The sequence below is a fragment of the Psychromonas sp. SA13A genome (genome assembly GCF_011378715.1).
Taxonomy (GTDB): Bacteria; Pseudomonadota; Gammaproteobacteria; order Enterobacterales; family Psychromonadaceae; genus Psychromonas.
Map to the genome: position 1 here is coordinate 115,343 of NZ_WTKU01000002.1, position 57,671 is coordinate 173,013.

Genomic DNA, 57,671 nt, shown 5'->3' on the forward strand with positions numbered 1-57,671 from the left:
ACGGCGCTTCGGTACATTACATCAACAAAGTACCTTCACCAAAGATCATCTTGGCAGCAATGCAGCAAGTTAAACCAACCTGTATGTTGAGTGTGCCATTAGTCATTGAAAAAATTTATAAAAGCAAAGTTATCGCCGAAATCAATAAGAGTAAAGTAACAAAATTTATGTATGAAAATATTAGCTTTGTACGTAAACAATTAAATAAAATGGCCGGTAAAAAATTGATGCAAAGCTTTGGCGGAGAAATTAAATTCTTTGGTATTGGTGGTGCTAAGTTATCAAAGTTTGTTGAACAATTTCTCTTAGAAGCTAATTTCCCTTATGCGATAGGTTACGGTTTGACTGAAACTGCGCCTATTATCGCTGGGGCCATACCAGGTAAAACTCGCATCGGTACAACCGGCGTTTTTGCTCCAGAAATAGAATATCGCTTTGCAAAACAAAACGAGCAGGATCGAGATGGCGAATTACATGTGCGCGGACCTAATGTGATGCTCGGGTATTATAAAGAGAAGGAGCGTACTGAAGAGGTGTTAGATAGCGAAGGATGGTTTAATACGGGAGATCTAGGTTATGTTGATGATATGGGCATTTTAACTATTAGCGGGCGTAGTAAAAATGTGATTATCGGTGCGAGTGGTGAAAATATTTACCCTGAATCGGTTGAGTCTGTGATTGAACAGCATCCTTTAGTTATTGATTCGATGGTCTACGAAGTAGATAAAAAGTTAGTGGCGAAAATTTATATTGATTATGACCTGTTCGATGAACAGCATAATTTAAAAACACAAAGTGATTTTGATTTACATAAAGATATTGTGTCTTTATTGGAAAGCATTAGAAATGAGGCAAATGAAAGCTTAGCTTCGTTTTCTAAAATCAGTTCAGTAGTTGAACAGGCTGAGCCTTTTATTAAAACACCGACAAAAAAAATTAAACGCTATTTACATATGTAACTTATTAGTAAGCTTATGATACTAAAGCAGAACAACCAGCTATCGTTAAAGTATTGAAAGAAGGGGCTGTTACCATTTTTGAAGATATTCAATGGAGCTTTATTAACAATAAAAAGCAGTATATTCAATTTGAACGGTATTCTGCTTAGATTACTTTTTGACTAAATAACCGTATAAAGTGAGGTGTATAGCATCTTCCTGAAGTAATTATTATAACAATCCTTAAACTGATTTAAATCAAAGTCTATTTTTAGCTTCTTAACTACATTAACTATCAAGACATTTAATTATTAGTTAATTTAGGAGGTAATAATGGATTTTTTCTCTATGTTGTTGAATGACCCTATTGTTGGTGCTGGCGTTGCGGTTATCGCAGGGACGTGTTTAATTGTGGGCTATATTGCTTATTATTTTATTAAAAACATCATTAAAGCAGGTCCTCGTGAATAGACTATTAGATGCCTAATATACTGTGATCTTGTTTAAAAGCTAAAGGTCATAGGTAAATATGTTGTTAAAGGCCATAGGCTGACAACAATTAAATTATATCGACTTGTGACTAGTTCAAATACTAAAGCGTATATGTAAGTTCATTACATTGCTGGTTATTCGTTAACCTCGCATCGTTAACCCTGTAATATTTTTATAATGGGGCTACCTAGTCAGTCACAGCTAGTTAATAAATGTACCTTGAATTTTGATACCTGATCATAATATTTTCTTCTGTACTTTAATCTGCTTAGTATTTTTGAACAAACTGCTATAAAAAATATTTTGAAATAATCGTTTAACCTCAACATAAATGCATCCATTTCGATCTGATTTGCTATCATAGCGAAGTTTTAATAATCAGAGATAAATAACATGGCTAACACTGCATCCGCATTACATATTCTAGTAAAACACCAAGAGAAAGCTGAAGATATTCTTGCTCAATTAAAAAAAGGGGCAAAATTTCAGACTTTAGCAAAAAAATATTCAACCTGTCCTTCGGGTAAAAAAGGGGGAGATTTAGGTGAGTTTAAAAAAGGGCAAATGGTACCTGCTTTCGATAAAGTCTGTTTTAGTGCTGAATTGATCACTCCTCACTTAGTAAAAACAAAATTCGGCTGGCATATCATAAAGGTCTTATATCGAACCTGAATATTTGGATTTTGACTCGGTAAATAATAAGTGGGGTTATTAAACATTGCAGTACTCAATAACTCCATTAATTTTTATTAATATTAACGTTATTTTTAAATTTATTGATATTACTTTGGTATTAATAAAGCAGTTAAAATATATGTTTTATATGCCTTTTATTTGTCTTCGCTCGGATATGAAAATATAGTCGCAAGTATAATCTATCTCTTTATGAGTGTTTTTTAAGGCCCGTATTGATTGATGTTTGCCACTAGATAAGCAATAGCGTTTGAAAAATCACATTATTCATTATTTTTTTAAGATATTGATTTGTTTTGTGGTTTTTTTTTTGATTTTCTTTAAAGTGGATGTCAGAATCTAGCCATTAAAGATGGAACTTTATTATTAAATGGTTAAATAGATAACGTCATTTTAAGCGCATTAATTTCTTTTTTCCTAGTAGGTAAATACTTCATAAATATGAATAACCATGATATTTTAGGGACAAATGACTCTTGGTCACAAAAAGCAATTCGTAGGCAATTTAAGCTACTATCATTAAAAATTCACCCTGATAAATCGGGCACTAGTGAATTATTTAAAATAGTACATATAGCTTATAAAAATATCACCAGCGGGAAAGGTAATGAACATTTCGTTTATTTACCTTCTGAGGTGATTGTTGTTGATGAAGAAAAACTAGACGCAGAGTCTTTACGTATAAAAGTCCATCAGTTACTTGAAGACATCAAAATTAAAACAGATTGTTTAACAGAAGCCAATGCTGAAATCCGTAAACTAACTGCTGATTCTGATGTTGCTAAAGTCGCAAAGCAACTTAAGTTTGTATTAACAACGTTATTTATTGTGATGGTTTGTGGCTCGATTCTGCTAATGACATCATTAAATGAAGAAGAAGATTCAATCCTACCTACGCCTCGATTCTTTATTAGCTCAATGCCCGAAACATTACCGGTAAAACCTAAAATATTATTAAAGGCTAAAACTCGTAGCTGGAAGAATGTACCAGGATATTCTAAATCTAGTGACTTTGGTGAGTTTATTTTGATCACTGAGTTAGGCATTCCAACCCTGATGTTTCAAGTCGATAAGTCGCTTTATAATAACGAGCAAAGAGCGATGTTACGCAATGAAAAGCACGGTTCTTGTGAAGCTGCATTGAGCGTCAATAACTATCAACGTGTAGGGCTAATTAACCCCTTTGCAAGAGCAACGATAGATGAGAACTTTATTTTTTCTATTTGGTTATTTGATAGTGTTGATTTAGCCATGTTTAAAGACTTTGAAGTATTAACGCTAATATGTGATGACATAAAATACAGCGCTCATTTAAAACTCGCTAAATAATAGTTAATCGCTCGTAAGGTTATCATCTTTTGTTTTGCCTGATCTGTGAGTGGGCGACTGGCAGAATGTCTATTGGTTATTACGGGTATAGACTGTCTTTGCTATAGATTGAGGAAGCTGAAATGATTTATGTGGTTGCACAATTTATACTCTTGGCTTTTATTGCCTGGCCTATCGCAAGCTTAAAGCTATCGATGTTAGGATTACTGCTTATTTTGTGCGCTATGTTAATTGCACTTTCTGCTTTAATCACCAACCGTCCTGGAAACTTTAATGTTCGTCCAGATCCAAAATTAACTGGTACGTTAATCGTTCATGGGCCTTACCGATATATCCGTCATCCTATGTATACCTCACTATTTTTTGGTGGATTAGGAATACTGTGTTTTCAGTTTAGTGAATACAAACTGATCGCATGGTTACTATTGATTATTGTGCTGTGCCTTAAAGCCCGCTACGAAGAAAAAGCTTTATCTCTGCATCATCCTGAATATCCTGCTTATCAAAAAAAATCCAAGGCATTTATTCCTTGGATTTGGTGATTAGTAGGCAATGCTAATAGGCTATCTGTTTTTAAGTAACGAAAATCTAAGTTATTTTATAATTTCACCTTAACTTAATATAACTTCAGCAAAGCTTTAGTTTAACTGTTGGTGCAGACTGGCGTAATACTGATCATTTGCTAATAGTTCTTTATGTCTTCCAGAAATACGTAATAAGCCATCTTCCATTAAATATATTCGATCCATTTTTTCTATTGCTGTTAGTCGATGACTGATCATTAATAGTGTTTTATCTTTAGCAAATTCAAATAAAAGCGATAAAATTTCTCGCTCTGTACGCTTGTCTAAACCTTCTGTCGGTTCATCCAGTAACAGCAATGGTGCATTACGTAATAACACGCGTGCAACGCCAATTCTTCGTTGTTCGCCGCCAGATAGTTGTCTTCCACCTTCACCTATCCATGCATCAAGTGGAGACTCTCCCTGTGTTAATGCAGATAAGCCAACTTTTTCAAGCACTGCTAATAACTGTTTGTCGTTGTTTATTTGCGCTTCAGCCTGCTGTTTGTAGGTATCAAATTTAATGGTCTCTGCTTGTGCCAGCGTTAAATTTTCTCTGAGGGTACCGGTAAATAAATAAATACGCTGACTTACTATTGAAAGGCCGCTGCTTAAAGCCTGTTGGCTGTATTGTTTAACATCGACACCATCGATCAATAGATGCCCTGAATTCGCTTCCCATTCACGTGTGATCAAAGCTAATAGACTTGATTTACCACAACCCGTTTGGCCTAGTAATGCGATTTTTTCGCCGGCATTAATGGTTAGTGAGATACCTTTTAGTACAGCTTGATCTACCTTTTTATCTGCGCTTTTTTCAGTGCAGTGATCCATATTTTGATAAGAAAAAACAATATCTCTCAAATCCAAAGCACCTTTATTGATAATACTGGTATTTTGATTATTAAAAACGATATCAGGCGTTTGTTGCACTAAGTCATTAACCCGTTTGCCTGCATCAACACAGGAAGAAAGGTGTTGAAAAGCACCGGCAATAGGCATTAACATTTCAATACAAGCTAATACCATAAACGTTACCATCGCTAACATGGCGCCTGGAGGTTGATGCTCGCCCACACCGGAAGCGGCCACATAAAGTACCATTAACATCACAAAACCATGGCATAAGATTAATGCTGCTTGACTCAATGCAGTTATATTAGCCATCGCACGTTGACTATTCAATAATGCAGCTTCTGATTGTGCTAATTTATCGCGAAAACGCTGCTCTACTCCAAATAATGAAATTTCCGCAAGACCTTGTACAAATTCAAGTATTTGAATGCGTAATAGACGCTTACTTTGTAGTTGTTTGATACCTGGCGCTCGTCCGAGAAAATAAAAACACCAAGGTAATATTAACCAGATTAATAATAAGCTACCACAGATTAAAAGTGCTAGTTCTGCGTCTATCCAAGCAACAAAAAAGTATAAACAAAGCAGCATCAATAGGGCTGTAAATAGAGGCGTTATTAAACGTAGGTAAAGGTGGTCTAGTGTATCTATATCAGCGACTAAGCGATTTAACAACTCACCTTGTCGTAACCCCTGCATATTTCTGGCACTAAGTGGCATCACTTTTTTCCAAGCCCAAACCCTAAGTTGAGTCAATAACTTGAAAGTTGCTTCATGGGTGGCTAATCGCTCACCATAGCGGCTTGCTGTTCTCGCTATAGAAAGAAAGCGAACTCCGCCACTAGGAGTTAAATAGTTAAACGTTTGCGTAGCGAGTAATGTTAAACCTGCTACCGCCGAGGCGGACAAAAACCAACCTGATAGAGATAATAAACCGATACCTGCCATCAAAGAAGTAATACTCAATAGCAAGCCAATCGACATCATAAACCACTGATGTTTGAATAATTTTATAAAAGGAAGTAACGTTTTCATACGTCTTGCTCCTTCTCATTTTCCGTTATAAATTCAGATTGATCACTTTGCATTTGTTTAAACAATCCATTTTCATGAGTCAATAAATCAATATTACCTTGTTGCACAATTTTGCCTTTATCAAGTACCAATATAGTATCCATTTTAGTTAGTTGATCTATACGATGGGTCACCATCAAACAACTTACTCCTTGCATGGCTTTGGCTAGAGAAGCAAGTACAGCATTTTCGCTAGGCCTATCTAGACTAGCAGTTGGTTCATCAAGTAAGAATAGAGAAGCTTTTTGACCTAAAGCACGTGCTAAGGCAATTCGTTGCGCTTGACCCACGGAAACACCAGCCATTTGTTCACCAATAGGGTAATTTAAACCTAATGGTTGTTGTTCAACGAAATCGAGTATTTTAGCTTTTGATAGCAGTGTTTTTATCTTGTCATCACTCATATTAGGATCTGCTAAAGCAACATTATCACGTACACTACCGTGAAATAGTAGAGGCTCTTGACCAAGCCAAGCGAGATTTGAGCGCCAATTTTTGACAGATAAAAGAGTTAACTCAATGCCATTGACTGTGAGCGAACCTTGGTAAGGTAAAAAACCAAGTAAAGCATTCAGCAAACTACTTTTACCTGCGCCGCTAGGTCCAACCACTGCGATATGTTGACCTGCTTCGAGTTCAAATGAGATGGGGCCAACTAAGGTAGCGCCAGAGTGGCTTTTAACAATTAAATCAGAGGCAATTAATGTAATGCCTTGTTGGCTATTGACTGTCTTAGCCCCCACATTATTGTGTGGTTGTGTTACTATATTTTGCTTAACATCACCGTGTTCGTTGTCGGTTGTGAATGTATTGCTGTTATCCACCTCAACTTGATATTCAAGAAGTGCCTTTAATTCTTCTGCAGCGCCAATTGCTTGGGCCTTAGCATGGTAATGTGTGCCCATGTCACGAAGAGGTTGGTAGAATTCTGGCGCAAGCATTAATACAAACATACCTATAAATAAACTTACGCCTGCGTTATAGTCACCAAAATCGAGTTCACCTAAAAAGCTGAAGCCAAAATAGATTGCTAACACTGCAATTGAAACGGCTGCAAAAAACTCTAACACCGCTGAACTTAAAAAAGCCAAGCGTAATACTGCCATGGTTTTTTTACGAAAGGTTTCAGATGCCGCTTCTATCTCTTTACCCTCAGCATTACCCCTATTAAACAACTTTAACGTATTTAATCCTTTTAGACGGTCCATAAAATGACCACTTAATTGTGATAATGCTTTAAAGTTTTTACGGTTTGCATCGGCAGCCCCAGTCCCCACTAGAATCATAAAAATAGGAATTAAAGGTGCTGTACAAAATAAGATCAAACCTGCTGCCCAGTTTAAAGGAAATACAACCACTAAAATGGTCAAAGGGATAAACCCAGCGAGTAACATTTGTGGTAAGTAACGGGCGTAAAAGTCATGTAAATCTTCAACCTGTTCAAGCACTATACTTGCCCAACTGCCGGCAGGTTTACCTTTGACAAATGCAGGACCTAATTCACTTATTTTATCTAAAACAGCAGCACGGATCTGTAAACGCAATCGCTTACCCGCTTCAAAGCTGCAACGCTCACGGGCAAAAGCTAACAAGGCTCGTATTGGAATTAATACTAATAGACATAAAAACTCCGTACTGAATGCAGACTTGGGTAAGTCGTTAATAATGATCCCATGCAAAATGGTAGAGATCAGGTAAGCTTGTAAAATCAGTGAAAAGCCAGTTAATAGACCAAACAATACGGTCAAATTTAGGAAAAAACCGCAGGCATTCTTTTGTTTTTTTAACCATGCAGTAAGCTGTTTTTCTAAGGGTTTATTCATCTTGTTCCTGATGTTTATAAGTAATAGTAAGTGAGGAATCGTTATTATTTACTGATTAAAGTATTCGCATAGTTTATCAATCAGTGTGTTTTTATGGTAGCTGTCGTGACTCTATATTATTCAATAATTTAGCAAGTAGTTTATCTAACAATGCTATTTCTTCAGCTGTGAATCCGGTTAATAACTGTTGCTGTATATTTTGTAATTCCATTACTGATTGGTCAACTATATCAAGCCCTTGCTCGGTCAATCGAATCATACAAATACGCTTGTCATCGTCACAATTAATGCGCGTTATGATCCCTTTGGACTCTAATCTTTTCATTGCTTTAGTTAAACCACCCCAGCTAAATAACATGTAGTTACATAATTCAGAGGGTTTTAATTCATAAGGAGGGCTACTTTTACTGCGCCTGATTGCGGTAATTAAATGAAAATCACTCGTTAATAAACCGCGCTCACTCATTGACTTACAAATATGACTATCAATGTTTTTTGCGATCCTTTCTACCCGAGGAAAAAGTAAATAAAGGCCTTGAAAGGCATTTGACCAATTTTTTTCCATCAAGCGAATAAAATTATCGAACTGTAATTGTGTATGTGGCATAAAATTCCCTATATTTGTTTGTACAATACCTTTCTAGAGAGGTATATTCAATTAATACCTTTCCAGAAAGGTAATGGTTAAAGTGGATTGTCTTCATCAACAAGAAGTTGATTTTTTACGCTAAATTTAATCATTAACTATTAATCTATTAAATCTAATAAATGGAGATAATCATGACCAATAAGCATAAATTAACGATGACAAATGGTGCCCCCGTTGCAGATAATCAAAATGCACAAACGGCTGGTCCACGCGGGCCAATGTTATTACAAGACCTCTGGTTCTTAGAGAAATTAGCGCACTTTGATAGAGAAGTGATTCCTGAAAGACGTATGCATGCAAAGGGCTCTGGTGCCTATGGCACGTTTACTGTGACACACGATATAACGCAATATACAAAAGCAAATATTTTCTCTGAAGTCGGTCAACAAACTGATCTTTTTATTCGATTTTCAACCGTAGCGGGTGAACGTGGTGCAGCTGATGCCGAACGCGATATTCGCGGTTTTGCGATCAAGTTTTATACACAAGAAGGCAATTGGGATCTAGTCGGTAATAATACGCCGGTTTTCTTTTTACGTGATCCATTGAAATTTCCTGATTTAAACCATGCAGTAAAAAGGGATCCTCGTACCAATCTTCGTAATGCCAATACCAACTGGGATTTTTGGTCTTTATTGCCTGAAGCACTTCATCAAGTGACTGTTGTCATGAGTGACCGTGGTATCCCGAGTAGTTATCGTCATATGCATGGTTTTGGTAGCCATACATTTAGTTTTATTAATGCAGATAACGAACGTTTCTGGGTTAAGTTTCATTTACAGACACAACAGGGTATTAAAAATTTAACTGACCAAGAAGCGGAAGCATTAGTTGGAAAAAACCGTGAAAGTCATCAACAAGATTTATACGAAGCAATAGAACAAGGTGATTTTCCTAAATGGAACGTCAAAGTTCAAATAATGCCAGAGAAAGAAGCAGATACCTATCAAGTACATCCTTTTGATCTTACTAAAGTATGGCCACACCATGATTATCCGTTAATTGATGTAGGTGTGATGGAGCTTAATCGTAATCCTGATAATTATTTTGCTGAAGTCGAGCAAGCAGCATTTAACCCTGCCAACTTTGTACCTGGCATCAGTTATTCACCAGATAAAATGTTACAGGGACGTTTATTTTCATATGGTGATGCGCAACGTTATCGTCTAGGTGTTAATCACATGCATATTCCAGTCAATCAACCTCGTTGTCCAGTTAATTCATATCATCGTGATGGCGCAATGCGTGTTGATGGTAACTATGGCAGTACCAAAGCTTATGAGCCTAACAATTTAGGATTATGGCAGCAGCAGGAAGATCAAAAAGAACCTAAGTTAGCGATTAATGGTGATGCTTATAATTGGGATTTCCGAGAAGATGACAGCGATTATTATAGCCAACCCGGTAAGTTGTTCAATTTAATGACTGCGCAACAACAACAAGTATTATTTGAAAATACAGCAAGAAGTATTGGTCCTGCTTTAATTGAAGTTAAACACCGTCATATTGCAAATTGTTACAAAGCAGACCCTGCTTATGGTCAAGGTGTTGCTAACGCATTAGACATTGATTTGAAAAGTATTGACTTGTAAAAAATTTACTTTTAAGTGATTTACTTCTTAATAAGTTGTTTATATACAAAGATTTATAGTTGTAACAAACAATAAAAGTGAATTAACTGTTGCAGGCCTAATTTTGTGGTGACGGGTCTGCTCGGTTATTCAATTTTCTTATTAATTGAATAAAGGAAAAAATGAAAACCTGGAAAGCATACAAAGAAACCTATCGTACCGAGTCGACTATTTTTGATTTTGCTAGAATAGGTGATTTAAGAGGTTATGCAGATCTTTTAATGCGAGATAATTCTTTGGATCTTAATGCGACCAACGGTCGTGGTTATTCAGCTCTAATGTTATCTGTTTACAATGGTGAAAAAGATTTTTGTGAAGCTCTTTTGCGTTCCGGAGCAGATGTTAATTCTACTGATAGTATGGGGAATACAGTTTTGATGGGCGCCGCCTACAAAGGAGATATTGAAACATTATTGCTTCTTTTAGAGTTTGGAGCAGACATCAGCCTTAAAAATAAAACCAACATGAATGTAAGAGATTGGGCTGTTATGTTCGGCCGTCATCATATAATCACTTTTTTAGATCAACATTATCCTACCCAGCACGGGGCTTCAAAACTCATTAATAGTTGGCGATTTATTAAACTGGGTATGATCTTAATGCTTGATAAGCTGAAGCGTAAATTTGCACCTTAAGGTCTTTTGGGAATGAATTAAAAACGATGCCACCATCAATGTTAATGTTGATGAATTATAATCCTGCTCTGATAAACTGACTACAAACTATACTCGCTACTATTCAAGATGCAAAGTTCAGAAAGTTTAAGGTGAGTAACCTCTAGGTAGAAAGTATCGATCTAACTAGCTCAATCGATACTTTCTAGTAACTAAGATGGTTGCTTCACTATTCGAGCTAACGACTGAATAAAGCATCCCGATTGGTAATGGGTATATACAATGACTTCGACGTAACTTCTCAGTATTGATAAATTTACTTTTTTACTAAATGGGTGACAGATGAATTTAAATAATAAAAAAATAAAGGTGTGGGATTTTTCAACACGTTTTTTCCATTGGGCAATGGTTTTATTATTAGTGGGTCTTTGGTGGACTGCTGAAAATGGTGAGATGCAATGGCATCAAATTTGCGCCTATTTATTAATGACTTTAATTCTTTTTAGATTGATATGGGGATTTTGGGGAAGTGAAACCGCTTTATTCAAACAGTTTATCGTATCGCCAAAACAAGTTATTAGTTACACATTAAAAGAACCAAAACCAAAGATGCTTGGGCACAACCCTTTAGGTGGTTATATGGTGGTGGTGTTGCTCAGTTTGATTGCTCTACAGCTAGGCACTGGTTTATTTGCTACGGATGAAATTTTTACAGAAGGTCCCTTGGTATCTTTAGTCTCTTCTGATACTGCTAATTGGTTAACTTGGGTACATAAGAACAATTTTAATATCATCATTGCGATGGCAGCGGTGCATATTCTTGCTGTAGTAGTGCATTTTCTGAAAGGTGAAAATTTAATTAATGCAATGTTTACAGGGTACAAAGAGCTCAGTGGACATAAAAAAAATGCTAGCGATAAAGATTTAACAGATAGTACAGATGCTCCTAAACTGCGTTCTCAACTAGTTGCATTGGTCATTGTTGCGATTATTTTTACATTGGTGTGGTTTTATTTATTAGCGCCTGTGGTGAGTTTTTTATGACCTGAATCCAAGCCTTATTAAATACCCATTAAGTAAATACTTAATGGGTATTTTGATATTTTTTGTATGACTTAGATTCAAATAATAAGTGCATAGCTTGTAAATCTTACCTTAATCTTCTTTGTAAACTTTGTGGCAGCCTTTACAACTTTTACCTGTATCAACAAAAGCTGCTTTGATGGCATTTTTGTCATTAGATTTAGCGGCGATGGCTAAAGCTGCTGCATTATCTTTAAAAGTATTCATTTTACTATCAAAATCTGCCTTATCCTGCCAAATTTCAGCAAGTGCCGCCGTATCTCCTTTATCTGAACCATCAACAAAAGCTTCATGTGGCAATTTAGATAGTACAGCCACATTTTCAGCACGTATGTTGAATTGGTCTTGATCAAAAGGCTTCTCACCTTTTAACATCGCACCCATTTCACCAAAGTTAAATGAAATTAATCCATAGGCAGCTTGACGATATTTGATTGCGTCTTCTGTTTTTTCAAAATCATTTGCAAATACAGCGGGGATAATCATTGCAGTTGCCGTAATGGCGAGTAATATTTTCTTCATCATCATCTACCTTCACTTATGTTATAGGGGGGACTTTAAAATATTGATATGCAGAGCAGTCATCGCTTGTTTAAGGTATTGTTCTCAACATCATGAATACGCTACTTAATCATTCTATTGAGTATCCATTAAATATGTCAACTATTGAACATAATTTAAGTATTATTTTTTGATAATTTGTCGTATGACTTTAAGTTCACAGTAAGGCAATAGTAAAAGATATCTTATATTTCAGTGTTGTTTTTAAGTTACATTACTTTTTCTTGTAAAATTCATCTCTATTTAATGGCATTTTTTAGAATCATTACAGTTGGACTAACCCGTAAATTGTGACCTTGGCTGTACCTAAGTTATTAATACAGGTGGGATTGTGAGTAATATATTGATTTAAAATATTAGATTGATATCGTTATCAATAAATAGCTATATTTTATACACTTTACTGCCCGTTTGTTTACTCTAATCATTTGCTAAGTTAAAGGCCGATTATGAAACTTTATATTCCATTACTATTATGTTTTTTCTCTCTTCATGTTTCTGCCGCCCAAAAAGGGGTGACGGAAGAAGGTGATGTGGTTATTTTGAATGACGATGGAACTTGGTTTTATGAACAGGATAATGTAACTGAAGAACTCGAAATAGAGATCAATCCTGGGGTATTTAATACACCTAAGACTTCAAATTTTGTTTTAAAAAGTAAAAAAAATAATGCCACCTTTGCAATTAACAGTAAAAAATGGACTTTTGAAAAAAGTTCAAACGATGATGCTGCTATCGAATACAGCTTAACCCTTAAAGCAGGGGATTTGTATGCAAGAGTGATCACTGAACGGATTCAAATTAATACTAAAGAATTAACTGAAATAGCGTTAGATAACGCTAAAGATGTCGCTCCTAATACCAAAGTGATCAAAAAAGAATATCGTATTGTTAATGGCAAAAAAATGATTTATATGGAAATGGTTGGCACCATGAAAGGCATTGACTTTCAATACCTTGGCTATTATTACTCAGATACTTCCGGTTCTACCCAATATGTCACCTTTACCGGCGCGAGTTTAGTGGAAAAATACAGGAATGAGGTTGATGATCTGTTAAATGGTTTTGTTATGGAATAGCCGAATAATGTTTAAAAGTAGAAGAAATCGTAAGTTTATCCCTTGTGATTTCTTGTTCTATTTATCGATTACTATCGTTGAAATAATAACTTAGTTACTTTCAAATATTCATTAAAACGAAAGACCACTTTAAAAATGTTATTTACTCATCATTAATAAATTCTTTTATATAATAATGCTATGCATTTTAATAACTTGGGGACATTATTCCAAGTAATGGTCAAACATGAATTGTTGCCATGCTATTTCCCACTATTATTAGCAGCAACTTCATATCTTAAAATTTAACACTTAAGGAACCCGAGTAGATGGTGACATTAACTGCTTTGCAAATCCGCGTTATTGGAGTGATGCTTGAAAAGGAGAAAACCACACCGGAACAATATCCATTGTCGTTAAACTCATTAACTAATGGCTGTAACCAAAAGAGTAACCGAGATCCTGTTTTAACTCTTTCTGAAACAGAAGTACAAAATGTTGTTGATGAATTAATAGAACTAAATCAATTAATGGTAGATAGCGGAGCACATGGGCGTGTCAATAAATACAAGCATCGCTTCTGCAATACTACCTTTGGTAATTTACAATTAACAGACCAACAAAAGGCAATACTTTGCGTGTTATTTCTTCGTGGTCCTCAGACACCAGGAGAACTGCGCACCAGAACGCAACGTTTGGCTGAGTTTGATAACGTCAGTGAAGTTGAAGCAGCGCTTGAACAATTACTAGTATTAAATGAGCAACCTAAAGTACAAAAATTACCGAGAGAAGCAGGGAAAAGAGAATCGAGGTATATGCATCTCTTTTCTGATCATGAGCATCAACACGATGATCTTGATATACAGCAGGGCACACAATCATTACAGAATAATTTACCGGCAGAAAATGTTGCAGAACAAGATAAACTCGAATCTCGAGTGGTGTTGTTAGAGAAAGAAGTTGAGCAATTAAAAACGCAATTAGCTCAACTTTTTGAGAAAATATCTAACTAAAGTGATCTCGGCGATTAAAGTTAATATAACAATAGAGCCTGTCACTAATCAGTCAGTAGCCTAAGTTTAATTTAGACTAGGCTACTGACGGATTGAAGTGTTTGGGTTAGTTGAGATTACTCTTTTTCATCATTAATATGTTCTTTCATTGCTAATCTCATCTCTTGTTCTAATGATACAAACAACTCAATATAGTTGTTAAATAGATAACTTTCTTTGCCCGCATCATTCCAAGCTTTACGCAAATCTTCATGATGATCTAGTTCCGTTTGATAATAAAGCGATTTAGCCTTTTCCGCTTTCTTTTCATCAAAGCCCAACACTTGTAATGATCTCTTACTCATTTCTAATGCGGTAAAGTAGGACTCTATAAACACGTGATCTGCACCTGCTGCTTCTAAAAGATAACCATGACCACGGTCATAGGCTCGAGCAACAATAGATAAGTGTGGATGAAATTGTTTAACGTGTTTGACTAAATGTAGTATGTTTTCTGGTCCATCAATTGCAATCACTAATAACGATGCTTCTTCAAGGCCTGCCGTATTAAGTAAGCTAGAATCTGTCGCATCACCATAATAAGCATGTATATCAATTTTTCTTACACGGTCAATCATATCTGTTGATTGATCAATCACTGTTGTTTCAAAGCCATTAGCCATGAGTAAGCGATTAATAACTTGTCCAAAACGACCGATCCCTGCAATAACAACTTGTCCTTTTTTATCAATGTTATCAGCTGGTTTTTTCTGCTGTGTCGCAACATATTTTTTAGTGACCACTTTGTCATAGAAAATAAATAGCAGTGGAGTTAAAAACATTGATAGTGTGATAACGGGTGAAAGAATAGCAACCCATTCAGGGGGTAATGCTTGGCTTTGTGATGAGAAACTTAGTACTACAAATCCAAACTCTCCGGCTTGCGCTAGACTCAGGGTTAATAACCAACCATCGGAGTTTTTAATTTTAAAAATAATTGCCAAACTAAGTAACACAGCGGCTTTTATAGCAATCACTGCTATGGTCAAACTACTAATTAATAAAAAATGTTCGGTAATCACTGCGAAACTAATACCTGCGCCCACGGTGATAAAAAATAACCCCAGTAATAATCCCTTAAAAGGCTGAATATTACTTTCTAATTCATGACGAAATTCGCTGTTAGCTAGTACAACGCCTGCTAAAAAGGTACCCAGTGCCGGAGATAAACCAACCACACTCATTAATGCGGAAATCGATATAACCAATAATAAAGCGGTGGCTGTATACAGTTCTCGAAGTCCCGATTTGGCAACCAATGTAAATAAAGGTTTCGAAATATAATGTCCAGCACCCACAATTAGAGCAATGGCAATAATAATGACGCCAGCATACTGCCAACCCGATAAGTGTTCAACTAACGAGATAGCTCCATGGTCTGAGACTAATGAAATGGTTTCTGGCATGCCAAAATAAGCGGGAATAGCTAATAACGGAATAACCGCCAGCATCGGGATAACTGCAATATCTTGAGATAATAAAATAGAAAATGCTGCTTGTCCGCCGTCGGTTTTATTCAGTGATTTCTCTGCGAAACTTTGCATAACAATCGCAGTTGATGATAATGAAAAGATAAGGGCAACTACCAAAGAAGGTTGCCATGGAAAGTCAAATGCAATGCCGAGTGAGGTGATAATGAGGGTTGTAAGACCAATTTGTAATCCCCCTAAACCAATCAGCCGACTTTTCATATTCCATAACGCTTTTGGTGAAAGCTCCAACCCGACGATAAAGAGCATCATCACGACACCAAATTCAGCAAAATGCTGGATAGTATTTGTCTCTTCGCCTGCTAAACCTGTAATGGGGCCTATGATTACTCCTGCACTGAGATAACCAAGTACCGATCCCAATCCATATCTTTTTGCTAAGAGTACGCATATTACCGCGACGAGAAGATACAGAGCTGCTTGAATAAAATATATTGTCATAATGTCAATTCTTTAAGTTGAAAGAGAGTGAGCGATATAAATTGCTCTTATTTTCTTTTAGCAATATTAATAATATAAAACGCTGATGTTTGTGATGATTAAGCATTACTGTTAATTTAGATAACTGTCAATTTAGATCGCTATCAATTTAGCTAATATGGTTTTATATAATGATTTTTATCATAGTAATCTAATCAAAAAATAACTAATAATAATTATCTTAAATTTTTTAATATTTGGCAGTATCGAAAATAGCTTAAATTTAAGTTGATGATGCAATTAAATTATTGATGTAATTAAGTTTTTAGCTTGACTATATATAATATATGTCAACTTTATAAGATAATTCTCAAATATTATAGCCTTGTCTACTTTTTCCCTTTTAATCATATGTTTTCAACAAATAACATAATTAAAAATTGACTATTTAGCTATACTGTTTTTGAATATTCAATTAATAAATAATAATTGAATCAGTAATTTAAAGGACTTAAATTCATGGCTTCATCGGTAGCACTACTGCAACTGTTTCAACAGTTATTCAAGCGTCATTTTCGACAGGACAAAACGTTTGATAATTATCAGTATACATTTTTAAAGAATTTTCAAGTTATCTCCAACGATGAAGATCGTAGTACTCTTTTTAATGAATGTAATAAGCAGCTATCGTTGGTTCCCAATACTTTAGAAGAAAAATTATCTGAAGGTCGATTCATTACACGCCATTCAATGCGACAATTGCAGCAAGTTACCTCGTTATCAAATTCAATTAAAAAGAAACTTAATGATATGCAAAATAACACTGCCTATAGTGTTGTTGAACATCAGGTTGAGTTAAATGACTTGATCAAAATTTATCAAAGTGCAGTGATTGAATTGAGTCAATGCTCTATGCAATCTGATTGTGATAATAAAAATGATGTCGCCTTTATCAACAAAGAGCTACAACAAGTGATCCTTGAATTGGATATAGATGAGTCTTACGTTAAAGACCTGGAAAAACTTAGAATTAAGATTTGTAATGAAGATGATCATTTCCAACTGCCATATCATTGTTTACAAGTGATTAAACTGATTATTAAAAGTACACGTGAAGAGCGAACTGCTTCTCGGCATTTTTTGTATATGTTAAATGATAATTTAAGTGAGTTTTATTCAAACTTTAGTAGGACATTAAGTAGTACTGAGGCAGGGTTTGTTCAACAAAAAGAAACTTTTATCTCCATTGAGTCAAATGCTCAACTATTAAAACAACAAAGTGAAGAGATACAAGATTTAGAACATTTACGTGCACACATTAAAAACTATGTGAGTGAAGTACAGCATGTTATTACCGCACAAGAAAAAAAGAAGGAGCAAAAGTTCCGACATAAATTTCAAAGTATGGTGAGACAAATTAAAAAATTACAAAATGAAACACAGAGTTATCAAAAAACACTTAAGCAGCAAAATAAACAATTACATGTGGATTTTTTAACAAAAATTCCTAATCGAGCAGCTTGGAGTGAACGACTAGAAATAGAAATGCTGCGTTTTAAAACCTACCAAAAACGTCTTAATATTGCGATTATTGATATTGATAATTTTAAAGAAATTAATGATAATTTTGGTCATTTAGCGGGTGATAAAGTGCTTCATGTTATTGCACAAACGTTACAAAAATCAATTCGAAAAAATGACTATATTGCCCGTTTTGGTGGCGAAGAGTTTGCACTATTACTACCCGAAATTACCGAACAACAATCTGCTTATGTATTAAATAAATTACGAGAACAAATTAAGAATATTCCCTTTAAATTTAAAAATGATCAGCTATCGATCACTGTCTCAATCGGTTATACATCATTTTGTAAATCTGATGATGCTGATCTCGCTTTTGAGCGTGCTGATAATGCATTATATCAAGCTAAGCATCAGGGTAGGGACCAAGTTGTGTTGGGAGAACCCAATATAACGGCATTTGATAAAACTCAATAAACCTATTTATAGTTAACCTCAGATCTGGATAAGCAAAGCGATACAAGACCGTTATTAACCAATAAGTAAACCTCATACGAGGTCGCTTGTTTTGCTGGTTAATCTTTTGGCTAATCAATTTTTTAACTGGTTAAGTGTTTAGCTGCTAAGCAATAAGCAGCTAAACAAGTCTCTTTTAAAACACTTACAAATTCACTACTTCAATATTAACCCTCTAAACAGATAAGTTACGAAGTACGTAGTGTAAGATGCCACCGTGTTGATAATAGCTAAACTCATTCGGTGTATCTATTCGAATACGTGCTTCAAAGCTTCGAGAACTTCCATCTTCAGCAGTGGCTGTCACTTGCACCGTTTTTTGTCCTGCACTGACCGCCGGAATAGTAAATTGTTCTTCACCCGTTAATGCTAATGAATCAGCGCTATCGTTTTCCATAAATTGTAAAGGCAATATACCCATTCCAACTAGATTAGAACGATGTATGCGTTCGTAACTTTGTGCGATAACTGCTTTAACGCCTAATAACGCAGGCCCTTTCGCCGCCCAATCACGTGAACTACCCGTGCCGTACTCTTTACCCGCTAACACAATGGAAGCAATGTTATGTTGTTGATATTGCATAGCAGCATCAAATACACTCATTTGTTCACCAGATGGCATCATGCGCGTCCAACAGCCTTCGGTACCCGGAGCCAATAAATTACGTAAACGTACATTAGCAAAAGTGCCTCGCATCATGACTTCGTGATTACCGCGTCTAGAACCATAGGAGTTAAAATCTTTTGCAGCTACACCTTCGCTTTCTAAGTAGGCTGCGGCAGGGCTATCAAGTGCAATAGAGCCCGCTGGGGATATGTGGTCTGTGGTGACACTATCACCTAGTTTTAATAAACAACGTGCATTATTAATATCGGTAATCTCTGGTACTTGGGCACTAATATTAGCAAAGAAAGGTGGGAGTTTAACGTAGGTTGAATCTGGCCAATCATATTTTTGGCTTTGTACAACGTCCAATGCTTGCCAATCTTTATTACCACTATAAACATCAGCATAACGGGATATAAACATTGAGCTATCAATGACTTTTTCCATCATCTGTTTTATTTCGTTATTATCTGGCCAAATATCTTTTAAGTAAACCGGCTTGCCATTGCTATCATTGCCCAAAGGTTCGGTAGTAATGTCTATTTGCATATTACCTGCCAATGCATAGGCAACCACTAAAGGCGGTGACGCTAAATAATTAGCTTGAATTTCGGGGTGGATACGTCCTTCAAAGTTACGGTTTCCTGATAATACGGAAGTAACGGATAAATCCCCTTGATGTATTGCGTCACTAATTTCAGTTGGTAAAGGACCTGAGTTACCAATACAGGTGGTACAGCCATAGCCTACTAATTGAAATCCGAGCGCATCTAGATCTTCATTTAAACCAGCTTTTGCTAAATAATCGGTGACTACTTGTGAACCCGGTGCCAAGCTAGTTTTAACCCAAGGTTTAACATTTAACCCAAGTTGTCTCGCTTTTCTTGCTAATAAACCCGCTGCAATTAATACCGATGGATTGGAAGTATTAGTACAACTAGTTATTGCTGCAATGACGACAGAGCCATGTTTTAAAATAAAGTCTTCACCATTATATTGACAAGCAACACCTGCACCACCATCGCTTGAAGGTAGTATAGTGGATGCTTGTCCTCCTTCACTTTCAAAACCACTTTTTGCTTGATCAGGAGCTGCTTGTTGTGGTCCTTTTTGTAATGCTAACCAATCACGATAGGCTGAGCCCGCTTGGTCCAGTGATATTCTGTCTTGAGGTCTTTTAGGGCCTGCAATAGAAGGGACGACTTGATCAAGTTGTAATGATAATCTGCTATGATAAACCGCATTTTTTTGCGACTCTACACCCCACATGTCCATGGCTTTTAAATAACCCTCAACTTGTGCAATATCTTTACTGCTACGACCGGTTAATTTTAAATAATCAATGGTTTGATGATCGATAGGGAAAATACCACAGGTAGCTCCATATTCCGGTGCCATATTGGCAATGGTTGCTCTATCAGCCAAAGTTAATTGATTGACTCCTTCACCAAAAAACTCAACAAATTTACCCACTACACCTGCAGCACGTAGCTGTTCAGTTACCGTTAATACGAGATCCGTTGCCGTCGTCCCCGCGGGTAATTTTCCGGTTAATTCAAATCCTACAATTTCAGGCAATAACATGGTGACGGGTTGGCCTAACATAGCGGCTTCAGCTTCAATGCCTCCCACTCCCCAACCCAAAACACCAAGACCATTGATCATGGTGGTATGTGAGTCTGTGCCAACTAAAGTATCAGGATAGAGTAAATTATTTTGTTCGGAATCTTTAAACACAACGCGCGCTAAATATTCGAGATTGACTTGATGTACGATACCGCGACCTGGAGGGACAACTTTAAAATTATCAAAGCTTTGTTGACCCCAACGTAAGAACTTATAACGTTCGCCATTACGTTGAAATTCCATGGCTGTATTTTGCTGTAAAGCATCGGCTTGGCCGTAGACATCTACCATTACTGAGTGGTCAATAACTAGTTCTACTGGATTCAGCGGATTGATCTTATCTGCTTTCCCGCCCATTTTTACAATCGCATCTCGCATCGCTGCTAAATCTACAACGGCAGGTACCCCTGTAAAATCTTGAAGCACAACACGAGAAGGAACAAAAGCGATTTCAGTATCTTGCCAGTTATCTACATCCCATTTTGCTAACGTTTCAATATCCTCTGGTTGCACAAAATCACGATCTGCATGGCGCAGTAGATTCTCTAATAAGATTTTAGCGGAAAAGGGTAAACGCGAAAGGTCATACTTATCTTGCAAAGCATCAAAACTATAATAGTTATAAATGCTATCGTTAATTTGAAGTTGTTTTAAAGATTGTATCGATGTGGCCATGAGTAGTTCTCCATTAAAATTACATTTGATGAATAACGCTAAGTACAATAAACATACACTATCATATTCCACAATAAAATTAAGGGGGTAGCAGAAATCTGATAAACATCAATGAAATATACTTCACAAAAATTGTAATTGAGATCACTCGTTAGTATTTTGAACCAAAAATAAGCAAGTGGTGAGATGAACATGCTCAGCACCAAAATAAAGAGTTATCGAATATAAACAGGTGAGTTGAAACTCGTTTTTAGTCGCCTTTAGATTTTGCTTGATAAATGTTCAACAATATTTTTGAATAAAGCGAGATAACACTTATTTTTGACTTAATTGTCTGCTCTACTATATTGGTCTCTTTAAACCTAGGTTTATTTTAAGTAGCATTGATTCTATGGAGTAGTTTTAAATAAATAATTTAATAAAACACTTATAAATAAAGTATTAAATGAACGAAGAAATTGAGAATAAGAATAAGAATAAGAGAAAGATATAAAAATATAAATTATCTATTTTTAAAAAATAGTGCATGCAAAGAAATAGATTTTGATCCATCGACTTAAAAGAGAACATAATAATGAATACAATCACTTCTAGATGCCCACATTGCCATTCAATGAATCGTTTACCCATTGATCGAATTGACGCTAACCCGAGCTGCGGGCGTTGTAAAAAAGATTTATTACAAGGTGCCCCTGTTGAAGGTACCGATGCTAATTTAGCAGCGTTGATTAATAGTGAAAAGCCGGTAGTCGTTGATTTTTGGGCCCCTTGGTGTGGTCCATGTATTAACTTTGCGCCAACATTTACTGAAGTTGCAAAACAGCAAACGTCGGTTTTATTTGTGAAAGTAGATACCGAAGACCAACAACAATTAGGGGCAAAATATAATATACGCAGTATTCCTACTTTAATGGTCTTTAAGCAGGGAAAAATGGTTGATACATTGAATGGTGCATTGCCCGCGGCACAATTCAAAACTTGGTTAGCACAGGCTTTACTTAAATAGTTAATAGCGTTTTGAAAAGCCTATAACCTTGAAAAGTCGTACTCATGTTTCAGACTATCTTGGTATATCTTGGTATATCTTGGTATGGGGTATAGGTTAAAGGCTATAGTTTATAAGTTATAAATAGAAGGCTAATCTTTATTGACTATTTTGAATCTATTCACCATGCAGAAATTAATGATTAACAATTCTGTGATCTCGATAAAAAATTGTGTGTTTGCACAGACTATAAACAATTATAAGTATCGGTTGATTGTATAGGGGTTGATACCTGTGTATATTAGCGATACTTTTTCGTTTTAGTGAATCATCTATTGAGCGCCAAACAGCATAAAAACGCTACTACTACCCCTGAAATCCGAGCTTTTATTCGAGCATCAGAACTGCCTACGGCGGTATTAGCTCGTCTTCTGAAAATATCTGAATCTACGGTACGTAAATGGCGTCAACGCGATACGCTTGAAGATGCTTCACATGTCCCAAAAAACTCAAAAACAACACTTACCTTGCAACAACAATATATCGTAGTGCAATTACGTACTAGATTAATGTTGTCGCTTGATCATCTGTTACAAGTCTGTCGCCAATTCATTAATGAAAACACTTCTCGTGCTGGATTACAGCGATGTTTAAAACGCCATGGTGTTTCTAAATTAGCTGATATCGATCCTGCTGGTGAATTGATTAAGTTAGAACAGCAAGTCACCGTTGCGATTCAAGACAATAACTCAGATGAAGTGATGAGTTCTGTGGTTAACCCTCAGGCTATGTTGGATGTATTAAATCAATTACGCTTGGAAGATGCCGACAGCCTAAAAAGCAGTAAACTGGCAGACCAAGCAAGAAATTCAAATACTCGTCATTTAAGCTATTCAGATGTAGTACAAGTGAGTGTGACAACCTTGCCTGATCTTTATACAAAACCGAATAATGCATCGAATAAAACATTAAATAAATCATTGAATAAAACAAAGCAAAAAAATATTGCCAATCAAGATAACCAACCGCGTTTGTTAATTGCACATGACCTAGAGAGTGAATGGGTTTATGTAGATTTATATCAAGACGATGAAGCCGATGCTGCAAGACGCTATATGAAGTATGTTTTGCGCCATGCGCCGTTCCATATCCGCCGTTTATTAGCGGCAAATTATAATGAATTTTTAAGCCGATTTCATTTGTTAAGCGAACAGTAAACGCTTAGCAAATTAATAGTAATGCTATTGGAGAAAACAATGTCAAAAAAGCAAACCACAAACCCAGCGTCGGATAAGCGACTCAACTCTCGCTTGCAAGAAACGCCGATTGCAATTGTTGGTATGGCTTCGGTTTTTGCTGAGAGTAAAAACCTTGGACAATTTTGGGATACTATCGTTAATTCTGTGAATGGCATTCAAGATGTGCCAGAGGACAGATGGGCTATCGATGATTATTATTCTGCCGATAAAAAAGAAGCGGATAAAAGTTATTGTAAACGCGGCGCTTTTTTACCCGAGATTGATTTTGATCCAATGGAATTTGGTTTACCACCGAACTTATTAGAATTAACAGATATTACACAGTTAATGGCTTTAGTGGTTGCGCGTGATGTATTAGCTGATGCCGGTGTCAGTGAAGAAAGCAGTTTTGACCGTGATAAAATGGGCATTGTATTAGGAGTAGGTGGTGGCCAAAAACAAGGTGGACAATTAATGTCTCGCCTACAAGGCCCCGTACTTGAGAAAGTTTTAAAAGCTTCAGGCCTTAGTCAAGATGATACACAAGTTATCGTGGATAAATTTAAGAAGGCTTATATTCCCTGGGAAGAAAATTCGTTCCCCGGTATGTTAGGTAACGTTATTGCTGGACGTATCGCGAATCGTTTTAATTTTGGTGGTACTAACTGTGTGGTTGATGCTGCTTGTGCGGGTTCTTTATCTGCGATCAAAATGGCGGTTTCAGATTTATTAGAATACCGCTCAGATATGATGTTATCAGGTGGTATTTGCTGCGATAACTCACCATTCATGTACATGTCATTTTCTAAAACTCCTGCTTTTACCGACGGAGATTGTATTCGTCCTTTTGATGATAAATCGAACGGAATGATGATCGGTGAAGGGGTAGGGATGATCGCTCTAAAACGTTTAGAAGATGCTGAACGTGACGGTGACCGAATCTATTCTGTTATTAAAGGTATTGGTAGTTCATCCGATGGTAAATTTAAATCTATTTATGCTCCTCGTCCAGAAGGACAATTAAAAGCATTAAAACGTGCCTATCAAGATGCCGGTTTTGACCCAAAAACCTGTGGCTTAATTGAAGCTCATGGCACTGGCACTAAAGCGGGCGATGCAGCAGAGTTTAGAGGCTTAGAGTTATTATTTAGTGAAAATAACGATCAAAAACAGCACGTTGCCCTTGGTTCTGTTAAGTCTCAAGTGGGACATACTAAAGCGGCTGCAGGCGCGGCGGGTTTAATCAAAGCATCACTCGCTTTACATCATAAGGTGTTACCAGCCACTATTAATGTAGATAAACCAAATCAAAATTTAGATATTGAAAATACACCTTTGTATATTAATACTGAAACTAGACCTTGGATGCAACGTGCTGATGGCGCTAAGCGTCAAGCGGGTATTAGCTCATTTGGCTTTGGCGGCACTAATTTTCATTTAGTGTTAGAAGAATATACACAAAACCAACAAGGTGCATATCGATTAAATGAGGTTGCACAGACGTTGTTATTTGCTGCCGATAATAAACAGTCTTTACTTAACACATTAAAAACTGAATTAGCTTCTTTGCAGGTAGACCCTGAACAACAACCCTATGCGCTTAATCAGTTGATCCTTTCGTATCCGATTAAGAAAGTAGCAGAAAAACAAGCTCGCTGTGGTTTTGTCGCCAAGGGAGTTGAGCAAACAATTAAGCTGTTGCAACAGCTAATCACTCAATTAACCACTGATCAAAATAGTGAATGGTCAACACCGACTGGCCTTTATTATCGTGAGCAGGCGATGCCAACTAATGGCAAAGTAGTGGCTTTATTCTCTGGTCAAGGTTCTCAGTATGTCAATATGGGCCGTGAGTTGGTTTGTCATTTTCCAAGCATGATGGCTAGTCAAGTGCACATTGACCAGCAATTCCATCAAGCAGGTGAGACAAGTTTATCTCAGTTTGTGTATCCTATTCCCGTATTTGATCAACAAAAACGCGATCAACAGGAATTAGCGTTAAGAGCGACACAATACGCACAACCTGCCATTGGTAGCTTATCTGTTGGTTTATTCAATACCTTTAAACAAGCTGGATTTAAAGCAGATTTTGCCGCAGGACATAGTTTTGGTGAGTTGACTGCATTATGGGCTGCAGAAGTTATATCTGAAGCTGACTTTATGAAATTAGCGAAGGCGCGCGGGCAAGCTATGTCGGCACCTGATAACAATACACAAAATAGTGAAGCATTTGACCCTGGCACTATGGCGGCAGTGATTGGAAATATAAGCGATATTGAATCAAACATTGAAGCGATTGAAGGGGTGGAAATTGCCAATTATAACGCAAATAATCAAGCTGTTATTGCAGGTACAACCGACGCGATAGCAATCGCGACAACGCAATTAACTGACAGTGGTTTTAAAGTCATCGCATTACCGGTTTCTGCTGCATTTCATACACCGCTAGTAGGCCACGCGCAGCAACCTTTTGCTGAAGCTATTGATGGGGTTAAGTTTAACAAACCTAAGATCGCAGTGTATTCAAATGCAACGGGTGAAGCGCACAGTGATGATCATAATCAGATCAAGTCTGCACTAAAAGAACATATTTTACAGTCAGTACAATTCAGTAAAGAGATTAATAATTTGTATGATGCTGGTGGGCGCATATTTGTTGAGTTTGGTCCTAAAAATGTATTAACACGATTAGTTGATAACATTTTAGGCGATAAAAATGATGTCGTAACCATTGCAACCAATAACAATCCTAAGCAGTGTTCAGATTTACAATTACGCTTAGCTGCCGTGCAAATGGCCGTGCTTGGACTTGAACTGGATAATATTGACCCATACTCTGCGGTAGTACGCCCTACAATAGCACCTAAAAAGTCACCACTAGCAATGAAGCTTTCTGGTGCATCTTATGTCAGCAATAAAACTAAAAAAGCCTTCCAAGATGAATTAACAGATGGTTGGAAAGTAGCACAGGCAGTACCTTTGTCTGAACCACAAATTAAAGAAGTTATTGTTGAAAAAATAGTTGAAAAGGTTGTCGAAAAAATAGTCTACGTAGACAGTCAAGGTAAGCGTTTAGCTGATCAAACGGGCGCCAATATTCAAGACCAAGCTAGTGCTCATTTAGCTACTAATGCTATTAATCGCATTAGTAATAATCAACAACAATTAGCTTCTAGTATTGAAAGCAGCGTAGAGCAGTTTGTTAAACATCAATCACAACTTCTCTCTGTGCACCAAGCTTATTTAGAAGGGCCGAATCAATACGCGGATACGTTTAAAACAGTACTTGCTGCGCAAGCAGGGCAACAAAAATTACCTGACGGGTTAGATAAAACACTTGCTATGTACCATGACTTCCAGACGGAAACGTTGCGTGTACACGAAACTTATTTAAACAATCAAACCGACAATATGCAGCAAATGTTGAATAATGTGTCGGCGGTTGAAGTGAGTGAAAACAGAACAACAAACTCTGTATCTAACTTAAAAAATCCTATGTATAACGTAACAGATTCGGCAACGGCAAGGTCTACTGATAAGCTTCAACCTGAAATGCAAGCTAATCAATTCCAAAGTAGTCAAAAGGAAAGTGTTGCGGCAAATGCTAATACAAATATCAGCACAGCCAATGATCTTGATTTACAACAACAACTAAAAGTAACACATGCAACGATTCAGTCTCAGCAAGTTAAACAACCTGCCAACGTAATAGCAGTCACTGAGACAAAGGCGGATGCTCAAGCTATTGAAAGCATTATGTTGAATGTAGTCGCTGACAAAACCGGTTATCCCACTGAAATGTTAGAGCTAAGCATGGATATGGAAGCAGATCTGGGCATTGATTCAATTAAACGTGTTGAGATCTTAGGCGCAGTGCAAGATCAGGTCACTGACTTACCGGAATTAGATGCTGAGCAGTTATCACAAATGCGTACCCTAGCGGAAATTGTTAACTATATGCACTCAGTGGTGGTAGTAAATCCAATGAGAGAGATCGTTGCTTCGGCTACTGCAATACAGGTCGAAACAGCGAAAGTTGATAACAATACTTCCTTGAATCTCAATGATATTGAAAAAGTGATGCTTAACGTGGTGGCGGATAAAACCGGTTACCCAACAGAAATGCTAGAACTGAGCATGGATATGGAAGCAGATCTTGGCATTGATTCAATCAAGCGTGTTGAGATCTTAGGGGCTGTACAGGATGAAATAGCTAATTTACCAGAGTTAGATGCTGAGCAATTATCGCAAATGCGTACCCTAGATGAAATTGTTGCTTATATGCATTCAGTGGTGATAGTAAATCCAATGAGTGAGGTCGTTGCTTCGGCTACTGCAATACAGGTCGAAACAGCGAAAGTTGATAACAATACTTCCCTGAATCTCAATGATATTGAAAAAGTGATGCTTAACGTGGTGGCGGATAAAACCGGTTACCCAACAGAAATGCTAGAACTGAGCATGGATATGGAAGCAGATCTTGGCATTGATTCAATCAAGCGTGTTGAGATCTTAGGGGCTGTACAGGATGAAATAGCTGATTTACCAGAGTTAGATGCTGAGCAATTATCTCAAATGCGTACCCTAGATGAAATTGTTGCTTATATGCATTCAGTGGTGATGGTAAATCCAATGAGTGAGGTCGTTGCTTTGGCTACTGAAATACAGCTCGAAACAGAAAAAGTTGCTAACAATAACGCTTTGAACCTCAATGATATTGAAACAGTCATGCTTAGTGTGGTGGCTGACAAAACCGGCTATCCCGTTGAAATGCTTGAATTAACCATGGATATGGAAGCGGATCTAGGCATTGACTCAATCAAGCGTGTAGAGATCTTAGGCGCGGTGCAAGATAAAATTGTTGATTTGCCAGAGTTAGATGCTGAACAGTTATCTCAAATGCGTACTTTAGCTGAAATTGTGAATTATATGCATTCAGTGGTGATAGTAAACCCAGTGGTTGACGTCGTAGCTTCGACACCAGTTGTTACTGCCACACAAGTTGAAATAGCTAAAGTTACCAGCAAAAATTCCTTGAACCTTAATGATATTGAAAAAGTCATGCTTAGCGTGGTAGCGGATAAAACCGGCTACCCAACAGAAATGCTAGAACTAACCATGGATATGGAAGCGGATCTCGGCATTGATTCAATCAAGCGAGTTGAGATCTTAGGCGCGGTGCAAGATGAAATTGTTGATTTGCCAGAGTTAGATGCTGAACAGTTATCGCAAATGCGTACTTTAGCTGAAATTGTGAATTATATGCATTCAGTGGTGACAGTAAACCCCATGACTGACGTTGAAGTTTCAACACCAGTTGTTATAGCCACACAAGTTGAAACAGCGAAAGCTACCAGTAATAATTCCTTGAACCTCAATGACATTGAAAAAGTCATGTTAAATGTGGTCGCTGATAAAACCGGCTATCCCGTTGAAATGCTCGAATTAACCATGGATATGGAAGCTGATTTAGGTATTGATTCTATCAAACGTGTAGAAATTCTAGGGGCTGTGCAGGATGAGATAACTGACTTACCGGAGTTAGATGCTGAGCAATTATCACAAATGCGTACCTTAGATGAAATTATACAATACATGCATAGCGTTCAATCGAGTGCGATAGTATTGCCTGTTTTAAATGCAGAAATTAGCCCTGAAAAACCATTGGTTTTAGAAAATGCGGCGACAGAAAATAATTTGGAAATCAATTATGTTATTGATCCATCTCCTAGTGCGACGGTAGAAATAAAAAAGCTTGCAACACTTGAGTGTATTAACTCAAGTGTTGATAACAAGAATCTTCTATTAGTTAATGATGGTTTAAATAGCTGTGTATTGATTGCCAATGAGTTATCTACATTAGGTTGGAATGTAAGTGTACTGACACCTGCTTGGGTGGTAGAGAAAATGACTAAGTCCTTTGATCAGAACATTGAGCGTTTGGTTTTACCTGAACTTTGTGAAAACACATTACACACATTATTAGAATCAAAGGAACAGTGGCAGTCGGTTATTTATCTGCATCCTAAAACAGCAGTTGAAGGGATTAGCTTTACAGAGGATCATAAAAAAGGATTACAGTTAGCCTTTCTGTTAGCGAAGTTAAGTAAACTTAACAAAATAAATAACGATGACCGTGTATCATTTTTGGTGTTAACACGCCAAGGTGGTGATTTTGCAACGAATAATATCGAACAAAAAGCGGATCTTGTGCAAGGTGGATTAGCTGGTTTAGTGAAAACAATCGCCCATGAGTGGGATAATGTGTTTTGCCGTATTGTTGATATTCCTAGTAAATATGCTGCTAATAAAGTTACCAAGATAGTTGTCGGTGAACTCAATGACAAACAAATATTACCGGTTGAAGTTGGCTTTAATGAACAGGGGCGCCTTTCACTAGTCGCCAAAAGTACCGACAGTTATCAATTACAAAGTGATAATAAGTTAGATGAGAATAGTGTTTTCTTAGTGAGTGGCGGTGCTAAAGGAGTGACAGCACATTGTGTCATTGAAATTGCTAAACAATACCAGTGTAAATTTATTTTACTAGGGCGCTCAAGTTATCAGGCTAAAGAAGATGATTGGTCACTTAGTTATGTCACTGAGAGCGAATTAAAAAAAGCTGCTATGAAACATTTGCTCAATACAGGTGAAAAACCAAGCCCTAAGTTGATTAAACAGTTGATCGGGCCGGTACTCGCTAATCGAGAAATAACACAAACCTTACAGAGCATTGAAGCTTTCGGAGGTATTGCTGAATACGTTAGCGCGGATGTTTGCGACCAAGAAAACCTTAAAGCAGTGATTCAACCAATTTGTGATTTGTGGGGACCGATTACGGGTGTTATACATGGCGCCGGTGTACTAGCAGATAAATTTATTGAACAAAAAACATTAGCCGAATTTGATCAGGTATATAACACTAAAATTCAAGGGTTGAATGCATTGTTAGCTTGTTGTGAGTTAAGCACATTACAACATTTAGTGTTATTTTCTTCTGCAGCGGGCTTTTATGGTAACCCTGGTCAATCTGATTACGCGATTGCGAATGAAATCCTTAATAAAGTAGCTTACCGTTTTAAAGATTTATATCCAGCGGCGCAGGTGCTTAGTTTCAATTGGGGACCTTGGAATGGTGGTATGGTTACAGCAGAGTTGAAACGTATGTTCGACGAGCGTGGTGTATACATTATTCCTATTCAATCGGGGGCTACATTACTGGCCAGCGAGTTGGCGGCTAATAGCAATCGTTGTGTGCAAATTGTAGTCGGTACTGATATGTCTGGTAATCATGATGCTTTAGATACGAATGATACGGCTGCTAAGCATAATTTGTCTACTCAAGAATGGGCGTTAGAGGGGAATAATCAAACATTAATCGGTGTTAACAAAGTCGTGACAAAAACCTTTAATCCCGATAATAGTTTATTGATTGCAGATCATAAAATTGATGGTCAGCAAGTATTACCTACTGTGTGCGCGATGGCTTGGATGCGTTCAACTTGTGAAGCCTTGTATCCTGATTATTCTTATCAAAGTATTGAACACTTTAAGTTGTTAAAAGGTGTTGTTTTTGATGGTAAACAATCGATACATTACTTGATTAATACAACCGTGATCAGTGAGTCTGATTCTTCCATTGCTATTGAAGTAGTGGTTAGTAGTGAAAAAGAACCCACTAAATCATTTTATCATTATCGTGCCGTATTGAATTTGATTAAACCTGGTTATCAACAAAATGCGGAGCAAATAATGTATCAAGGTATTTTACCGCAGCGAGTAAGCAAGCAGTCTGCACAAGCTAACGCTTTGTATTCAGACGGTAGTTTATTCCATGGTGAGAGTTTACAGGGTATTAAACATGTCCATCAATTAGATGAATCTGGTTTATTAATCGAATGTGTTATTGAACCTTCAGCGCTGTCTGCACAAGGTGAATTTTTATTAGCTGACAATAATGTGTTAGCCAATGATCTGGTATATCAAGCTCTGTTAGTGTGGACAAGTAAAATAATGGATGCCGGTAGTTTGCCAACGAGCACTGAGCAATGGCAGTTATTTCGAGATGTAAAAGTAGGTGAAGATTTCTTTATAAAATTGACGATCACTAAACAATCGGGACAGTCGGTGATTGGCGATCTTTTATTGATTGATCAAAATAATCGAGTGATTAGTAAAATAAGCGCAGCAGAAGTCACCTGTAGCGCAAGTTTACGTGAGTTATTTAAGGCTAGCGCTTAATAATGCTTGCTGTGATCGGTCTAGGGGGGAGTTTTGCATCAGTAAAAGATATTGATGCATTCGATTACCACTTATACAGAAATCAATCTATTCCATTAGTAAAGCAGGGCCATTATGGGCCTATTTTAACTGATGCCGAAAGGGTTGTTGAGCAGTTATTAACGGTAAATCATTTAACTGGCGATGATATTAACTTATTGATTGTAGATGAAGACAATTCATCTATTTTTCAGCCATTACTATCCAATACTGAATTCAGTACTAATTTTTTTGCTGTGAATACTGTTTTTTCGATTACAGAGGCATTGAAAAAGGCGCAAGAAGTAAGTTTTGTTGCTACAAATAACGACAAGCTTAGCTACTCTCGCACTGTAAAATCAAATATCAGCACTGTAAACAATAAAGCAGCCATCATCCTTTCTATTAATCAACAATATTTAGATGGTGTTGCTGCATTATTAGTTTGCGATAAAGCTTTACTTGAACAACCACTATCGCAATTTCATTTATGTCATTGTTATGCTGAAATTAATGCATTTTCTACTTTGAATTATACAAAAACTTCTTGTAATGATGAAGTGAGTGAACATATACAAGATTTTTTATCGACTAATGATATTAATCCTGCCCAGGTTGAATCTATACTCACTGGTGAATCTGTAGCTGAAGGTTGTACAAGTGAACAAAACAAAGTTTACCGGCATCAGCATCAAGGCAGTTGGCTAAATGCCTTTCAATGTTTATCTGAACAACAAATTCAAGCATCATCTGGACAAAAAAAAGATCAAGCTAAGACAACATTATTAACGGCAGTAGAGTGTATTAGGACTGATTCGGTAAATTTCACTGTGTTAGTGTCACTGCTTGCCGCTATATTATGTTTAGATCAGCGCTATCGTTTAGGTTGTAAGCAAAGCTTGATTCAAAAGAAAAATAAAAAGCAGGGGGCAAAGCAAGCTGATAATGAAACACCGTCTATAACCGATTGGCAACATTCACCTTTTTACTATCTAGCCCATTCGAACAGTTATTTAAGTGATAAAGCAAACGAGGGAGCTAATACTAGACCTCGTCGAGTGATTGTAAGCCATGTCGGCCATGTAAAAGATTCGATGAAAGATGCTAATAAAGCTGATGTTAAAAATATTGACAACAATACTTATATTAATGGGCTGCTTGAATTAATTAGTGTGTCCGCAGCAGGCATAAAAAAAGGTGATAGTTTTAACGTAAATAATGGTTTTTTAGCTCAACAAGCGTTAAAACCAGTGATTTTTCGTGCTTCAAAGATGCAATTATTATTAAAGCTTTTAAAGCAAACATTACTGCATGTAATGGATATGATTTCTGCAAGTCAAACATTGTCATTTGTTGAATTTGTTAAGCAAAAAAATAATTTAACTTATTCGATTAATGCTCAAGTGGATGCTCAAGATAATAACCAAATCAATGCTAAACTCGCGATGGATGAAGATACTCAGGCGCAGTTTTGTGTCGTGCTGTTAGCGTCTTCATTTATAACATTAATGGAACAAATACAATTAGCCATCGCCGGTGTTAGCGTTGCCCAGCAAAATAACAAACCTTGGAAGACACCTGTTGGTAGCTATTTTAGTGGGCAAGCAGTGAGTACCTTTAAAACGCCAAAACCACTTAGTTTTATCTACCCCGGTGTGGGCGCATTATACGTCAATATGGGCAAAGATTTACTGCGTTTATTTCCTCAATGTTGGCAATCATTATCCATGCTCAGTGATGATCTTGCACATAGCTTACAAGATGCGTTGCTCACACCACGCTTGATAGATGAAGTTGATTTTAATATGTCCTTAGCGCTAGAAAAGTCGTTACGTGCAGAATTAGCGAATATTGCTGAGGCAGGCGTTAGTTATGCGTGTTTATTAACTAATATTTTTCAGCAACAACTTGGTTTAAAAGCGACCAGTGCTGCGGGTTATAGCATGGGAGAAGTGAGTATGTTTGCTGCGCTAGACTGTTGGCAAACACCACAGTTAATGAGCCAGCGTTTCAGAAATAGCAAGGTGTTTACTGAGCAGTTATCTGGTCCATTAAAACGCTTACAGAGCATTCAAATAAACAGCCTAGATAAAATTGAATTTACTGAGCAGAGTAGCTGTACTGTAATAAATAAAACACCAAATAAAACACCAAATAAAACAAGCAATACTACCAACAACAAAATCGATAAAAGCAGTGTTAGTTCAACCCCTGAACAACCTTTGTGGGAGTCTTATCATATCAAAGCGGGGCTTTCACAGGTTGAATCCATTATTGAAGAATTCCCAAGTGTTTATATCACTATTATCAATACGCCAGAGAGTCTGGTCATTGCTGGTGTGCCTGAACAATGTTTAGCATTAGCCAAACGATTAAATTTGCGTGCTATCGCTCTGAATGTACACAACATAATTCACTGTGAGTTAGCAAAAAGCGAATATGAAAACATGTTGCAGCTGTATTCTTTACCGATCAAACAAAAACTAAGTTGCCAGCTATTTTCAAGTTCGTGTTATTTACCGATACCTATCACGCAAAAAGCCATTGCCGTGAGTATTAGTAAATGTTTAACGGAATTAGTTGATTTTCCTCGCTTAATAAACAAAATAGTGGCATCAGGTGAAACGGTCTTTATTGAGATGGGCGCGGGTAAGTCCCTGAGTACTTGGATTGAACGCATTTTAAAAAATAGCACTCAGCCAATTACCTGTTTATCAGTTAACCAAAATAAATTAGATGATCATAGTGCCATTTTAAAAACCATCGCAGCCTTGTTGAGCCTTGGTTATCCTATTCATTTACAGCCTTTTTTTAGTGGTTCATTAATACGACCCGTTAAGAAGTTGTCTGCTTTAGTATCAGTATCATAGAGAGTAATTATGGAAAACATCGCCATCGTAGGTATTGCTAATTTATTTCCAGGGTCGAGTGCACCTGAGGAGTTTTGGCAGCAATTACTAAAGCAACAAGATAATCGAACGCCAATCACTGAACATGAACTAGGTGTTAATCCAAACGACTATCTAGGGCGCAAGGGTGAAAGCGATAAATATTATTGTTTATATGGCGGTTACATTCGTGATTTTAACTTTGATGGTACTGAATATATTACTAATCAACGCTCATTAAATGGAAGGAAAGCAGTAACTGCCGATGATTTAAACCAGCTAGATGATTTACATCAATGGTCGCTGTACGTGACTAAACGTGCTTTGCAGGATGCAGGGTATTTGCACAGTGAAAAATTAAAAGATTGTGGGTTGATTCTAGGTAACCTTTCTTTCCCGACCAAGCAATCTAATCATCTTTTTTTAGAGTTATATCGTGATGTGGTAGAGCTTGCCTTACAGCAAACGATTGATTCAAGGTTTCAACTGTCTACTTTTGTACCTACTAAAACCGTTTCTCCTTATAATGCACTTGTGGCCGGTTATCCCGCTGCTTTATTAGCTGAAGTTAATGGTCTCGGTGGCAATTATTTTTCCTTGGATGCTGCTTGTGCTTCATCATGTTATAGCGTGAAATTAGCCTGTGATTATTTGCAAACGGGTAAAGCTAATATGATGTTAGCGGGGGCGGTTTCTGCTGCCGATTCTTTATTTGTGAACATGGGATTTTCAATCTTTCAAGCTTTTCCTGAAAATAATCGACATGCTCCTTTTGATCAAGATTCACAAGGGCTATTTGCTGCACAAGGTGCCGGTATGATGGTACTTAAGCGACATAGTGATGCCATTAAAGACGGGGATCATATTCATGCTGTGATCAAAGGCGGAGCTTTAACCAATGATGGCAAAGGTGAATTTGTACTTAGTCCTAATAGTAAAGGGCAAATATTAGCTTATCAAGAAGCCTATAAAGATGCGCAGATTGATCCACGAGAAATTGATTACATTGAATGCCATGCAACGGGGACTCCTAAAGGCGATAAAGTTGAATTAACGTCTATGGAACAGTTTTTTAGACAATATCATCATAAACCTTTACTTGGATCTGCAAAATCTAACCTCGGTCATTTATTAACGGCTGCAGGTATGCCTGCGATGACAAAAGCTATTTATGCACTTAACGAGAAAATGATCCCTGCAACCATTAATGTTGATAATGCCATTGCGACTAAACAGGGTTACTTTTCAGCACAACAGATCCCGACTCAGAATATAAGATGGCCTGAAACCTCACATTCATTAGATCATAAACATCAAAATACAGCAGGTGTTAGTGTGTTTGGTTTTGGTGGTAGTAATGCTCACTTAGTGTTGCAAGCGGGTGATAGCCCAAAAACAGACAATACAAATCAACTGAACCCTGTACAAAGTCTTGCTATTGTTGGAATAGATTGCCACTTTGGTTCGGTTGATAATGCATTCGATTATCAGCAGTTATTAAATAGCAACGAAAATCATTTTGTGGATTTACCGGAGAAACGTTGGCAAGGGATTGATAAACAGGCATCAGTACTCAATCGAATGGGATTACAAAAAGCCCCTAAAGGGAATTATGTCAGTGAATTTGAGATAGATTTTTTGCGTTTTAAGATTCCGCCTAATGATCAAGATAGCTTGATACCACAACAGTTATTAATGATGAAGGTGGCTGACAATGCCGCTAAAGATGCTAACTTAACGCCAGGAAGTAATGTTGCTGTTTTGGTCGCTATGGGATTAGAGCTTGATCTACACCAATATCGTGGACGTGTTAATCTGCACAGCCAAATTCAGCAAAGTTTATCTGCACTGGGAGTTGAATTAACCGAGCAGCAGTTGGCCGAATTGATTGCTATCAGCAAACAGAGTATTAACCAACCGGCGCAGCTAAACCAATACACTAGTTTTATTGGTAATATCATGGCTTCAAGAATCTCTGCATTATGGGACTTTAGTGGACCTGCCTTTACGGTTTCTAGTGAAGAAAACTCGGTGTATAAATGCATTGATATTGCGGATAATTTATTTAAAACGAGCGCGGTCGAAGCAGTTATTATTGCAAGTGTTGATTTAGCGGGAAGTATCGAAAATATTTCACTGAGGCAACGTTTTAGTGCAAGTGAAATGAATCCTATGGAAAATCGAGTTGCTGTAAATGCACATGTACAATCCCGTTCTGAACAACAATTACAGTGGTTAGTCGGAGAAGGCGCAGGAGCTATTGTTGTTAAAGCAAATTCTGCTCAGGTACTCGCACAAGTAAAGGATTTAGAAGGTGATAACTCGCAGCTCGCAGACTCTCGAGTGAACGAATCTGATACAGTTTATGCAAATATTGAAGCTGTTAACTTTGCCCCTAATATCAATGCACAGAGTAATGTTGAGGTTATTTCTCGTACATTAGCAAAAGCACAGATCAGTGCAGCACAAATTACCCAAGTTGAAGCTTTTGCCGCCGGTAATCAACAACAATTAACAGATGAACATCATGCTTTGACTACGCTTTATGCAAGTGCCTCTATTGTTTCTAGCAAGCAAAAGATAGGGCATTGTTATAACGCATCTGGCATGGCGAGCCTTATTGCAAGTGTATTTGCTGTTAAGGACAATAAACAAACAGACGGTGAACAAAATAATGTTGTTCTACCAAGTCGTTATGTTGCAATAAATGGATTAGGTATGGACAATAGTATTGCCCATCTTATTATGTCTAATGTGAACGCGACTAAATTTGTTACTAAGGTAACAGCTAAGCCTTCTAAGCCAGGATTAATTAAAACGGTAACCTTAGGCGGTAAATCAATTTTTGATAGTATTTGCCAACAACAAAACAATCCACTCATTGAGCAAATACAGCACTCTTTTAATAGGCAGTTTAAAGCCCCTGAAATGGCCCATTTAAATGCCTCAATCAATACTGCTAATAGCAGAAATAATGTTGAAACGATGACCGAAAAAACACAAAAAACAACAGGCAATATTGAAAGTACTGTTGGCGAAACAGAGAAACAAAAACAGCATAGTCAAATAGTAAGCCCAGTAGTAAGTAAAGTAGCAAGCCAAGTAAGTAGTGAAATTGAGCAACAAAGCCAAACTCATCAAGCATTCTTACGTGCTCGATTTATGGCTGAAAAGCAGATATCTACCTTGATCAAGCTGCAGGCTCAGCTTGTAATGGGTGAGCAAATGCCGATGACTAATAATGAATTAGTTAATCCTGCGCAAATTACGGCAGTTGAGCAGCCTTTAGGTCATTCAAATCAGCCATCAACAAACCTAGTTGGTTTATTGTCGATTCAGGGGCAAAGTGGGTTTGACTATCCACCTTTGAAGTTAATCCCCAAATATAATAAGCCTGCCAATATTGTTTTTGATACTGCGCAATTGGTGGAGTTTGCGGAAGGTAATATTGGTAATGTATTTGGTCAGCAGTATGCCGTTATTGATAGCTATAAACGCAGAGTACGTTTGCCGACTACGGATTATTTATTGGTAAGCCGAGTTACCGAACTCAGTGCACAAACGCATCAATATAAAAAATCTTCTATGTTTACCGAGTATGACATTCCTTTGGATGCACCTTTTTTAATTGATGGTCAAATACCTTGGTCTGTATCCGTAGAATCTGGCCAATGCGATCTTATGCTAATTTCTTATATTGGCATTGATTTTCAGAACAAAGGAGAACGTGTATACCGCTTATTAGACTGTGAATTAACATTTTTAGAAGAGATGGCTTTTGGCGGTGAAACCTTGCGCTATGAAATTCATATTGATTCTTATGCTAAAAATGGCGAGCAGTTATTGTTTTTCTTCCATTACGATTGTTTTGTTGGCGATAAAAAAGTGTTAATCATGCGTAATGGTTGTGCTGGTTTCTTCACCGATGAGGAGCTAGCAGATGGAAAAGGGGTGATTGCAACAGCTAATGACAAAGCACAATACGATAGTGCAATAAAATCATCATTTAGCCCCTTAATTGCTAATACTCAAACACAATACGATTATCAATCGATGTTAAAATTAGTGCATGGTGATATCAAAGGGTGTTTTGGTGATGCTTATGATCAACAGGGGCGTAACCCTTCATTAAAGTTCTCATCTGAAAAATTCTTAATGATTGAACGAATCACTAAAATTGATAAAAATGGGGGGCATTGGGGACTCGGTTTACTAGAAGGTCAAAAACAATTAGACCCTGAACATTGGTATTTCCCTTGCCACTTTAAGGATGACCAAGTGATGGCTGGCTCGTTAATGTCTGAAGGTTGTGGCCAAATGGCAATGTTCTTCATGCTCTGGTTAGGTATGAATAGTCATGTCAATAATGCACGTTTTCAACCGATGGCCGGTGAAGCGCAAACGGTGCGTTGCCGTGGTCAAGTTAGACCTCAAACTAATACTCTGACCTATAGAATGGAAGTGACTGAAATTGGAATGTCACCGTGTCCATTTATCAAAGCAAATATCGATATTATTTTGGACGGTAAAGTTGTCGTCGATTTTAAAAATTTGTGTATGGAAATAAAAGAGCAAGATCAAACAAGCCCTTATCCTGTATCCCTTCCTAACAATGTAAATCGCGTGAATAATGCAAATAATATTTCTATAAATCACTTGGGCGAAACCTCGGCACTAAGTGGTGCCGCTTTAGGGTTTGAACAAGGCAAATACAGTGTTGATCAACACAGTATTGACCAACATAGTATTGATCAACACTGTATCGATGAACGAGGTATCAAACCGTTTCTAAATACAACACGACCACTGATGCGTGTTGAATCAGACTTGAGTGTACCGACTAATAAAGGTGTCGTGCCAATACAACACTTTGCAGCACCTTATTTTGAAGGGCAGAATAGACAACCAGATACGCTACCTTTTACGCCTTGGCATCTGTTTGAATTTGCAACGGGAAACATTAGCCAGTGTTTTGGACAAGACTTTGATGTTTATCAAGGCAGAACGCCACCAAGAACGCCCTGTGGCGATTTACAGGTGGTTACTAAGGTCGTTGATGTGCAAGGTCAACGTATGGACTTTAAAACGCCTGCTAGCTGTATTGCTGAATATGAGGTTCCGGAAGATGCCTGGTATTTCACTAAAAATAGCTGTGAAAACTGGATGCCTTATTCGCTATTAATGGAGATTGCATTACAACCAAACGGATTTATCTCTGCGTACATGGGGACTACCCTAAAATACCCGGAAAAAGATCTCTATTTTCGCAATTTAGACGGTCACGGAGAGATCATTAAGCAGATCGATTTACGTGGAAAAACCATCGTTAATAAATCTGTGTTGTTATCAACAAGCATGGCAGGTGGTGCAATCATTCAAAGCTTTAGTTTTGAATTAAGTGTCGATGCAGAAACAATATACCGTGGTGGAGCAGTCTTTGGTTATTTCAGTGCAGACTCATTAACTAATCAGTTGGGTATTGATAACGGACAAGTAACTCAACCGTGGTTTGTTGAGTATAATATTGCGGCAACTGATATTACACAGATTGATCTTACAGATGATACACTGAGTTTATTCAATTCATCTGCACAGAAGCCAAATTATCGTTTAGCTGGTGGGCAATTAAACTTTGTTGATACAGTGAGTATTGTTGAAGGTGGTGGAGATCATCAATTAGCTTACATTTATGGGCAACGCCACATTGATGCGAGTGATTGGTTCTTCCGTTATCATTTCCATCAAGATCCTGTAATGCCAGGCTCTTTAGGCGTAGAAGCCATTATCGAGTTGTTACAGTGTTATGCGTTAACCCATGATTTAGGTAAGCAATTCAGTAATCCTCGTTTTATTGCGCCAACAACTAAGGTTGCGTGGAAATATCGCGGACAAATTACACCACTTAATAAAAAAATGAGCTTGGATGTGCACTTAAAAGAGATTATTACTAGTGCATCGGAAGTGCGCTTAATAGGCGATGCTAACTTATCAAAAGATGGTTTGCGTATCTATCAAGTGAAAGACATTGTTCTGAGTATCGTTGAAGCTTAAAGAGAAAAATAATGACACAAGCAACTTACAAAGCAGCACTTATTGAAATCAATAAACAACAAATTGATTGGAATTGGCAAGTAGCTGCTTCAACATTATCCGATGACCCTGTTAGCTTAAAAAATGCATTATTAGAGATTGGTAAACCGATGTATTTAGCTAAATCAAATAATAACATTGCGGTCACTCATCAGTTAATGAGTCATCAAGAAAATACAGCAGTAGATACTTCATCAGCTTCTGTTTTACCGGTACTCGCGTTTGCACAAGCAATTAAAGCTGAAGAACTTGGTTCCGCTGAATTTAAAAAAGCGCATGGTGTAAAATATGCTTATCATGGTGGCGCGATGGCCAATGGCATTGCATCAGTAGAGTTAGTGATTGCATTAGGTCAAGCTGGTTTTTTATGTTCATTTGGCGCTGCAGGACTTATTCCTGATGTCATTGAAGAATCTATTAAACGTATACAACGTGCGTTGCCTGATGGCCCTTTTGCGGTTAACTTAATTCACTCTCCCAGCGAGCAAGCGCTTGAATCGGGTGCGGTAGAGCGGTTTTTGAAATTAGGTGTTAACACTGTAGAAGCTTCTGCGTTTTTAGCTTTGACTGAACATATTGTACATTATCGAGTCGCTGGTCTTTCGCAAAATTCAGATGGTAGTATTGCTATTAACAATAAAGTCATTGCAAAAGTTTCACGCACTGAAGTTGCAGAACGATTCATGTCACCTGCGCCGCAAAAGTTTTTAACAAAATTACTAGCAGCAGGAAAAATAACGGCACTACAGGCGGAGCTTGCACTGAAGGTGCCTATGGCCGATGATATTACCGCTGAAGCAGATTCTGGTGGACACACTGACAACCGTCCTTTTTTAACACTCCTACCAACTATTATAAAACAGCGTGATCAGTTACAAGAAAAGTATAACTATGTGACGCCACTGCGTGTTGGTGCTGGAGGCGGAATAGGAACCCCTGAATCTGCTCTAGCTGCATTTAATATGGGTGCTGCTTACATTGTTCTTGGCTCTGTTAACCAAGCTTGTGTAGAAGCGGGCGCTTCGGAACATACAAGAAGATTATTAGCGAATGTAGAGATGGCCGATGTGACCATGGCCCCTGCGGCGGATATGTTTGAAATGGGGGTTAAACTACAAGTGGTAAAGCGTGGCTCAATGTTTGCTATGCGAGCGAATAAACTCTATGAGCTCTACACTAACTACCCAAGTATTGAAGCCATTCCTACCATTGAACGCGAGAAAGTCGAAAAACAAATTTTTAGACAAAATCTAGATCAAGTGTGGGATATTACCAAAGCCTTTTTTCATGAGCGTGATCCAGACATGTTAACCAGAGCGCTAGATGATCCAAAACGAAAAATGGCACTTATATTCCGTTGGTATTTAGGTCTGTCATCACGCTGGTCTAATATTGGTGAAAAGGGACGTGAAATGGACTATCAAATATGGGCTGGACCGAGTTTGGGTGCCTTTAATAGTTGGGTAAAAGACAGTTATTTAGCCGATTACCAACAACGAAATGCAGTCGATGTTGCATTACATTTATTGACTGGTGCTGCATATTTAGAACGCATCAATCAACTTAAATACCAAGGCGTGACAGTACACAACAGTCTATTAAATTATCATCCAGCACATTCTTTTTTGTCTTAACAAATTAAAATTGCCAGTAAAATCAAGTTCAGCTGAGAGTCTCTGGTAAATATAAAAGTAGAGTAAAACATGACCGTAAAAAAACAAAATAATCCATTGTATGGATTAAAGCTAGAAGTTCTATTAACCGAAATATCAGAACACTACACTTGGCCTGGTTTAAGTGAGGCGCTATTGATAGATCGGTTTAATTTCCATACCGGTATGAAATCTACTTGTAAATTTTTGCGTAACAATCAATGGGCACGTGAAAAAGTTGAAACCTTTTATCTGTATGAATTCAAAGCCTATCCATACCCAGAACCCAAGTTACTGGCTAAGCCACCTAGAGACAGAAATATCCCTGAAGATCAGATGCCTGATGAACCTAAACCTATTACTAATGCGATGATTGATCGTGTTGATATAGCATGCAAATACCGCATTTATGAGAAAGCAGACACTATTAAGAATGAACCTGTTTATGACCCAAGCAATCCATGGGGTGTTAAATGATGATTTGTATCAAGACGAAGTTATTAAGTGATGATTGTAAAGAATGGAATAGGTCATGTTGAGTTGGGAGTTAAAGTTTTTTAAAGAATTATCTGCACATCGTTTATACCAAGTATTAAAGCTTAGACAAGACGTGTTTATTCTTGAACAACAATGTTTATATGCGGATACTGATAATTTAGACCAGCAAGCATTACATATATTATTAATATCGGAAGAGGATGATGATTTAGTCGCTTATTGTCGAATTATTCCAGCTGGTATTCTTTATCAAGAAGTAGCCATTGGTAGGGTAGCTGTATCTGCCAATGCACGTAAAAGTGGTTTAGCTAAGCAACTGATGCATAAAGCGATTGATTTTATTAGAGATGAAATGCAAGCACCAGCTATTAAAATATCTGCTCAATCTCACTTACAAAATTTTTATCAGTCATTAGGGTTTATTATTTGTTCAGATCCTTACGATGAAGATGGCATTGAACATATAGACATGAAATTGATAAATGATCAGTTTAATGGTCAACTTAATAGTTAGGGCATTATTTAATCAATTTGTAAGTTGTTATCGTAACCATCCCAAAAAATAATGGAAGCAATGACGCTGAATTGAAATGATTGCTATAATGCACAAATAAAACAATAATGTTATTAAGGTTGAGTTTACTATCTAGTCTACATTTAGATGTTAACTTACCAACATTTATATTATCTACCGATTTATTGAAATACCCTTAGGAAAGAAAATGTCTGCCGAATTACAAAGAAACAACCCACTTCATGGTTTGAAAACTGAAACATTATTAACAGAGTTGGTCGAATTTTATGGTTGGAAAATCTTATTTGCAGCAACCCGTTTTAAATGTTTTGACGTTAATCCAAGTATTAAAGGTAGTTTAAAATTTTTACAAAAAACGGAATGGGCACGATTAAAGTTAGAGAGCTTTTATTTATATCGTTTTAAGCGTATGCCTAAACCTAATGATGTAGAATTTCATTTAGACCCGAGAGAGCGTGGTTTTGACCATGGTATTGTACCTTTATCTCCGATGAAACTAACCATTGAATCAATAGAGTTGTCACAAGCTAAAGCAGCATCGGCTTTTCAAGAGCGACAAAATGAGAAACGCCAAAGTCATCAATCACGCAGACAAGACACTAAACATCCTATGCGTGATAATAAAGTAGCAAGTAAAAAAACTGATAAAGCAGAGCCTAAGTATGACCCAAGTAATCCTTGGAACGTTTAATTAGCCTAAGTAATTGTTAAAAGATTAATTATTAAGAGATGCTTGTTAAGCTATAAGAGATTAAGCTGTAAATGCTTAATAAATATTCAATATATATACCCGTTATCAATCGAGATGCTTTATTCAGTCGTTAGCTTGGGCAGCAAGGCAAGGCGTAACATGATGACAATGGCTAGTCTTATCGAATGTTGCAACGCTGAATGCTTTTCGAGCTAACGACCCACAGGGCAAGTTGTGAGGCAAGCATCTTCGTTGTTAGAAAGTATTGATTGAACTAGTTAGATCTTCAATTTTCTGCCTAGAAGCTACTCACCTCACAACTTGCTGAGCTTTGCATCTTGAATGGTAACGGGTATAGATGAGTCATAATTAGTTATGGCTTTCAAAACTATACTTTATTCTTCACAATAGCAGTTAAGCAACTGCACTTATTATGCGAATCTAGACATCTATTTATTTAACTTTCTTTTCAGTAATAAAATTTGTTTGATCAGCTGAGATTTTTCTAATTTTGCTAATTCTGCAACTTGTAAGTCATTTTTAATTAATGAGTCAAAATCATCGGTATCGGTATCATTGCTGTTTGATGATTGGTTCTGTGCATTGGATAACTGTTGTTTTAATTCCTGATTTTTCACACTTAAGCTATCAATTGTTTGCTGCATTTTTTTTGTATCACACGCAGGCTCTTTAGCGGCAAAAATAAGGGATTCTAGGGTTTTATTTAACGCTTTATTTTTGGCAACTTTCTTTAACTGGTCACCAGCTTTAATAGATAAGTTAAAGGTATAGAGTTTTTTTCCATCATCGCTATCACGTGACTTTTTACTGCGCCAAGCTTTAAACATTTTATTACGTAATTCACGGCCTTCAGCTGTGGTTTCAAGTAACTGACATAGCTGTGTAAATTGTGTCTCAGACATATTATTAATATCGATTCCTAAGCCCTGTGTTAAAGATAATAATAGGGGGGTTTTAGGTATTAAATAATTTTTTACCCACTGACTATTTGATTCGTTCCATTCAAAACTTGCAGGGGTTTCTACTGTGATCACATGAATCTCCTTATTATATTGACACCTTAAATAATAAAACTAATTAAAAAAAGATAGCAAAAGGCAAACCTGACAATGAATATGTTACTTTAAATTGTGTTTATAAAAAATAGAAAAACAGCACGCTTGATGACTGGTTTATCAAAAATATAACAGTTATAAATTGCGCCAAATCCAAATATGAAAATCGAGTCAGGACCTTATACTGCTCCAAGTTTATATCAATAACCGATACAAAAACTAGACGTAGTAGGCAACCAAGATATTGATTGCTCACTACGTCTTAATTCTTAGAACAACAATTACGAGAATAATTACCACAACTATCGCCATATGTATTGCCACTTTTTACACTATATTTGGTGGCACTAAGTGGTATTTCGCGAAGTGTCGCTTAATTTCTCATGATCGCTATTATTATATAAACATTGTTATAAAAACGTTTTTACACAATATTTTTTTATTAATGGTTATCGTGTTTCGTTGTTGATCAACCATATTTTGAATTGTTTCTTCTGCTCAACAGTTGCTGCTCTATATTCGTCAATTAAGCTATTTGTAGTCACTTTTTTAACGGTGCCAGAACTAACATCTATGTTGTTATCTCGATTTGTGTCAGCGATTAATGCTTCGATATCACTATATGGCAACAAACCTTTACCATGCAATTCAGTCGGGTTTTCAACCTGATATTTACCATTATCATTCGTTACATACCAGTTTAAACCCGCTTGAATCTTTTGACCTGCTTGTTCAGCGCTATACAATTTATCAGTCGAGATAGTTGTTTCGCCATTCACATCTACATTTAACAAAAACGGTCTACTTTCTGTAAAACGATTATCATCAATATCAAACTTTTTACTGAATCTCACTGCAATTTGCTGCTTACCATCTTTCACTTCTAATGTGTTATCGCTCATAAATGAGGATTCCACTTTTACACCATTTACAGCTAGGACACTAATACCGTCATTGGTGATAATTTCACCTGAAAAAGCGAGAGGGCTAATAGCCAGGGATAATAATAATCCTGTGATTTTCATATGTTTTTTCCTAATTAAAAGAGACGAAATAAAAAATTGAGTAAATAAGGTCAATATGACAGATTCTGCTTCGCTTTGGTATATCAAGATGTGATCTATCACTATAAAATTGAGACAATGATCACTGGTAGCAGAAAGATTGATCGTTATCAGTTTCAATTTCACTATTTAAGGTAGTTTGTTGCGCAATATTAGAGCTAGTTTAATTTAGTTATCAAAACAATAAAAGGATTCAGCGTGGTTAAAATTAAAAAAAGTATGCTTTCTAACATAGGTACTCAAGTTGTTATTGCAATGGTAATAGGTACTGCTGTTGGTGCTTATATGGGGCCAAGTGCAGATATTTTTGCGCCATTGGGTTCTATCTTTATTCATCTTATTAAGATGTTAGTGATACCACTTGTAGCTGTTGCCATTATTACCGGAGCAGCGAATTTAGGAGATAGCCCTGCCGCAGGAAAAATTGGAGTCAGTACTTTTGCATTTTTTATGCTCACCTCTGCTGTTGCAGTGGCGTTAGCAATCGGCTTGGGTGAGCTATTTCAACCTGGCGTAGGGGTTGACTTAAGCAGCATGCATTCAATGTTCTCTAATGAATATGCAGATAAAGGCGAAGTACCTGGATTTTTTGCGACAGTCTTAGGCATGATCCCAACCAATATTTTTCAATCTTTAAACAATGCAAATATTCTACAAGTTTTAGTTTTTTGTTTATTTCTCGGTATTGCTCTGTCTAAAGTAGATAAAAACAAATCTGCACCATTAATGTCTGCATTATCGGCTTTAGTTGATGCTTTTGTTTGGATGATTAATGTAGTGATGCGAATTGCGCCTATTGGTGTTTTTGGTCTAATGGCAGAAGCCGTGGGTACATTTGGATTTGATGTACTTACCATGGTAATGAAATTATTTGTCGTTTACGTAGTTGCAATTCTTATATTTGGTTTTGGTTTTTATCCGTTATTAATCAAGTTGCTATCTAAGGTTTCTGTACGTCATTTTTTATCGGTAATGAAAGCGCCGCAAGCCGTTGCATTATCCACTGCCTCTTCTATGGCAACTCTGCCTGTGACAATGGATGTGGTTGAGAAAGAACTTAATATCAACAACTCGACGGCCTCTTTTGTCTTACCGCTAGGGGCGACTATTAACATGAGCGGTAACGCTATTTACTATGGTTTAGTGGCTGTGTTTTTTGCGCAAGTATTTAATGTTGATTTAACCTTTGGTGCTTACGCCGCTATTATATTTACCGCCACTATTGGTGCTATTGGACAAGCGGGTGTACCTGGCCCGTCGTTTTTAGTTGTTGCTGTTTTATTAGCTGCTGGGATCCCGATAGAAGGGTTACCATTGTTGTTTGCACTGGACCGTATTTTTGACATGATCAGAACTGCTTTGAATATTACCGGTGACGCAGCTTGTGCTGTTATTGTTGATGGATTAAACCCAAACCATGAGCAACAAGAAAATGAATTAGAGGTTGAAGCACCAGGACGTTAATGACATTAATAGTCAATTGCTTATTTCTTTAATTCAGTTAATGCCGAAATTTAGCTATTAAAAAGGAGCCTAGCTTCTTTTTTTATCTTTATAATTCAAGAAATATGAGTTCCTGTCGATAACAGATTATACCGCTACATTTTTATTTACTTTTTAGTTCCTTATTACGGGTCAATATGAAAAATAAGCAGTAGGGAAGTTAATAGATATCGTCATTAAAAATGAAGCTATGAAAGGTACAGATAAGGAGAATATTGATGGATATGAGTGTCGTTGGCAGTGTGCTAACAGAACAAACTAAAATAAATACGCTGGAAACGGTCAATGTTAATTTATTAAAAAAGAGTAATGACCAAGCCGAGCAACAGGCTACTCAATTATTAGAATCAATTCCGCCTATGCCTGAAGGTAGTAAGGGCAATAACATTGATACGCATGTCTAGCTTCTTCTATTAAGCATCATTTATGTTTTACTAGAATGTACTTTTATTATTAGGTAGTTATTATCAGGTATTTGCTATTTGCTATTTGCTATTAGGTATTAGGTATTAGGTATTAGGTATTTTTTAATGAAGGTCAAATGACCAAATCTAATCACTCAAAAAATTTAACATATATAGAAAAATGCCAAACATAAGTTTGGCATTTTTATGGTGTTATTATTATAAGATCAGAACCGTTTATGCTTCAGGATAGTCCGCGATCATTTTTTCAGCATCTTTTACCATACCAGCACTACCACAAACAAATGGTACACGTTGATGTAATTCAGTTGGCTCAATTTCCATAATTCTTTTCGTACCTGTGCTTGCAATACCACCTGATTGTTCTGCAAGGAATGCAATAGGATTACACTCATATAACAATCTTAACTTGCCGAGTGGAGCTTGTGCTGTAGATGGGTACATAAATATACCACCTTTCAATAGATTACGATGGAAGTCAGCAACTAATGAACCAATGTAGCGAGAGGTATAAGGGCGGTTATCTTCTGGTACAATTTCTTGACAGAATTTAATATACTTTTTAATACCCAATGGGAATTTCAAGTAATTACCTTCATTGATTGAATAACACTTTCCAGTTTCAGGCGTCATCATATTTTCATGTGATAGATAAAATACGCCTAAAGATGGGTCACAGGTAAAGCCATGAACACCGTTACCCGTGGTATAAACAAGCATGGTAGATGAACCATAAATTACATATCCTGCAGCAACTTGTTTAATACCTGGTTGTAAAAAATCTTCTAGTGTCACAGGCGTTCCAACTGGACTCACACGGCGGTAGATTGAGAAAATAGTACCCACAGAAACATTCACATCAATATTACTAGAGCCATCTAGCGGATCCATTAATACAACGTATTTACTATTTACACCACGTTCACTATCAAAACTTACGAAGTCGTCTTCTTCTTCAGAAGCTACACCACAAACCTCCCCGCGAGCTTCCAGAGCACATTTAAATTTATCATTAGCGTATAAATCTAGTTTTTGCTGTGTTTCACCTTGGACATTTTCAATACCAGTGGCACCAATAATGTCAGCAATGCCGGCTTTGTTAATTTCACGGTTAACAATTTTGGCTGCTAAACGAATTGCGCCTAATAACCCCGTTAACTCCCCACTAGCTTCTGGGAAATCATGTTGTTTTTCAATAATGTACTCGCCTAAAGTGATCATATTCTCTCCAATAAGTGTTGGAATTTTATTATAAGTATAAATAATAAAATTTGCTCATAAAAAGGTGTGAGCTAGTTCTAACAAATTAAAATTCTAGGTATATTGTATTACAAAAAAGGGGTTTCTTATAATTTTATCCACGCAGTTAGGTATTTCAATAATGTTACAACCCAATATCTTTGAATTACAGGGATATCACATTTCTTTTACCTTTTATGTGAAGAAGGAATGACTTAGCGTTATAGGTTTAATTAACACTTACAAAATTTCATTAAAGCTGCTAGAGAGAGGGCTCGAAGCTTGTTGTCGTTATTTTTATAATTTTATAAATTAGTTGATTTGAATTCATATGAGTTAATATCATTAAACACGAAGTAGTCCTGTACAAAATTTTTAATTTAGTCTGTTTATTTATCATTGATAAAGAATAATAACTAATAATTTTTATGGGGGGTACGAGAGGGATGGCTGACAATGAAATTAGTGAGTTGCTACCTTATTGTTGAATAAGGTAGCACTGTGTCACCAATAGTGCGTATTAACGTGCTTTTCTGGCTTTGTTTTTTGCACGGCGTACGGCAGATGGTTTATTTTCTGCTTTACGTTTCTCTACCAGCTGATTACGTTCTTGAGTCGCTTTATAACGACTTTTCTTGAACGATTTACCATCTTGCTGAACTTCCGTTGTACTGTTAAATTCGTAACCTGGGTATACAATTCGTTCAAATTTTCGACCAATAAGTGTTTCTATACTATCTAAAAATTGTTCATCTTTAGGACTTACTAGTGAGATGGCATGACCGCTTTTACCTGCTCGGCCAGTTCGACCAATACGGTGCACGTAGTCTTCAGATAAGAATGGTAGATGAAAGTTAACTACGTGTGGTAAATCTGGAATATCTAAACCGCGTGCTGCGACATCGGTAGCGACTAAAACACGAACACTGCCTTCTACAAATTGTTGAATCGCTTTATTACGCGCACCTTGTGTTTTGTCCCCATGACATAATGCGGCTTTGATGCCATCCAACTTTAATTCCTGTGCGAGTATATTGGCACTTTCTTTGGTACCAGCGAAAACCAACACTTGTTTCCAATTCTTAACGCCGATCAACTCAGATAATAACTCACGTTTACGCGATTCACTTACCCAGTAAACTTGTTGTTTAACCTTACCTGATGTTGAGTTTTGCTTAGCTGTTTCAATATTTTTAGGGGTATGTAAAATTTTATTCGCTAGAGTTTTTACTTTATTAGAAAAAGTCGCTGAAAACATCAGAGTTTGATGTTTTTGTTTAATAATATCAGTAATTTGTTGAATATCAGTTAGGAACCCCATATCCAACATTCGATCTGCTTCATCTAAAACTAGATGTTTAATATGTGCTAAATCTACTTGGCGTGCGTTAACGTGTTCTATCAAACGTCCTGGTGTCGCGATTAACACGTCTACACCTTGTTTAAGCATTTGCTTTTGAGGTGATACATTAGCACCTCCAGTAACGACTCCTGATGTAAGAGGCAGAAATTGACTGTATTGCTTAACATTCTCTGCTACTTGTAATGCTAATTCACGTGTTGGAGTTAAAATAAGTACTTTGATAGTACGTGAAGTGCCAATATTATTAGGTTGGTTTTTAGCTAAAATATCCAATAAAGGAAGGGTGAATGCAGCTGTTTTGCCGGTACCTGTTTGTGCACTTGCCAATACATCATGGCCTGCTTTGATGATCGGAATTGCTTGTTGTTGGATTGGGGTTAGCTTTGAATAACCACAGGCTTTCACTGCCTTTAAAAGATTCGCAGATAGACCTGCTGCATCAACACTCATATTGTTACCTAATTTATACGCTTAAAATCAACGCGCAGTATAACAAAATCAATTTATAATGTATGAAAAACATAGGCGCTAATAAACGTTTTTTATTGATTACGTTGTAGAGTTTTTATGTGCTATCAAATATTGCTTTAAGGTCTTTTATTTAAGTAAATACTATTTCGTTATTGTAGAATTGGTGAATAGTATTTGCCTGTTATTCATTTGTTTATTTCAGGATGATATTTTTACTATTGAGTGTCTCGCTGTGATGCTTATTTACGCCGTGTGAGCTGTTAATTTACAGACCTAAGAACTGTCCTGGCATTGAGCTGTGTTTATTAATGAATTCACACTCATAAGTAATTATCACTTCTATTCGAGACTTCAAACCGAACAAAAAACGACAAAAAAATCAACAAAACAGGAAATACAAGATGTCTCTACAACTAGTAACCCTCGACGTTAGTGAATTTGAACAAAGAATATTAAATAAAGAGTCTTTTATCTTAAATGTCGTTGCCACTTGGTGCTCTGATTGCACAGACCAACGTCTTAATCTTGAGTCATTTGTTGCCTCTGTCGCAGAATATGATTTGTCGGTACTTGAATTGACTGCTCAGGAAACTAAAGGAGAATATATCAGTCCTGAAATAGCAGGGGTGATTGAGCAATTCGGAGGGCATGGTTTTCCTCGTACTGTACTCATTAGCAAGGGTAATATAATCAGTGCAGACAATGTTGAAATAATCAGTGAACAGGCATTATTACAACTAGCAAAGAAATTTAAACAACATATATAGTTACTTAACGATTCGTATCTAATCTGCACATCAATAAAACGATGTGTAATTAGTACTTTAATTCAAGAAATAAAGAATTCAAGGTCTGCACTAGTCTACTTGTTCCCCACTATTCTAATTACTAATGTGTACAAGAGTTGTGCCCATTAGTTATTATCCTAAGTTTTTTTGCTTAGTAGTTATGCTTGCGCATTTAACTTATTCAACGTTGCGTTGTAATGAGTTAATCATTAACTGTAAAAACCATCAATTACTCAATAATTGATCTTAAACAAAAATTAATTTACAAACGGCCACAAAAATCTCAAAGTTATGCTAATTTTATATTCTTAAATCGTTATTGTTTTTATATGATTGATTTTGTAACACTACTTATTAAAGGTCGATAATGCCATTGCTTAATAATCTTGCTCCAGAAAAAAAAATGACGGTCATTTTTAGAATGGAACCTGGATCACTAGGGCCTGATGGAAAAGTATATGTTAATGAATTCTGTGAATTTGCCCAAACCCAATTACAAGCTAGTGCATCGCATTATTTGAATTGGTTTATTGTGCCTAGATTTGACAAAACATTAAGTGAAATGAAGTTTCAACTCGGCAATAAAACAATCACTCAAGAGCAGGCAACAAAATATTTATCCCTATTTGGTGAAAGTTATTTACATTTTGAAGAGCAGCTTGAGGATAACCTTGAAGCTATTATTAACCAATATTTTGGTCGTTAAGGATTACAATGATTAAAAAAATAACAGCAGACCAACTACAAGTTGGTATGTACATTCATCACCTTGTAGTTGGTTGGTTAAACAATCCTTTTACATCAAGTAAGTTCTTACTTAAATCTAAAAATGATATTCAAAAAATACGTGATGCTGGCATAAAATGGGTCGAGATTGATACTAGTAAGGGGCTAGACACTTTACTTGTTAAAAGTACTCGACCAAAAGTCGAAGCCTCGGTAAAGCAACAAACCAAAAGTGCCAAAGAAGAAATGGAAGCAGCTAAAGCTGCCTTTGAAGATGCAAGGCAGTTTATTAGTGGTGTAATGAATAGTGCAAAAATGGGGCAATGCGTTGAATTAGAACAAGTTGAGCCCGTCATTAAAGACCTAAGCGACTCGATTTTACGCAACGAAAATGCATTACTCGGCCTCACTCATATTCGTAATATGGATTATTATACTTTTGAACATTCGGTTAGTTTTTCTGTACTTATGATGTCTTTTGCAAAAGGTATGGGCAAATCTGATGAGTTTATTTGTGCAGTGGGAATAGGTGGGTTATTACATGATATCGGTAAAACGATCACACCAGATCATATTCTAAATAAACCAGGGAAATTAACGCCTGAAGAATTCGTGATCATGAAAGAACACGTAGTGCATAGTCGTATTATTCTTGAAAAGACCGAAGGTTTATCGCAAATATCAATGGATGTTGCGGCAATGCACCATGAAAAATACGATGGTAACGGTTACCCACTGGGTTTAAATAAAGACCAAATAAGTTTAGCAGGTCAAATGTCGGCCATTGTTGATGTTTACGATGCACTAACAGCAGACCGTTGTTATCATAAAGGTAAAAAACCATCTGAAGCGCTTCAATTTTTATTAAAAGGATCTGGCAGCCATTTTAATCCGCAACTAGTACAACAATTTATACAGTCGGTTGGTATCTATCCCGCGGGATCGGTTGTGTTATTAAACAATGGTTATTTAGCAACCGTCATTGAAATAAAAGATAATATGTTAAAACCAATTGTAGAGATTTTCTTTAATACTAAGACAAAACAAAACGTGCAAAAAGAGTTGATCGACTTGAGTAGCTCAACTGACCTTAAAGTAAAGAATGTAGATAGTTATGAAAATTGGAACATTAAACCTTTAATCGCTTAGTTCCTTACATTAGCCTCTTATAAAAGCCTAAAATAATTTTATTTTCTGGCTTTTATTCCTTTTAAATTTAGATATCACATTTAAATCTGCTAACCGTGTAAGAGAAAACACTTTTTAATAGAAAGTAAAATAAAAGTAAGTCGAAAAAATCGTGTAAGTATGCTAAAAATAGCCGCTATTTATTTGATTATAAGATCCGCTAATATGCCTAATTCTGTTACTCAACTCTCTGAACTCAAAGATCAATTAGCAAAAGAGTGTCAAATTTCAGCGTCTCAAGTAGAAGCTGCCATCCATTTATTAGATGATGGAAATACAGTCCCATTTATTGCCCGTTATCGAAAACACTTAACGCAATCCTTAGACGATAATCAACTGCGCTTATTAGAGACCAAGCTAATTTATTTTAGAGAACTCGCCACGCGTAAACAAAGCATTTTAAAAGCAATTGATAAAGCCGGTAAATTAACCAATAAACTAAAAAATGAAATTCAAGCAATACAAGATAAAGTCACTCTTGAGCATTGTTATGCTCCCTTTAAAACTACCCGTATCACCAAAGCAAAATTAGCCGAAGAAGCAGGTTTAAATTGGTTAGCAGAGCTACTTTGGGCTTCACCTAAACAACCTTTAAATAAAATTGCACAACGTTATATTAACAATGCAAAAGGCTTTACCAATAGCACACAAGTATTAGAAGGTGCACTAGCGATTGCGGTTGATAAACTAGCTCAAGATATTGCATTAACAAACTTATTAAAACACCATTTATTTGACCAAGGCGAAGTGTCTTCAGCGGTGGTAAAATCTAAACTAGATGACGCGATTAAGTTTAAAGACTATTTTGACTTTAATTCTCGTTTAAACAGGTTACCGGCGCATCGTGTACTCGCTATGTTACGCGGTAAAGCTGAAGGTTATCTTCGTCTTAAAATTAATCCAGATCCATTTCAAAAAGATAAAAAAGCTTATAGTTATTGCCAAACCTTAATAGCCAAGCATCTTAATGTTTACCTTGCTAAAGATGACCATGACTCATGGGTTCGACAAGTCATTGACCACGCATGGCGAACAAAATTGTTAGTGAGTTTAGAGAAGCAAATTTTTGTTCAATTAAAAGAACAAGCGGATCATGAGGCGATTGAACAATTCGCTAGCAATTTAAGTGCATTGTTAATGGCTTCACCAGCTGGTGAAAAAGTGACGCTAGGTTTAGATCCAGGCTTTAGAAGTGGTTGTAAAATAGCTGTTGTTGATAAAACAGGTGAATTAATAGAAACTGCTACCATTTATCCTCATCAACCACAGTTGCAAACAACACAAGCCCAACAAACAATTAAAAAAATGATTGAACAATACAATGTTGAATTAATTGCCATTGGGAACGGCACCGCATCGCGTGAAAGTGAACAATTTATTTCGCAGATATTAGCGTCAATCGATGCAAACCTTCAATCTGTTTCAGTCAGCGAAGCCGGGGCTTCAGTCTATTCTGCATCAGCGTTAGCAGCACAGGAATTTCCGCAACTTGACGTTACTTTACGTGGTGCAGTATCTATAGCGCGACGTTTACAAGACCCGTTATCAGAACTCGTTAAAATTGAAGCAAAAGCTATTGGTGTTGGACTTTATCAACATGATGTTCAACAAACGTTATTAACGAAACGATTACAAGCTGTGGTTGAAGATTGTGTGAATAAAGTCGGCGTGGATCTTAATACTGCTTCACCCAATGTATTAATGCATGTTGCAGGATTAAATGCGACACTTGCTCAAAATATTATTACTTATAGACAGCAGCATGGCCGTTTTAAATCTCGCCAAGCATTAACTAAAGTGCCGCGTTTAGGGACTAAAGCATTTCAGCAAGCAGCAGGCTTTTTGACTGTCAATGGAGGCGATGAATGCTTAGATGAAACCATACTTCATCCTGAGCAATACCCATTAGCAAAACAATTAATTGCGTTTAATAATAAATCAACTCAAGACGTGCTTATAAATAAAGATGCATCAGCATTAATATTACCTCCTATCAAGCAAGTTAAAGACAGTGAGCAAGAATCAATCTTACAGGCTTATCAAGAAATTTTAACGATATTGAGCATGACGAGGCGCGACCCAAGAGAACAATTTAAAGTGGCTGAATTTGACCAGAGTATTCATAAAGTCAGTGATTTGGAGGTAAACATGTTATTGCAGGGGGTTGTTACCAATGTTGCAAATTTTGGCGCTTTTGTTGATTTAGGAGTGCATCAAGATGGGTTGGTTCATATATCAATGTTGAGCGATAGTTTTGTAAATGACCCTCATAAAATCGTGAAAGTGGGGCAAGTTGTAAATGTTAAAGTAACAAGTATTGACCAACAACGTAAGCGAATCGCATTAACCATGAAAAACACTAAACAACCTTAGTGGGTAAATTATAAACCTTGAAAGGAAAGCCACTTAAATCAATTAAATTATCAACTCAATCCTTTAAATATTGTAAAATAAAGCAAAATAATAATGAAATTAAATAAACGTTTATTAGCTCTCTCTGAAATGGTCAATCAACCTTATAACGTGGTTTGGGATTGTTGCTGTGACCATGGTCTATTAGGTTTTAAAATTTTAGCTAATGGGTTAATAAAGCAAGTTAATTTTGTAGATGTTGTGCCTGAGTTAATTGATCAATTATCACAAAAGTTAATCAAGTATGCTGATCAGTTACCTGCTGATAGTCGTTGGCAAACATGGTGCATGGATGTAGCTAAAATATCACTAGAGTCCAACGTCGAATTGGGAACGCATTGTGTGAGTTCAAATTTTTCTATTTCAGAGCCTGTTGTACATGACAGAGATTGGCCTGCTCATCTAATTATCATTAGTGGGGTGGGAGGGGATTTGATGATAGATATATTGACTGGAATGATGCAGCGTTATTCTGGCCACAATATCGATTTTTTATTATGCCCTGTTCAACATACCTATAAGCTGCGACTCACGCTAATAGATTTAGGCTTTAAGTTAAAACAAGAACAATTGGTTATTGAAAATAATCGTGGCTACGAACTTATGCTTATAAATCAGATGCATGGTGAGCCGCTATCAGTAACAGGTAATAAGCTTTGGCTACCTGAGGTTGACCATGAAGCTTATTTAAGTAAATTGATTCATCATTATCAAAAAATTAATAAGAGTAATAGGGATGAACTAAAAATGGAAAGATTGGCCTTAAAAGATTATTTAAGCTTACAAAATCGCTTATATAAGAAGAAATAATAGAGCTTAAGCTCGTATTTCACTTTTGTGTATTAGAAGTCTGTGTTGACTTAATTTACTGATGCTAGGCTTTCATTGGTTAAGCTAATTAGCATTTTATGTTGATAGATTAAAACTGATAAATAATTTTTTAATGAAAAAGAATTCCCTATGAATAAAAGCAATCCAAGTCTTGAACATAATGAACGTTCTCATTCATCGCTCCCTGATCCTTTAGACTTAAAGTCAATTGAACCTGGCGCGTCTCAAATAACTTATCAACACCAAACCTATCAGCATAAAACAATTGCAGATGCAGATAAAACTTTGAATTGTATTTTAGATGTTATTGCAGAAGGCACTTGGGATTGGGATGGTAAAACGGGAAGTGTACTAAGAAGTACCGCCTGGTTTGAGATGCTAGGTTATGAAGTGGGGACATTTCAACAAAATGTCTATACTTGGGAAAATGTAATCCACAAAGAGGATTACGATAAAGTGATGCAGAGCTTTGAAAAAAT

At 36.7% G+C, this 57,671-nt stretch carries 38 protein-coding genes (2 of these 38 running past the window's edge); 28 read left to right on the top strand and 10 right to left on the bottom strand.

Annotated elements, in window-relative coordinates; all coding sequences use genetic code 11:
* From GQR44_RS03235 to GQR44_RS03255, 5 genes are all read left to right on the top strand, one after another.
* Positions 1 to 959: the 3' portion of an AMP-binding protein gene (locus GQR44_RS03235; RefSeq protein WP_166369208.1), read on the top strand. It extends 766 nt beyond the left edge of the window; the window shows 959 of its 1,725 coding nt (coding positions 767-1,725); the start codon falls outside the window, past its left edge; it ends in the stop codon at positions 957 to 959.
* Between the two features lie 312 nt (positions 960 to 1,271).
* Positions 1,272 to 1,409 (top strand): DUF3149 domain-containing protein, encoded by a 138-nt coding sequence (locus GQR44_RS03240; protein WP_166369210.1) that lies wholly within the window; start codon positions 1,272 to 1,274, stop codon positions 1,407 to 1,409.
* A 414-nt stretch (positions 1,410 to 1,823) separates the two neighbouring features.
* Positions 1,824 to 2,102 carry a peptidylprolyl isomerase PpiC gene (gene ppiC / locus GQR44_RS03245; protein ID WP_166369212.1) on the top strand — a complete coding sequence of 93 codons (279 nt, stop codon included), beginning with the start codon at positions 1,824 to 1,826 and terminating at the stop codon, positions 2,100 to 2,102.
* Between the two features lie 462 nt (positions 2,103 to 2,564).
* Positions 2,565 to 3,452: a J domain-containing protein gene (locus tag GQR44_RS03250; protein WP_166369214.1), complete on the top strand. Its 888-nt coding sequence runs from the start codon at positions 2,565 to 2,567 to the stop codon at positions 3,450 to 3,452.
* 122 nt (positions 3,453 to 3,574) lie between these two features.
* On the top strand, positions 3,575 to 3,994 hold the full coding sequence (locus GQR44_RS03255; protein WP_166369216.1) for a methyltransferase: 420 nt from the start codon (positions 3,575 to 3,577) through the stop codon (positions 3,992 to 3,994).
* Positions 3,995 to 4,090: 96 nt separating this feature from the next.
* Here the strand turns inward: GQR44_RS03255 and cydC are convergent, their stop codons facing one another.
* The 3 genes from cydC to GQR44_RS03270 form a co-directional block, all read right to left on the bottom strand.
* A complete protein-coding gene (gene cydC, locus GQR44_RS03260; RefSeq protein ID WP_166369218.1) occupies positions 4,091 to 5,905 on the bottom strand; it encodes a cysteine/glutathione ABC transporter ATP-binding protein/permease CydC in 1,815 nt (604 codons plus the stop codon).
* Positions 5,902 to 7,767: a cysteine/glutathione ABC transporter permease/ATP-binding protein CydD gene (gene cydD, locus GQR44_RS03265; RefSeq protein ID WP_166369220.1), complete on the bottom strand. Its 1,866-nt coding sequence runs from the start codon at positions 7,765 to 7,767 to the stop codon at positions 5,902 to 5,904. Before cydD ends, cydC begins: the two co-directional genes overlap by 4 nt.
* A 91-nt stretch (positions 7,768 to 7,858) precedes the next feature.
* Positions 7,859 to 8,374, bottom strand: a complete 516-nt coding sequence (locus GQR44_RS03270) for a hypothetical protein (RefSeq protein WP_166369222.1) — start codon at positions 8,372 to 8,374, stop codon at positions 7,859 to 7,861.
* Positions 8,375 to 8,547: 173 nt separating this feature from the next.
* Here GQR44_RS03270 and GQR44_RS03275 point away from each other — a divergent pair, with 173 nt between their 5' ends.
* The 3 genes from GQR44_RS03275 to GQR44_RS03285 all read left to right on the top strand — a co-directional run bounded on the left by GQR44_RS03275 (position 8,548) and on the right by GQR44_RS03285 (position 11,705).
* On the top strand, positions 8,548 to 10,008 hold the full coding sequence (locus tag GQR44_RS03275) for a catalase (RefSeq protein ID WP_166369224.1): 1,461 nt from the start codon (positions 8,548 to 8,550) through the stop codon (positions 10,006 to 10,008).
* 161 nt (positions 10,009 to 10,169) lie between these two features.
* On the top strand, positions 10,170 to 10,682 hold the full coding sequence (locus GQR44_RS03280; RefSeq protein WP_166369226.1) for an ankyrin repeat domain-containing protein: 513 nt from the start codon (positions 10,170 to 10,172) through the stop codon (positions 10,680 to 10,682).
* Positions 10,683 to 11,003: 321 nt separating this feature from the next.
* Positions 11,004 to 11,705 carry a cytochrome b/b6 domain-containing protein gene (locus tag GQR44_RS03285; protein WP_166369228.1) on the top strand — a complete coding sequence of 234 codons (702 nt, stop codon included), beginning with the start codon at positions 11,004 to 11,006 and terminating at the stop codon, positions 11,703 to 11,705.
* Positions 11,706 to 11,816: 111 nt separating this feature from the next.
* Here the strand turns inward: GQR44_RS03285 and GQR44_RS03290 are convergent, their stop codons facing one another.
* Positions 11,817 to 12,266: a cytochrome c gene (locus GQR44_RS03290; protein ID WP_166369230.1), complete on the bottom strand. Its 450-nt coding sequence runs from the start codon at positions 12,264 to 12,266 to the stop codon at positions 11,817 to 11,819.
* Positions 12,267 to 12,754: 488 nt separating this feature from the next.
* On the opposite strand from GQR44_RS03290, the gene GQR44_RS03295 reads away from it, so the two are divergent.
* Positions 12,755 to 13,384 carry a hypothetical protein gene (locus tag GQR44_RS03295; RefSeq protein WP_166369232.1) on the top strand — a complete coding sequence of 210 codons (630 nt, stop codon included), beginning with the start codon at positions 12,755 to 12,757 and terminating at the stop codon, positions 13,382 to 13,384.
* 308 nt (positions 13,385 to 13,692) lie between these two features.
* On the top strand, positions 13,693 to 14,376 hold the full coding sequence (locus GQR44_RS03300; RefSeq protein ID WP_166369234.1) for a YceH family protein: 684 nt from the start codon (positions 13,693 to 13,695) through the stop codon (positions 14,374 to 14,376).
* A gap of 116 nt (positions 14,377 to 14,492) precedes the next feature.
* On the opposite strand, the gene GQR44_RS03305 is transcribed toward GQR44_RS03300, so the two are convergent.
* Complete coding sequence (locus tag GQR44_RS03305; RefSeq protein WP_166369236.1) at positions 14,493 to 16,346, bottom strand: cation:proton antiporter; 1,854 nt, start codon at positions 16,344 to 16,346, stop codon at positions 14,493 to 14,495.
* A gap of 498 nt (positions 16,347 to 16,844) precedes the next feature.
* Between GQR44_RS03305 and GQR44_RS03310 the strand changes: the two genes are divergently transcribed.
* On the top strand, positions 16,845 to 18,323 hold the full coding sequence (locus tag GQR44_RS03310; RefSeq protein ID WP_166369238.1) for a GGDEF domain-containing protein: 1,479 nt from the start codon (positions 16,845 to 16,847) through the stop codon (positions 18,321 to 18,323).
* A 214-nt stretch (positions 18,324 to 18,537) separates the two neighbouring features.
* Here the strand turns inward: GQR44_RS03310 and acnA are convergent, their stop codons facing one another.
* Positions 18,538 to 21,270, bottom strand: a complete 2,733-nt coding sequence (gene acnA, locus GQR44_RS03315; RefSeq protein WP_166369240.1) for an aconitate hydratase AcnA — start codon at positions 21,268 to 21,270, stop codon at positions 18,538 to 18,540.
* A 574-nt stretch (positions 21,271 to 21,844) separates the two neighbouring features.
* On the opposite strand from acnA, the gene trxC reads away from it, so the two are divergent.
* From trxC to GQR44_RS03360, 9 genes are all read left to right on the top strand, one after another.
* Positions 21,845 to 22,276, top strand: a complete 432-nt coding sequence (trxC, locus tag GQR44_RS03320) for a thioredoxin TrxC (protein WP_166369242.1) — start codon at positions 21,845 to 21,847, stop codon at positions 22,274 to 22,276.
* Between the two features lie 314 nt (positions 22,277 to 22,590).
* Positions 22,591 to 23,472 (top strand): helix-turn-helix domain-containing protein, encoded by an 882-nt coding sequence (locus tag GQR44_RS03325; RefSeq protein WP_166369244.1) that lies wholly within the window; start codon positions 22,591 to 22,593, stop codon positions 23,470 to 23,472.
* 39 nt (positions 23,473 to 23,511) lie between these two features.
* Positions 23,512 to 31,734, top strand: a complete 8,223-nt coding sequence (locus GQR44_RS03330) for a type I polyketide synthase (protein WP_166369246.1) — start codon at positions 23,512 to 23,514, stop codon at positions 31,732 to 31,734.
* Between the two features lie 2 nt (positions 31,735 to 31,736).
* Positions 31,737 to 34,622 (top strand): hypothetical protein, encoded by a 2,886-nt coding sequence (locus GQR44_RS03335; RefSeq protein ID WP_166369248.1) that lies wholly within the window; start codon positions 31,737 to 31,739, stop codon positions 34,620 to 34,622.
* A gap of 9 nt (positions 34,623 to 34,631) precedes the next feature.
* Positions 34,632 to 40,691 carry a beta-ketoacyl synthase N-terminal-like domain-containing protein gene (locus GQR44_RS03340; protein ID WP_166369250.1) on the top strand — a complete coding sequence of 2,020 codons (6,060 nt, stop codon included), beginning with the start codon at positions 34,632 to 34,634 and terminating at the stop codon, positions 40,689 to 40,691.
* Between the two features lie 11 nt (positions 40,692 to 40,702).
* Positions 40,703 to 42,364, top strand: a complete 1,662-nt coding sequence (locus GQR44_RS03345; RefSeq protein ID WP_166369252.1) for a PfaD family polyunsaturated fatty acid/polyketide biosynthesis protein — start codon at positions 40,703 to 40,705, stop codon at positions 42,362 to 42,364.
* Between the two features lie 69 nt (positions 42,365 to 42,433).
* Positions 42,434 to 42,859 (top strand): VF530 family DNA-binding protein, encoded by a 426-nt coding sequence (locus GQR44_RS03350; protein ID WP_166369254.1) that lies wholly within the window; start codon positions 42,434 to 42,436, stop codon positions 42,857 to 42,859.
* Positions 42,860 to 42,914: 55 nt separating this feature from the next.
* The gene (locus tag GQR44_RS03355) at positions 42,915 to 43,394 is read left to right on the top strand and encodes a GNAT family N-acetyltransferase (RefSeq protein ID WP_205962950.1); all 480 of its coding nucleotides are present in this window, start codon (positions 42,915 to 42,917) and stop codon (positions 43,392 to 43,394) included.
* 208 nt (positions 43,395 to 43,602) lie between these two features.
* Positions 43,603 to 44,106: a VF530 family DNA-binding protein gene (locus GQR44_RS03360; RefSeq protein WP_166369256.1), complete on the top strand. Its 504-nt coding sequence runs from the start codon at positions 43,603 to 43,605 to the stop codon at positions 44,104 to 44,106.
* A 449-nt stretch (positions 44,107 to 44,555) separates the two neighbouring features.
* On the opposite strand, the gene GQR44_RS03365 is transcribed toward GQR44_RS03360, so the two are convergent.
* Together GQR44_RS03365 and GQR44_RS03370 are read right to left on the bottom strand one after the other, a co-directional pair.
* Positions 44,556 to 45,161 carry a hypothetical protein gene (locus GQR44_RS03365; protein WP_166369258.1) on the bottom strand — a complete coding sequence of 202 codons (606 nt, stop codon included), beginning with the start codon at positions 45,159 to 45,161 and terminating at the stop codon, positions 44,556 to 44,558.
* A gap of 470 nt (positions 45,162 to 45,631) precedes the next feature.
* The gene (locus tag GQR44_RS03370) at positions 45,632 to 46,207 is read right to left on the bottom strand and encodes a DUF2057 family protein (RefSeq protein ID WP_166369260.1); all 576 of its coding nucleotides are present in this window, start codon (positions 46,205 to 46,207) and stop codon (positions 45,632 to 45,634) included.
* A 258-nt stretch (positions 46,208 to 46,465) separates the two neighbouring features.
* On the opposite strand from GQR44_RS03370, the gene GQR44_RS03375 reads away from it, so the two are divergent.
* Entirely contained in the window at positions 46,466 to 47,710 is a 1,245-nt protein-coding gene (locus tag GQR44_RS03375) for a dicarboxylate/amino acid:cation symporter (protein WP_166369529.1), read from the top strand.
* A gap of 257 nt (positions 47,711 to 47,967) precedes the next feature.
* Entirely contained in the window at positions 47,968 to 48,153 is a 186-nt protein-coding gene (locus GQR44_RS03380; protein WP_028867203.1) for a putative motility protein, read from the top strand.
* Positions 48,154 to 48,390: 237 nt separating this feature from the next.
* On the opposite strand, the gene fbp is transcribed toward GQR44_RS03380, so the two are convergent.
* Both fbp and GQR44_RS03390 read right to left on the bottom strand, forming a co-directional pair.
* Positions 48,391 to 49,395, bottom strand: a complete 1,005-nt coding sequence (gene fbp, locus GQR44_RS03385; protein ID WP_166369262.1) for a class 1 fructose-bisphosphatase — start codon at positions 49,393 to 49,395, stop codon at positions 48,391 to 48,393.
* Between the two features lie 538 nt (positions 49,396 to 49,933).
* Positions 49,934 to 51,226 (bottom strand): DEAD/DEAH box helicase, encoded by a 1,293-nt coding sequence (locus GQR44_RS03390; RefSeq protein ID WP_166369264.1) that lies wholly within the window; start codon positions 51,224 to 51,226, stop codon positions 49,934 to 49,936.
* A 422-nt stretch (positions 51,227 to 51,648) separates the two neighbouring features.
* Between GQR44_RS03390 and GQR44_RS03395 the strand changes: the two genes are divergently transcribed.
* From GQR44_RS03395 to GQR44_RS03420, 6 genes are all read left to right on the top strand, one after another.
* The gene (locus GQR44_RS03395) at positions 51,649 to 52,014 is read left to right on the top strand and encodes a periplasmic thioredoxin of cytochrome c-type biogenesis (RefSeq protein WP_166369266.1); all 366 of its coding nucleotides are present in this window, start codon (positions 51,649 to 51,651) and stop codon (positions 52,012 to 52,014) included.
* A 388-nt stretch (positions 52,015 to 52,402) separates the two neighbouring features.
* The gene (locus tag GQR44_RS03400; protein WP_166369268.1) at positions 52,403 to 52,741 is read left to right on the top strand and encodes a hypothetical protein; all 339 of its coding nucleotides are present in this window, start codon (positions 52,403 to 52,405) and stop codon (positions 52,739 to 52,741) included.
* 8 nt (positions 52,742 to 52,749) lie between these two features.
* Positions 52,750 to 53,910, top strand: a complete 1,161-nt coding sequence (locus tag GQR44_RS03405) for an HD-GYP domain-containing protein (protein ID WP_166369270.1) — start codon at positions 52,750 to 52,752, stop codon at positions 53,908 to 53,910.
* A 204-nt stretch (positions 53,911 to 54,114) separates the two neighbouring features.
* Positions 54,115 to 56,322: a Tex family protein gene (locus GQR44_RS03410; protein WP_166369272.1), complete on the top strand. Its 2,208-nt coding sequence runs from the start codon at positions 54,115 to 54,117 to the stop codon at positions 56,320 to 56,322.
* A gap of 93 nt (positions 56,323 to 56,415) precedes the next feature.
* Positions 56,416 to 57,171: a tRNA (adenine(22)-N(1))-methyltransferase TrmK gene (locus GQR44_RS03415; protein ID WP_166369274.1), complete on the top strand. Its 756-nt coding sequence runs from the start codon at positions 56,416 to 56,418 to the stop codon at positions 57,169 to 57,171.
* Positions 57,172 to 57,321: 150 nt separating this feature from the next.
* On the top strand, positions 57,322 to 57,671 hold the beginning of the coding sequence (locus GQR44_RS03420) for a sensor domain-containing diguanylate cyclase (RefSeq protein ID WP_166369276.1). It continues 832 nt past the right edge of the window; 350 of the gene's 1,182 nt are visible here — the first part of the coding sequence; the start codon lies at positions 57,322 to 57,324; its stop codon lies off the right edge, out of view.

Excerpts from the sequence above, each read along its gene's own strand:
- GQR44_RS03240 (WP_166369210.1), top strand. The coding sequence starts at position 1,272 with ATGGATTTTTTCTCTATGTTGTTGAATGACCCTATTGTTGGTGCTGGC.
- ppiC (WP_166369212.1), top strand. The coding sequence starts at position 1,824 with ATGGCTAACACTGCATCCGCATTACATATTCTAGTAAAACACCAAGAG.
- GQR44_RS03250 (WP_166369214.1), top strand. The coding sequence starts at position 2,565 with ATGAATAACCATGATATTTTAGGGACAAATGACTCTTGGTCACAAAAA.
- GQR44_RS03255 (WP_166369216.1), top strand. The coding sequence starts at position 3,575 with ATGATTTATGTGGTTGCACAATTTATACTCTTGGCTTTTATTGCCTGG.
- cydC (WP_166369218.1), bottom strand. The coding sequence starts at position 5,905 with ATGAAAACGTTACTTCCTTTTATAAAATTATTCAAACATCAGTGGTTT.
- cydD (WP_166369220.1), bottom strand. The coding sequence starts at position 7,767 with ATGAATAAACCCTTAGAAAAACAGCTTACTGCATGGTTAAAAAAACAA.
- GQR44_RS03270 (WP_166369222.1), bottom strand. The coding sequence starts at position 8,374 with ATGCCACATACACAATTACAGTTCGATAATTTTATTCGCTTGATGGAA.
- GQR44_RS03275 (WP_166369224.1), top strand. The coding sequence starts at position 8,548 with ATGACCAATAAGCATAAATTAACGATGACAAATGGTGCCCCCGTTGCA.
- GQR44_RS03280 (WP_166369226.1), top strand. The coding sequence starts at position 10,170 with ATGAAAACCTGGAAAGCATACAAAGAAACCTATCGTACCGAGTCGACT.
- GQR44_RS03285 (WP_166369228.1), top strand. The coding sequence starts at position 11,004 with ATGAATTTAAATAATAAAAAAATAAAGGTGTGGGATTTTTCAACACGT.
- GQR44_RS03290 (WP_166369230.1), bottom strand. The coding sequence starts at position 12,266 with ATGAAGAAAATATTACTCGCCATTACGGCAACTGCAATGATTATCCCC.
- GQR44_RS03295 (WP_166369232.1), top strand. The coding sequence starts at position 12,755 with ATGAAACTTTATATTCCATTACTATTATGTTTTTTCTCTCTTCATGTT.
- GQR44_RS03300 (WP_166369234.1), top strand. The coding sequence starts at position 13,693 with ATGGTGACATTAACTGCTTTGCAAATCCGCGTTATTGGAGTGATGCTT.
- GQR44_RS03305 (WP_166369236.1), bottom strand. The coding sequence starts at position 16,346 with ATGACAATATATTTTATTCAAGCAGCTCTGTATCTTCTCGTCGCGGTA.
- GQR44_RS03310 (WP_166369238.1), top strand. The coding sequence starts at position 16,845 with ATGGCTTCATCGGTAGCACTACTGCAACTGTTTCAACAGTTATTCAAG.
- acnA (WP_166369240.1), bottom strand. The coding sequence starts at position 21,270 with ATGGCCACATCGATACAATCTTTAAAACAACTTCAAATTAACGATAGC.
- trxC (WP_166369242.1), top strand. The coding sequence starts at position 21,845 with ATGAATACAATCACTTCTAGATGCCCACATTGCCATTCAATGAATCGT.
- GQR44_RS03330 (WP_166369246.1), top strand. The coding sequence starts at position 23,512 with ATGTCAAAAAAGCAAACCACAAACCCAGCGTCGGATAAGCGACTCAAC.
- GQR44_RS03335 (WP_166369248.1), top strand. The coding sequence starts at position 31,737 with ATGCTTGCTGTGATCGGTCTAGGGGGGAGTTTTGCATCAGTAAAAGAT.
- GQR44_RS03340 (WP_166369250.1), top strand. The coding sequence starts at position 34,632 with ATGGAAAACATCGCCATCGTAGGTATTGCTAATTTATTTCCAGGGTCG.
- GQR44_RS03345 (WP_166369252.1), top strand. The coding sequence starts at position 40,703 with ATGACACAAGCAACTTACAAAGCAGCACTTATTGAAATCAATAAACAA.
- GQR44_RS03350 (WP_166369254.1), top strand. The coding sequence starts at position 42,434 with ATGACCGTAAAAAAACAAAATAATCCATTGTATGGATTAAAGCTAGAA.
- GQR44_RS03355 (WP_205962950.1), top strand. The coding sequence starts at position 42,915 with ATGTTGAGTTGGGAGTTAAAGTTTTTTAAAGAATTATCTGCACATCGT.
- GQR44_RS03360 (WP_166369256.1), top strand. The coding sequence starts at position 43,603 with ATGTCTGCCGAATTACAAAGAAACAACCCACTTCATGGTTTGAAAACT.
- GQR44_RS03370 (WP_166369260.1), bottom strand. The coding sequence starts at position 46,207 with ATGAAAATCACAGGATTATTATTATCCCTGGCTATTAGCCCTCTCGCT.
- GQR44_RS03375 (WP_166369529.1), top strand. The coding sequence starts at position 46,466 with ATGCTTTCTAACATAGGTACTCAAGTTGTTATTGCAATGGTAATAGGT.
- GQR44_RS03380 (WP_028867203.1), top strand. The coding sequence starts at position 47,968 with ATGGATATGAGTGTCGTTGGCAGTGTGCTAACAGAACAAACTAAAATA.
- fbp (WP_166369262.1), bottom strand. The coding sequence starts at position 49,395 with ATGATCACTTTAGGCGAGTACATTATTGAAAAACAACATGATTTCCCA.
- GQR44_RS03390 (WP_166369264.1), bottom strand. The coding sequence starts at position 51,226 with ATGAGTGTTGATGCAGCAGGTCTATCTGCGAATCTTTTAAAGGCAGTG.
- GQR44_RS03395 (WP_166369266.1), top strand. The coding sequence starts at position 51,649 with ATGTCTCTACAACTAGTAACCCTCGACGTTAGTGAATTTGAACAAAGA.
- GQR44_RS03400 (WP_166369268.1), top strand. The coding sequence starts at position 52,403 with ATGCCATTGCTTAATAATCTTGCTCCAGAAAAAAAAATGACGGTCATT.
- GQR44_RS03405 (WP_166369270.1), top strand. The coding sequence starts at position 52,750 with ATGATTAAAAAAATAACAGCAGACCAACTACAAGTTGGTATGTACATT.
- GQR44_RS03410 (WP_166369272.1), top strand. The coding sequence starts at position 54,115 with ATGCCTAATTCTGTTACTCAACTCTCTGAACTCAAAGATCAATTAGCA.
- GQR44_RS03415 (WP_166369274.1), top strand. The coding sequence starts at position 56,416 with ATGAAATTAAATAAACGTTTATTAGCTCTCTCTGAAATGGTCAATCAA.